This window comes from Legionella lytica, from assembly GCF_023921225.1.
Classification (GTDB): Bacteria; Pseudomonadota; Gammaproteobacteria; order Legionellales; family Legionellaceae; genus Legionella; species Legionella lytica.
In genome coordinates, this window is record NZ_CP071527.1 from 2,807,501 (window position 1) to 2,865,171 (window position 57,671).

A 57,671-nucleotide genomic window follows, 5' to 3' on the forward strand; every position below is an offset into this window, starting at 1 on the left:
GAACAGGCAACACAACAAAAACAGCAAAACGCTGAGCTTGCATTGCAAAACGACCCGATGTTCCAACAGCTGCAGCAAGATTTTTCAGCAGAATTGGTCAAAAATTCTATTGTGCCACTAAAAGATGACTTATAATATAATAGGTTTAAACTTCTCATGCTAAGGTTGTAGTTAACTAGCTTGAGACTCTTACCAACCCTAAACAAAGAGGCTTTAAATAATGGATATGAATCAAAATCTTAGTAACCTGATGAAAGAAGCGCAAAAAATGCAACAACGTATGCAAGAAGCGCAACAACAATTAAGCCAATTGGTCGTTACTGGCGAAGCTGGTGGTGGTATGGTTACAATTCAGATGAATGGTCGTCATGATGCCGTTGCAGTTAAAATCAAGCCAACGATGTTGGAAGAAGATCCAGAAATGCTAGAAGACTTAGTTGCTGCAGCGATTAACGATGCGGTACGTAAAATTGAAAAAGCATCTAAAGAAAAAATCAGCCCATTAACTGCTGGGTTAAATATTCCAACTGATTTAATGGGTGACGACAAGGAATAATCCTAATAATGGATATGTTAAACCGCCTGGTCGAAGCACTACGTTGTCTTCCCGGGGTAGGACCAAAATCAGCACAGCGCATGGTGTTTCACTTGCTTCAACATCAAAGACAGCGAGGTTTACACCTCGCCTCTTGTTTAGAGCAGGCAATGTCTCAAATCAAGCATTGCCAGCGCTGTATGAATTACACAGAACAAAGTCTTTGCACATTGTGTCAAAATCCCAATAGGGATTCCTCTTTACTTTGTGTTGTAGAAAGCCCAGCTGATGTATCAGCAATTGAACAGAGCAATTCATTCCAAGGTAAGTATTTTGTCCTTATGGGTAAAATATCTCCTCTCGATGGATTAGGTCCAGATGATATTGGATTACCGAAACTTAAGAATCTGATTCTTGAGGAAGGAATTAAAGAAGTAATCCTGGCTTTAAGCCCTAGTGTAGAAGGACAAACTACTATTCATTTTATTCATCAACTCCTACGAGAACAGCCAGTCCATATTACTCAATTAGCCCATGGCATACCGTCAGGGGGGGAATTAGAGTTTTTAGATGGCAATACCATTGGAAATGCTCTTCGCAATAGAGCACTAATTAATGTTTAAAACCATAGTACGTAATCAATTTTTTGTCCTGCTATTATTACTCTTTACAGGACTAACTCATGCTTCTTTTTATAAAAGCTTATGGCCACAATGGGAGGTAAATAATCCCTTATCTAAAGAAATTATTTCTCATCAACTGTGGCAAGATTTTTTAAATCGTCGAATAATTACTAGCCCGGAAAATATTAATTTGGTTGATTATGCGCATTTTTCGCAGACAGACCTGAATTTGCTAAAAGATTATCTACGGGATATGGCCCAAATTAATATCGATAACTACAATCGAGCAGAACAATTAGCCTATTGGATTAATGTCTATAATGCACTTACAGTGCAAACTATTGCTAATTATTATCCAATTTCGACGATTCAAGAGGTTAATATTTCTCCTGGCCTATTTAGCGTTGGCCCTTGGGGAGCCAATTTAATTACGATAAAAAAGACAACACTTTCTCTGGATGATATTAATAACCGTATTATACGTCCTATTTGGAATGATGCCCGAACTCATTATGCATTGAATAATGCCAGTATTGGCGCGCCTAATCTAAGTAAAACCGCTTATCATGGATACAATTTGGAAGAACAATTAAATAAAGCTGCTCTTACTTATGTAAACTCATTAAGAGGGGTTAGCGTTATTGAAGGACGGCTGATTATTTCAAAGCTCTACGATTGGTATGAAGAAGATTTCGGCGGAACCAAACAAGACGTGATTACCCATTTATTACAATTTGCCAAAGAGCCGTTGCAAAGCCAATTAAAACATACTAATACTATAGACAGTTATGTTTATAATTGGCATCTCAATAGCCCTTCATCAGATCCTGCATTACATGAGAATGATGTTAAATAGTTTTATCTAGGATAACCCCTCTCAATAAAAACACGGTAAAACAAGCCAGAACGATACTTAATTAGAATTCTGTTCTGGGTTGTTTCACTGTACTCACAATGACAAATTGATATGCACCGGAAACGGATATTTATAATTAAAATAATAGGAGTAATAAGTTTATGAATCGTGGTGGATTTTCATGGAAACGATTTTTTGGTATTTCCGCGCTTAAAGCAAAAATTTCTCGCAAGATTGGCATCCCGTTAACGCAATCAGGAAGACAACGAAAACTAGGGGCATTCGTCATGAAAATTGTTTATACGTTTGCCATGAAGCTCATAAAAGGAAAGCCGTAAGTGGGGGAAACCTTGCCTAAACGCATAGCTTACCTAAGGAGTTCGCTGCGCTAAGACCCTCTGGTTGTTAGCCCAGCGCTACTTTTAAATGTGGGCAGAATGCAACCCACAACGCGATGAGTGCTGTGAATTATTCTAGGTCCAGACAACCATCTTTAATCCTCTTCTACAAAGCGAAATAAATGTTCTAGCGAATCATGGTTTATTGGTGTTTTACAGGAATAGATGGCGATGACTCGCAATATCGCCTCACGATTACGATGACCAATTTGGGGATAAGGCTTCGCTAATTTATAGTGATATGCCTCGGTGAGCACATGCCGGTTTTTTAGTTCGTCGCGTAATGCTTGCATCACAGCCAGCAACGTATCAAACACGTCTTGAAGCACTCTACTCTCTTCTTCACGAAGCTGGGGTAACCAATCAAAAAACGCTCCTTGAACTAAGATAAAAAAGGTATGTAGTAAATGGCGTGTATCATTGTTCGCAAAATAACCATAGAGATCCAAGCATTCGGTCGTAGAAAGTTGGGCGAATAAAAGCACCATCTCCGTTTGGAAAACGTCTACTTCATGTGTTTCAGAAAAAAGAGTTTGTCGTAAAACCATTACCGTATCAATTAAGCGATTTGGGTTAAACCAAAACTTATACGCTCTGCCTAAATCACGTAATAGCTCTACCGTGAGCTGCTGTTGATATTGTGGGGAAATAGTTATGCGCAATTGTTTCACTGCAGCCCATATCATTGATTTAAAGCTATCGTTTACCTCAATCATGATTCCCTGAGGTAATTCATTGCCATGTAATAAATAATCAACCTCTGGGATTAAACCATTTTGTAACGCAGCACTATGGAGTTGCTGCTGAATTAACTCAATTGCATAATGTAATACCGACAAACGAGCACGAACAGAGATTAGTTTTTCAGGATGCACCGTATAGGGAAACAATTTGTCTGGGAATAACTTATAGAAAAAAATAGCATTTACTAAATCAACAAAATGTTCTTGTGCAAAAAAGTCTAAGGCCTCCTTTTGTTCTGCCCTACTCCACTCATGAAACCACATTGCCAATTCAAGAGTTGTTGCCTCATGATGACTCCAAAAATTAGCAATGCCCCCTAACCATCGATCCAGTTGTCGTTTAGCAAATAATCGCTTGAGTCGCGTTGCGTATTCAGCCATCTGTTGTAAATAGTGCAAGGATTGAACGGATACTACCTGTTGGTAAAGAGCAACTATTTGCAGTATTAATTCCCTCCTTACTTCCAAAGAATTGCTTTGAGCTAATCTTTGCTCCAAATTAAAAATAGACTCAAAATGCTCCAAACGGCAAGGCAACGTAGATAACTGTTCAGAATTAAAAACCAAATCATCCTGAAACAAACGTAAATAATCTAAATAGTTTTTTGCAATAGAACGACACAAATCAATAATGTTATCCGCATAGCAAGTTAAATGCTTTGGATGATTAAGATAAGAACGTAAACGACATTTTAAATGACTTAACTCGTATTTAACCTGTGCTTTGCACCGATCTGCGTCCGTAATTTCCCAGTTCAATTTTTGAGTCATCCAGCCTCCTCAAACAGCCTCCTTGCTGAATCTCGCTTTCTTATACTTACAATAGCATCGAAAATAATTGCAAGTCGACAGTAATCTTGCCAAAATCTGTTTGATTGTCGTATAAAATCCGGGAAGAAATAAATGCCTAAATCCAGCTATTTGCTGTTTATTGATCAGAGCCCTGTAAGTGAAGAGATTAAAAGGTACTTTGCTCAATTCAATATCGCAATAGTAGAACAACAAAATTTGCACTCAATTCCTATTGAGCAAGGAATACCGGTTGCTATTTTAATTCACTGGTCTATTTTAAAAAATGAATTATCAATGGTACATCAATTTTACACAAACTACCCTGTGCCATTATTAGTTATTCATGATCACGCTGATGAAGATGCCTGTATCAAAGTGCTAGAAGCCGGAGCTGATGATTTTATCATTAAACCCATTTATCCTAGAGAACTACATGCCCGTGTTAGTGCAATTAGTAGGCGCGTATCTCGAATTCAGCAACAATCAGAGTCGGATAAAGAACTACTCACCTTTGGTAATTGGCGCTTAGATCCAGCGGCGCGCCGCATTTTTAATATAGAAAACAATCAGGAGCTTACCCTAAGTGCAGGAGAATACGATTTGCTGCTTACGTTTGTACAGCAGCCACTGCAAGTGTTAGATCGAGAACAGTTATTACTAACGACTAAAAATAGTGATTTGAATCCCTTTGATCGACGGATTGATGTACAGATAAGCCGTTTAAGACAAAAAATCGAAATTGATGCTAAAAAACCCATCTTAATTAAAACAATTCGTAATGGTGGTTATATGTTTACTGCGGAGGTTCGCATTATTAAAGAACATAGTGATAAATAGTCTCCACAATCTCATTTACTTGCCATTTAAGGAAAACCTGGTTGTAAGTAACCAGGTTACATAATGATACGAATTCCAAAGGCAAAAACTTTGATTTATTTTCGCTTCTTACTAAGTTTAAACATTTTGACACTTTTAATGGTGTTATCACTAACCTTTAAGATTTCAATACGATAGTTATCGATGGTTAAACATGAATCTGCCGGGGGAATATAACCTAGATGCTCAACAATTAGACCACTTAACGTTTTAGGGCCAATCATTGGCAGTTGCCACCCCATTAACCGATTTAAATGGCGCAGGGTTAAGCTGGCATCAATAATTACAGAGTTGTCACTTTGCGGCATAATATCGCGACTTAATGCAGCAATGTCCGTGGTAAATTCACCCACGATTTCTTCAAGAATATCTTCCATGGTTACTAGACCTAAAATATTTCCATATTCATCGACCACAAATGAACTTCGTCTTTTCACTTTTCTAAAATTGAGAATCTGGACATTAAGTGGCGTGGCTTCAGGAATAAAATAAGGTGTATCCGCAGTACTCAATAAACTATTTAAATTTAATTTGTCTTCCAAAGCCAAATTTAAAACATCGCGCACATGGATCATACCTTCTAAATTATCAATAGTATCGCGATATAAAGGGAGGCGTGTATGTTGTGCTGTTTCTAATTGTTCTAATAATTGTGTCCAGGATTGAGACAAATCAATTCCTACAATTTCAGCTTTGGGAATCATGATATCTTCAACGGTCGCCGTTTCCAAATCTAACAAACTGATCAGCATACTTTTATGCTCAACAGGTAATAAACCACCAGCCTCATGTACCACCGAGCGCAATTCTTCTCCGGTTAACGCTTCCTTTTGCGCACGATCAATGGAAACATGAAATAAGCGTAAAATGCTGTTCGACATAAAGCTACAGGTCCATACCAATGGAGAAAAAAGCTTTTGCAGTATCTTTAGTGGTAAGGAGGTCGCAAACGCAACTTGCTGAGGATAAATAGCGGCAAAAGTCTTGGGAATCATTTCCGCAAAGACCATAATGATTAAGGTTAAAAGTACGGTGGCAATTGCAACCCCTAAATCACCGTATAAACGCTGACCAATTAATGTCGCGATCATTGAAGCAACAATATTGGCTACCGTATTTCCAATTAAAACCACGCTCAGTAGCAAATCAGGGCGTGCTAGAATTTTATTAACCCGTATTGCCTGGACGTCATTCTTTTTGACCAGATGTTTCAATTTGTAACGATTCAAAGACATCATGCCAATTTCTGTGGCAGAAAAAAAAGCAGCTAGAACAATTAAAAATACTACTATGGCAAACAGTGTAGAAAGATGGAGGGCCACCAAATATCCTTTAAGCTTTGCATGCGAGAAAATAAGGTATCATATGGAGCCAAAGAAAGCGAGATGAGTGCTGTATGATTTATTCGTAGCTCGGAGCAGCTGTAGCCCGTATTAGCATAGCGTAATATGGGCTACGAATGAGAGTTAACCTTCAAAACGGTCAATGCTAGCAACAATTTCAGCCAAAGCAGCCTCTGGGCCTTCCCAACCATCAACTTTCACCCATTTACCTGCTTCTAAATCTTTGTAATGTTCGAAAAAGTGCTTTATTGAATTTAATAAATATTCAGGCAAGTCTTTATATGATTCTACTGATTCATAGATTTTCGTTAGCTTGTTAATTGGAACCGCTAACAACTTCGCATCAACACCAGATTCATCAGTCATTTTTAGTACCCCAACAACCCGGCAAGGAATAACAGAACCGTTAATTAAAGGAACTGGGGTAATAACTAATACATCTACTGGATCACCATCTTCAGACAGGGTGTTAGGAATATAGCCATAGTTAGCAGGATAAAACATTGGCGTTGATAAAAAGCGGTCAACAAATAATACGCCAGAGTCTTTATTAACCTCATATTTTACTGGTCCACTGTTCATGGGAATTTCAATAATCACGTTAATTTCATTTGGGATATCACGCCCACTGCTAACTTTCTTTAAACCCATTTATGTCCCCTATTGGAATTAATATAGTTACTCGCCATCGATTTCTATGAGTATGGCTTAGAAATACAAAATTGCTATCGAAATAAAGACGGCTATTATGCGAAAAATCGCATCAAAAGGCAAAGAGAAGCTGTCAGAATATACGTGAGAAATGTATAATAGCGCTTTCAATTAATTATTAGGATTGCTTATGGATTGCCTGTTTTGCAAAATTGCCGGAGGTGCAATTCCTGCTACAGTAGTTTTTGAAGATGATGAGCTGATGGCTTTTCGCGATCTGCACCCACAAGCACCAACCCATGTGTTAATTATACCGAAGCAGCATATTGCGACAATTAATGATGCTACTGATGAAAACCAAGCCCTATTGGGAAAAATGATTTTAAGAGCAAAGCAACTTGCTCAAGCTGAAGGATTCAGTGATTCAGGTTATCGATTAGTTTTTAATGTTAATCCCCATGGCGGTCAGACGGTTTACCATATTCATTTACATTTACTAGGTGGCCGTTGCATGACTTGGCCTCCAGGTTAGGAATTTTTATTATGAAAGAACTTTATGAACAGCTACTAACGGAACTAGGAGAGGATATAACTCGCGAGGGATTGGTAGATACGCCAGAACGTGCTGCAAATGCAATGCGTTATTTAACTAAAGGTTACCATGAAGATCTTGATGAGATCATTAATGGCGCGCTCTTTGACTCAGAAATGAGCGAAATGGTTATTGTTAAAGATGTTGAGATGTATTCGATGTGTGAACATCACCTGTTGCCATTTTTAGGAAAGTGCCATGTCGGTTATATTCCCAATGGAAAAGTAATTGGTCTATCGAAAATTGCACGAGTCGTTGATTTTTTTGCTCGCCGTCTGCAAATTCAAGAACGTCTAACGTCAGAAATTGCCCATTGCATTGAATCAATTACTGGAGCACGAGGAGTTGCTGTTGTTGTTGAGGCAAAACATTTGTGCATGATGATGCGTGGAGTAGAAAAGCAAAATTCCGTAATGAGCACTTCAGTGATGCTCGGGGAGATGCGCACTAGTGCGACCAGTCGTGCGGAGTTTTTAAGACTGATTCATAAATCGAACTAAAATCTTAATTCTTACTCACTAATTAGCTGAACCCTTAATAGCATCAATTTAACCTGGTTTTAGAATACTCCATCTTGAATTCCCGCGGCTTGCCCGCGGGCTCCATAGAATCTTGTCAAAAGCCACGAAATTCGATTTCTGTGTTTTCAAGTACTGTCATATCTTAAGTTTCGTATCTCGCCAATCTTTATTATATTTTAGCTATAAAAAAACCCGGATTGAGCATTCGTCAATACGGGTTTCGAATTGTTCGATGTAAAAAAGAATATTATTCTTCTTCAGACACATCAGCACCAAGATTAGCAACTTCAGTATTTTCTTCTGCGGCAGCAGGAGCAGCAGCTGCTTCAGGAGCTTGAGGCTTGTCTTTCCACTCCAACTTGACTCGACCTTGCTTATCAATACCAGCAACGAACACAGAGATTTCTTGACCTTCTTGCAGAACGTCTTCAACTTTTTGGGCTCTATCAGCGCAAATTTGTGAAATGTGTAATAAACCATCTTTACCAGGTAACAGATTAATGAAGGCACCAAAATCAACAATCTTGCTTACTTTACCGTGATAAGTTTCACCAACTTCAATCTCAGCAATTAATGCTTTAATTTGCTTTTCAGCTTCTTCTAAAGCCAGCATGTCAGGAGAGAATAATTGCACTAAGCCAGTGTCATCGATGTCAATAGAAACACCAGTGCTATCAATTAAGCCTTTGATTGTCGCGCCACCTTTACCAATAATGGTGCGAATTTTATCTTCCGCAACTTTCATGGTAGTGATTCGTGGAGCATGTTGAGATAACTCTTCACGATGTTCTGCTAAAGCATTATTCATCACGCCTAAAATATGGATACGACCAGCTAAAGCTTGCTCAAGCGCTTGTTCCATAATTTCATTGGTGATACCTGTAATTTTGATATCCATTTGTAATGCAGTAATACCTTGTTCTGTACCAGCAACCTTGAAATCCATGTCTCCTAAATGATCTTCATCACCTAAAATGTCGGTTAATACGGCAAAACGATCGCCTTCCTTAATTAAGCCCATCGCAACACCAGCAACTGGAGCTTTTAAAGGAACACCCGCATCCATCAACGCTAGACTGGTTCCGCAGACAGTAGCCATTGAACTTGAACCGTTAGACTCTGTAATTTCAGAAACCACACGTAAAACGTAAGGGAATTCATTTGCTGCAGGTAACACGGCGATTAAAGCACGTTTTGCTAAACGACCATGTCCAATTTCGCGACGCTTTGGACTACCAACCATACCTGTTTCACCAACAGAGTATGGAGGGAAGTTATAGTGCAACATAAAGCGATCTTTAGACTCGATATTAATACCATCAAGCATTTGTGCATCACGCTCATTACCTAAAGTAGCAACCACAATCGCCTGGGTTTCTCCGCGCGTAAATAACGCTGAACCATGAGTTCTATCCAAGAATTTGGTGCGAATGGCAATAGGACGTACCGTCTTTTGGTCGCGACCATCAATACGTGGTTCACCATCGAGAATACGATTACGTACTGTAGCACGTTCTAAATCACCAAACATGTTTCCAATCACATCAGCACTTAACTCTTCGTTTTCAGCTAATAATGCCTTGATGGTTTGTTGCTTTAGCTCATCTAAACGTGCATAACGAGCTTGTTTGTCTTTAATCAGGTAAGCAGCCTCAACCTCGTTTTTCGCGATATCAGAAACACGAGCGAGTAAGTTAGCATCTACTTCTGGAGCAGTCCAATCCCAACGTGCTTTGCCAGCTTCTTGAGCTAGCTCTTCAATCATTTTAATTACGCCTTTCATCATTTCATGGCCAAACATAATCGCACCACGCATGACGTCTTCACTCAATTCTTTGGCTTCAGACTCGACCATCAAAATAGCATCTTTAGTTCCAGCAACGACTAAATCTAATTGAGATTCTTCTAAAGCTTTGCGGCTTGGATTTAATAGGTAAACCCCTTCTTTATAACCAACACGTGCAGCACCAATTGGACCATTAAAAGGAACACCTGAAATAGCCAACGCAGCTGAAGCACCAATCATCGCAAGAATATCAGAGGAAACTTCAGGGTTTAAAGAGAGAACTGTCGCAATTATTTGTACTTCATTGGTAAATGCATCTGGGAATAATGGACGAATTGGCCTATCAATTAAGCGAGAAATTAAAGTTTCATTGTCACTTGGTCTGCCTTCACGCTTATTAAAGCCACCAGGAATCTTTCCTACAGCATAGAATTTTTCTTGATAATTTACTGTAAGAGGAAAAAATCCATTTCCTTCGCCGCCATCTTTTTTACCAACTGCAGTAACTAAAACTTGAGTCCCATTCATACTAACTAATACAGCACCATCAGCTTGTCGTGCAATTTCACCGGTTTCAAGAACTAGGGTATGGTCACCAAATGCCATCTCTTTTCTAATTTTAGCCACGGTATATTCCTCTTTAATTATTATAACGAAAAAAAGGCGCAGAAGTGTGCGCCTTTAATTACTAACTGTTCTGGTTAAACACACCTCTACTAAGGTGTTTCGATTCAATAATCAATAAGAATCTCTTAACTCTAATTTTTGAATCAATGTTAGATAACGACCTTGATCGTTACTCTTCAGATACTTCAATAGCTTACGACGTTTGTTTACTAATGCTTGTAACCCACGACGAGAATGAAAATCTTTTTTATGTTCTTTAAAGTGCTCAGTCAAATACTTAATACGACTTGTAATTAAAGAAACTTGAACTTCTGGCGAACCTGTATCTTTATCGGCACGCTTGAATTCATTAACGATTGCTGCTTTATCCGCGCTGTTTAGCGACATTATACACTCCTGGAACTACTAAATATTCATTCAAAGGCGAACATTCTACCAAGGCATACCAAACGAAACAAGTGTTGTAAATTATTTTGTGCAAAAAAAATCATACTTAGGTACGAATTTTTACAATCAAACTAAAAAGCCAACAGTCTTTTCGCTCTCAACTCACCTTCAGCATTTAACTCACCTAAACCAATAAATTGTGATTGCTCATCATAAAGACGAACACAATTTACACCATCTACATCTAATTGCTTACTAACTATCCGACCTTGTCGGATGGCTAAAATTTCATTTTCTGAAAGCATTACCTGCTTTAAATAGTCTACTGCTTTATCTAGAGGAATAAGACAAGCTTTTCGCTCGTCCAAGGACATCTGCTCCAACTCCTCTAAAGTATACATCGGCATCTCATTGAGACCAGATGTATAAAGGCGATGCAAACGTGTTACATGAGCACCAACCCCTAATGCATCACCTATATCTTCAACTAAATTACGAATATAGGTTCCCTTGCTGCAGTTAACAGTCAAGGAAAACTGGGCTCCGTCAAATGCATCCAATTGCAAATGACTGATAAAAATTTCACGCTGTTTGCGCTCAACTTCTATTCCTTCTCGAGCTAAACGGTATAAAGGCTTACCCTGATGTTTTAAGGCTGAATACATAGAGGGAGTCTGTTTTATATGTCCTCTATATTGCGCTAATACATTCGTAAGCTGTGCTTGCGACACACTACACATTTCTGCATATGCGATAACTCGTCCTGTTGAATCAGACGTATCGGTTTTAATTCCGAGCATTGCCGTTGTTTCATAGCACTTATCTGCATCAAGCAGAAATTGACAAACCTTGGTTGCCTCACCGAAGCATAATGGCAACATGCCAGTAGCTAAAGGATCTAAGCTTCCGGTATGCCCCGCTTTTTTAGCCCCCAATAAATGCTTAGCCTTTTGCAAGGCTTTATTGGAAGACATACCTCCTGATTTATTAAGTAATAAAATTCCATTGATTACTGGAGTCAACTCAGTTTTCTTCATTATCATCAGTGGAAGGAGGGTTTGCTTCGTCAATTAGACGGCTTAGGCGCTGTCCATATTCAATTGATTCATCATAAACAAAATGTAACTGAGGTACCGTGCGTAATGTAATACTACGTGCCAAAGCGCTGCGCAGGTAACTTGCGGCTGCGTTGAGAATAGTTTCAACTTGCTTTTTGTCATTATTCAGCACAGTAAAATAAACTTTAGCATGCGCTAAATCTGCAGCAACCTTTACTGCAGAAATAGTCACGATACCATTTAAGCGCGGATCTTTTACCTCTAAAGGAATGATCTGAGCTAATTTTCGCTGAATCATCTCAGCAACTCGATCTGTACGTTTAAAATTTTGAGCCATAATTATAAATCACGCTTAATTTCAACAGTTTCATATACTTCAATAAGGTCGCCAGGTTTCACGTCATTGTAGTTCTTAACGCCAATACCACACTCAAAACCTTGACGAACTTCTAATACGTCATCTTTAAAGCGTCTTAAGGACTCTAAAGTTCCTTCGTAAATCACGACGTTAGCACGTAGTACACGAATTGGGTTATTACGTTTAATTACACCTTCAATAACCATACAACCCGCAATAGCACCGATTTTTGGTGACTTGAACACATCACGTACTTCGGCAGTACCAATAATCTCTTCTTTGAATTGTGGAGCTAACATTCCTGTTAACGCACCTTTAATTTGGTCCACAATATCATAAATAACACTGTAATAGTGGAGAGATATAGACTCTTGTTCCGCTAAACGCTTCGCAGTTGCATCAGCACGGACGTTAAAACCAATCAATAAGGCACTTGATGCAATTGCTAAATGCACATCTGATTCAGTAATACCACCTACGCCATTAGAAATGACAACCACTTTAACTTCATCATTCGACAATTTAACCAAGGCATCAGAAATAGCTTCCACAGAACCTTGTACATCCGCCTTGAGCACGATATTTAATACTTTAGACTCGGCAGCTGTCATGTTTTCCATGATGCCTTCTAAAGTAGACTTTTGACGCCGTGCCAATTTCACATCACGGAACTTACCTTGGCGGAATAAAGCCACTTCACGAGCTTTCTTCTCATCTGGAACCACTACAGCCTCATCCCCTGCGTGAGGAATCGCTGATAAACCTAGTACCTCTACTGGAATTGAAGGACCAGCACTATTAACCATATCGCCATTATCACCTACTAATGCACGTACACGGCCATATTGGAAACCAGCAAGAATAATATCACCCTTGTGTAAAGTTCCACTTTGAACTAATACGGTAGCTACTGGACCACGTCCCTTATCTAAGCGTGATTCAATGACCACACCTTTAGCGGCACCATCAGTCAATGCAGTTAATTCTAATACTTCTGATTGCAACAGAATCGCATCAAGTAGCTCATCTATACCTGTACCTGCTTTAGCAGAGATATTAATAAACATGGTATCGCCACCCCAGGCTTCCGGGATTACTTCATGAACGGATAATTCATTCATAACGCGATCTGGATCAGCACCTTGTTTATCAATTTTGTTAACTGCAACAATAATCGGCACTTTCGCAGCCTTAGCATGCTGAATTGCCTCAATCGTTTGTGGCTTAACGCCATCATCTGCAGCAACAATCAAAATAACGATGTCAGTAACTTGGGCACCACGTGCACGCATTGCAGTAAATGCCGCGTGACCTGGGGTATCTAAGAAAGTAATGTCCCCTTTGGGAGTACTTACGTGATATGCACCAATATGCTGAGTAATACCACCGGCTTCGCCAGAAGCAACTTTAGTACGACGAATGTAGTCAAGTAGTGACGTTTTACCATGGTCAACGTGACCCATAATAGTTACGACAGGCGCACGACTTTCCGTATTGCTACCCTTAGAGATGGCTTCACCAAGACCGACTTCAATCGCGTCCTCATTAATTACGCGTGGCTTATGACCCATTTCTTCAACCACGATTACCGCCGTTTCTTGGTCAATAACTTGGTTGATGGTTGCCATAGCTCCTAAAGACATCATGATCTTAATCACTTCCGCAGCTTTAACTGACATACGTTTTGCCAACTCGGCAACAGTAATTGTCTCAGGAAGTAATACTTCACGGATAACTGGTGCTGTTGGTAATGCAAAACCATGTGTTAAGGTTTCTTCTGCTTCACGGTATTTATCTGATTTTTCAGAACCTTTACGCTTTTTAAATTTACTACGTCCACTAGCACGTCGATGCGAATCGTCTTCGTCATCACTAGCACGCTCATAAGATGTTTGATATTTTTGCTTTTTCTTACCTTTCTTGTAATCAGATGATTCAGAATCAGTGCTTGTAGGTTCAGAATGTTTCTTTTTAACAGGCTTGTCAGCCTTGGTTTCTTCTTTTATTGCAACTTCTGCAATTTCTTCCAGCGCAGAAGGAGCATTTAATTCATCACTAAATACAGGCGCAGGCTCTTCAGCAACTTGTGGTGCTTCTTCAACCACAGCAGCTTCGGCTTGGCTTTCCTCTTGAGCTTCTGGTTCCGCCTGCACAACTTCAGGAGTTGATTCAACAATAGATGTCTCTACAATTGCTTCGCTAGGGACTGATTCGTCAGTGACCGCTATTTCAATTGGCTCTTCAGTTTCCGGTTGCTCAACGAGCGTACTTCGTTTAACAAAAACCTTTTTCTTACGAACTTCGACATGAACTGTTTTACCACTATGAGTATCGTGGCCAACAGTAACTTGAGACGTACTTTTACGCCTTAAAGTAATACGCTCTGGCGCAACATGCGTATCACGCACAGAGCTATTCTTTAAATGATTAAGTAAGATACGCTTTTGTTCCTCATTCACAGTCTGTTGATCATCAGTAAAAGATAATCCTGCTTCCTGTAACTGGTTCAATAAGCGTTCAACCGGAATACCAACGACTTGAGCTAATTGTTTAACCGTCACATCCGCCATATTTTAATCCCCTTTCAGCAGCCTATGATGTATTCATTAAGAATGAGCATAACTGCGTTCTGAAACACGTTAGTTTATTAATGCTTTGCCAAATGGTCCAAAGCATAGGTATATACCCAAGATACTTGGGTATAAATGGTTTTATAAAAACCATGGCTCTCTGGCTTTCATAATTAAAGCGCCAGCTTTTTCTTCAGTCATCCCTTCAATTTCTAATAATTCATCTACAGATTGTTCTGCCAAATCTTCCATAGATGTAATTCCTCGCTCTGCTAATCTGTTAGCAAGCTCTTCAGACATACCTTCCATATTTAATAAAGATTCATCTGGAGTGCCAGCCAATCCCTTACCAGAAGAAAGCGCCATAGTCAGCAAATTATCATTTGCTCTATTTCTTAGCTCTTCAACGATTTCCTCGTCGAACTCTTCAATTGCTAAAAGCTCTTCTTTAGGTACATAAGCAACTTCTTCAAGAGATGAGAAACCATGTGCTACTAGTAATGTAGCAATTTCCTCATCTATTTCCAGCGCAGAAGTAAATAATTTTACGATCTTGCTCGACTCTTCCAAATTCTTATTTTCGAATTCGTCTGTAGTCATCACGTTCAAAGTCCAACCAGTTAATTGACTAGCTAAACGAACGTTTTGGCCATTTCGACCAATTGCTTGAGATAACTGATCTTTTTCTACCGCTAAGTCCATAGTGTGGGTATCTTCATCAACAACAATTGAAGAAATATCCGCAGGGGCCATAGCATTAATCACTAATTGAGCTGGATTATCATCCCACAGAATGATATCAACACGCTCACCACCTAACTCACTAGAAACGGCTTGTACTCTCGCACCACGCATACCAACGCATGCGCCAACAGGATCAATACGGCCATCATTCGTCTTAACTGCAATTTTTGCTCTATTCCCTACATCACGAGCCGCAGCTTTAACTTCAATTACATTTTCGCCAATTTCTGGAACTTCAATGCGGAATAATTCGATTAACATTTCATTACGCGCACGGCTAACATACAGCTGTGGGCCACGTGCTTGTGGCGTAATTTCATATAAATATGCACGTACTCTATCATTAGCACGAAACATTTCATGAGGTAACATTTCTGCGCGTGGTAAAAACGCTTCTGCTTTACCACCTAAATCGATAATTATATTGTCACGAGTTACTTTTTTCACCGTACCATAAATCAATTGACCTAATTTGCTTCTAAACTGGTCTATTACCAATTCACGCTCAGCCTCTCTGACTTTTTGCATAATAACCTGGCGAGCTGCCTGCGCTTCAATCCGTCCAAATTCAATAGATGGAATCGACTCTTCGATGCGTCCACCCACCGTGACTTCTGGATTACGTGTTCGTGCATCTTCTAATGTTAACTGATGCTCGGGAAACTCAAAGTCTTCAGGTTCAACTACATCCCAATATCTAAAAGTTTCATATTCACCAGTACGTGGATCCAGCTTAATTCTAACACCTATGTCTAATCCAAAGATTTTTCGAGTAGCAGACTCCAATGCGGCCTGAATGGCAAGGATGATAACGTCTTTACTTACGCCTCTTTCGTTTGATAACGCCTCAGCAACTAATAACAATTCTTTGCTCATTGTTCGCCTCTCTATACTGTCAAATATGCTTTTACTATATTTGAAAAAAGTAATTCATGCTCTTCGCCATCGATATTCAGTAGAACTGAATTGTCAGACACTGAAATGATTGTACCTAGCAATTTGCGCTTCTTACAAACTGGTTTAAATGTTTTCACCTGGACAGGCTGACCTATGTATCGTTGATATTGCCAACCTTTAAACAAAGGTCTCGGTATACCCGGCGATGATACTTCTAAACTATAGTTACCAGGAATAGGATCTTCTACATCGAGCAAGGCACTCACTTGGTGGCTTACATCTTGGCAGTCTTCAATTCCAATCCCTTCTGCTTTATCTATGTATATGCGTAATAAGGAATGCTTACCCTGGGAAAGATATTCACATCCCCAAAGTTCATAACCCATATCATTTACAGTAGGAGCTAAAAGTTGTTCGAGTTCGTCTTGAATCATAATATTCACAAACAAAAAAAAAGGGCGCATACGCCCAAGTTTGTAAATTATTAACCTGGATTCGCAAAGTTAGCCCGAATTAAACATACCCCTAAGAAAAGCAGTTGCACCGGCTGCAAACACTGCTACAGAGGACTTTAAAGCTTTTTCTAGGGTAATAAAAAACCCCATAAATGGGGTTCCAAAAAGTGGTAGCGGGGGCAGGATTTGAACCTACGACCTTCGGGTTATGAGCCCGACGAGCTACCATGCTGCTCCACCCCGCGTCAACTGAAGAGAAGTATACTGATACTTTGTCCTTTTAGCAAGTACTTTTAATAAAGTTTGTGAATTAATTAACAAATGCGTTAATACAGCTAACAACTAATGCCCCAGGAAAAATACCTAAATACACTAATGACAAACAATTCAATGATAATACAGTTGCATTTCCCTTATTGATAATTAATGGCTCAGTATGTAAAGGCTTATCAAAGTACATTAGTTTTATGATACGAATATAATAATAAGCACCTACTACAGCAAAGATTAGACCAAGAATTGCAACCCACGTCATATGCACATCAACCAGCGCTTTTAATACCAATAGTTTAGTAACAAAACCTACTGTTGGTGGCACACCAGCCATTGAGAACATAGTGATTAGCATCATAAAAGCCAACCAAGGGTTTCTTTTATTTAGGCCTTTAAGATCGTCAACATTATCAATTTCCATTCCATGACTAGACATTAATACAATTAAGCCAAATGCAGCAGCTGAAGTTAACGCATAAACCAAAATGTAATAGAGTGCTGCTGAATAGCCCGCTGAGCTGGCGGCTAAAATACCAAACAAAGAATAACCAATATGTGATATCGCGGAATAAGAAAGCAGACGTTTGAAACTTGTTTGTACCACTGCAAACAGATTACCTAAACCAGTAGACAGTAAAGCAACCACCAGTAAGATTTGCTGCCATTGGGCCGCAATATCAACAAAGCTAATTGTTAAGAAGCGAAACGCCATTCCCAACGCAGCAACCTTAGGTGCCGCACTAATAAATAAGGTAACTGAAGTTGGTGCACCTTGATACACATCTGGAGCCCACATGTGAAAAGGGACGGCAGCGAGTTTGAAGCAAACACCAGCTAAAATAAAGACTAGTGCAAATGCTAATAACGCTTCCTGCTGTTGCCAGTTGGCAGAAATTGCGTTTGCTACTTCTAATAGATCCAATTTACCGGTTGCACCGTAAATTAACGAAATACCATAGAGCAACATTGCGGATGCAATTGCGCCCATAACAAAATACTTCATTGCAGCTTCAGATGCATCGCTATCGGTACGACGAATCGCAGTCATTGCATAAAGAGGCAGCGACATTAACTCTAAACCAAGATAAATAGACAAAAGCGAATGAGCAGAAACTAAGATCATCATTCCTAAAGTTGAAAATAACCCTAGAACGTAATAATCACCGGAAGGCATTTGTCGCTCATCGATATAGTTACGCGAATAAATAAAGCTCAATAATACGGTGAGGTAAATAAAGAACTTCATTAAATGAGCAACGTCATCACTAATAAACATTGAATTTAAGGTAAGTACTTTATTGGCACCTATATATAGGAAACTAACTCCTGCGGCAGCAATTAAGCCGATGCAGGAAATGATAAACGCTACAGAACGAACTTTATCTCGAAAGAATAAGTCAGCAAGCAATGCAAGGCCCGCTGTGGCTAATATAACCATCTCTGGTAGCGCGACATGAATATTTTCAAATAATGCGATCATATTAATTAACCTTGCGTATTACAATTTTGTTTGGCTGGCTAGCGCCAGAGTATGACTTACTGTCTGGTGTACGTATTCAAGCATCGGCTTAGGATACACCCCCATAGCAATAACCATCAGAGCTAATAACAGGTATGCACTCAACTCATAAACTGATAAGTCTTTTAATTCCGCAACCTTTTCATTAGCAACCTTGCCAAAAATAACGCGCTTATACATCCAAAGATTGTATGCAGCGGCGGTCATTAACGTAGTTGCTGCCCAGAAAGTAATCCAGAATCCTGCTTTCATCGAACCAACAATTACCATAAATTCGCCAACAAAGCCTGAAGTTCCTGGTAAACCTGCATTAGCCATACAAAACAGCATAAATAATGAAGCAAATATTGGCATGGTATTCACAATACCACCAAAGTCAACTAAGCGACGAGTATGCATGCGGTCATAAATAAAACCTACCCCAGCAAACATTCCGCTGGAAACGAAAGCATGCGAAATCATTACTACAATCGCACCTTCTAAAATAAGTCCGGCATTACTTAAACCAGTTTGTTTGGCAATACTAAAAATTGCAAAACAGCCTAAGGTTACAAAACCCATATGTGAAATTGATGAGTAAGCAATTAAACGCTTCATATCCTTTTGCACAATTGCAACTAAGGCAATGTACACCACAGCAATTAGGGATAAGGCAACCATCACACCTGCATATTGATTACATGCGTCAGGTACGATCGGTAAAGAGAAACGAATAAATCCGTACGCTCCGAGCTTCAACAAGATTGCAGCTAAAACGATAGACCCACCCGCTGGCGCTTCGGTATGCGCATCTGGCAACCAAGTATGGACCGGGAACATCGGAATTTTAATCGCAAAACCAAGGAAGAAGGCAATGAAAATCAAAGTTTGTGCAGTCATGCTCAGTTTAATTGCGTAAAATGCTTCTATACTAAAGGTTCCAGCAATATATCCCATGTATAAGAAACTACCGAGCATCAATACTGAACCAAAGAAGGTATAGAGGAAGAATTTAATCGCAGCATACACACGATTATCTGAACCCCAAATACCTATAATGAGGTACATAGGAATCAATGTCGCTTCCCAGAATATATAAAACAGAATTGAATCTAATGCAGAGAATACTCCAACTAACAAGCCCTGCATGATCAAAAATGCAGCTAAATACTGCGATACTCTGCTCGTAATACTTTCCCAAGTAGCAAGAATCACCACCAAATTAGTGAAGATACTTAATATAATTAGTAATAATGACAAACCATCAATACCAAGGCTGTAGCTAATACCTAGAGAAGGTATCCAAGGATACTCTTCTAAATATTGCATCCCTAAGGCTTTAGTATCAAAGCCACCAACTAAAGGCACACAAAGTAGTAGGCAAAGCACTACTGTGAATAAAGCCAAATAGCGTGCATTGTTAGGGTTACGATCATCTCCTGCGAGAAGAACAAAAACACCGCCTAATATTGGCAACCAAACTAGCAAATTGAGCAAATAATGCATACCCTCACCTTATATTCAGCCTAGTATCAACCAGCACAAGAATCCGAGCAATCCAAGAACCATAACTGTTGCATAGTGATTTAAATAGCCACTTTGTATGGTTCGACCTTTACTGGAAAACCATCTAATCAGTCGACTACTACCATTAACTACCATTCCATCAATTAACCCTTGGTCTCCAACGCTATAAAAAGTATTGCCAAGACCTTTGGTACCTTTTACAAAGACCAGGTTATTAAAGGCATCAAATCCATACTTATTCATAAGGAGCTTATAAACAAGTTTCAAATGACGAGCCAGGTAACCAGGAATAGATGGAACAGCAATATAACAAACCCAGGCAATAATAATACCTGCTAATGTAATCCAGAAAGTAAGTGATGAAACTGAATGAATCATACTTGCAAAAGGAGATGTTACTTCATGAGCCAGTTCAGCCATAACATTATGATCAGGAAGCACAAATAATGATGATCCTAATAAAGTTGGCTTATCAAATAACATAGGCATGTACAACACATAGCCTAAAACTACTGAGGGAATCGCCAAGATTACTAAAGGTAACCATACAACCCATGGAGACTCATGTACGTGATCTAAGGTATGTTGATCCATACGTGGTTTACCATGGAAGGTCATAAAGAGTGATCTAAAGCTATAAATTGCAGTGACCATTGCACCGACAACCACACAGAAATAAGCATAACTACTGCCCGGAATTTGTGAAAGTTGTGCTGCCTCAATAATGGTATCTTTGGAATAGAAACCAGCAAAAGGAGGAATAGCACATAATGCTAAAGTTCCAATTATGTAAGTAACATAGGTAATAGGCATTTTGCTCCACAATCCACCCATTTTTCGCATATCTTGCTCATGATGCATTCCGATAATTACAGAACCCGCACCCAAGAATAACAGGGCCTTAAAGCAAGCATGTGTTATCAAGTGGAACATTCCTGCACTGTATGCAGAGGCACCAATACCTACCATCATATATCCCAACTGGGATAAAGTAGAGTATGCCACTACACGCTTAATGTCATTCATTACTAAAGCAAGAATACCAGTGAAGAGCGCACCTGTCGCACCAATTACTAATACAACAGACAAGGCAGTTGTTGATAATTCAAGTAATGGTGAAATACGTGCCAACATAAATACCCCTGCGGTGACCATTGTCGCCGCATGGATTAACGCAGAAATTGGTGTAGGACCTTCCATTGACTCTGGGAGCCACACATGTAAAGGCACCTGAGCTGATTTACCCATAGCACCAACATATAAAGCTAAACAAGTAACGGTCATTACTGACCAAGAATGGCCACTGAATAACTCAATATTTTGACTCGCTAAGTAATTTGCGCTTTGGAATACTTTTGCATAATCAAGACTTCCAGTGTAAGCAAAAACTAAAGCAATCCCGATAAGAAAACCAAAATCCCCTACACGGTTGACTAGGAATGCTTTCAGGCTTCCTTCAATTGCCGATTCCTTTTGATACCAGAAACCGATAAGTAGATAAGAAACTAAGCCAACCCCTTCCCAACCGAAGAATAACTGTAAAAAGTTATTTGAAGTAACCAGCATCAACATCATGAAGGTAAAGAGTGAAATATAGCTAAAGAAACGTTGATAACCATCATCATCCGACATGTAGCCAATACTATAAATATGTACTAATAAAGATACAAAATTTACCGTTACCAGCATGACTGCAGTTAATGGATCAACTAAGAACCCTAGATTAAACTCATAAGGAATTAATGCACCACCAGTCGCCCAATTATATAGGATGGTGTTTTCTGAAGGCATCGCGCCCGAGAAAATCTGACACGCAACGTACAGTGACGCAATCAAAGAAACGCTAACACCCAGAATTGTAACTGAGTGTGCCCCAACGCGTCCTATTTGGTTCCGAAAGAACCCAGCGATAACCGAGCCTGCAAGAGGAGCTAAAACAATTATCAAACAAAGTTGTTGTATACTCACAATGTTAACCTTTTAAATGATTCATCTTATCTACGTCGATGTTGCCTCGATTTCTATAAAGCAACATTACTATGGCCAAACCAATCGCAGCTTCAGCAGCAGCAACGGTCAAAATAAAAAAGACAAAAACCTGTCCTCCAATCTCATTAAAATAATGAGAAAACGCAATAAAATTCGTGTTTACTGCAAGTAACATCAGTTCAACACAGATAAGGAGTAAAATGATATTTTTGCGATTTATCATCATTCCAACAAGGCCTAAGCCAAACAAAATCGCACCTAATATCAGGTAATTATTGACCGGTATCATATGGTATTCCCCAATACTTATTTTTCTGTCTTCATAGTAACTAATTCAACTCGATCACTTCTACGAGTCATAATCTGCTGCTTAACATCTTGTCTCTTCGAATATCTTGCACCACGATGTACTAAAGTAATTGCAGAAACAATCGCAACTAATAAGAGTACTGCTGCAAGCTCAAAAGCCAGGAAATAATCAGTATAAAGAACCATACCTAATGCTTCAGTGTTTGAAGCCTCAACTAAAATTGGCTCAGGTTTTTGCTGAGATGCCTCACCTGACTGAAGCGTCGAAGATGCAACTACGGGCTTAGTCTCAACATTGCTCTTAAGTGAACCTTCTGGAATAGCTTTCATTAACAATGCAATGAATAATGCAACGATAATTAAGCCAAACGGAAGATAACGTTTTAATTGACCTTTTACCGATTCAACATCAATGTTAAGCATCATGACCACGAACAAGAATAAGGTCATTACCGCGCCGACATAAACCAGTACTAGAATTAAGGCTAAAAACTCAGCCTCTGCCAATATCCACAAAACTGAACTCGTAAAGAAAGTGAATACGAGAAACAGAACGCAACGAACAGGGTTACTTTGAGTAACCGCCAGTAATGCAGAACCAACCGTTAAGGCTGCAAAAACATAAAAAATAGCTTGAATTAATAAGTCATGCATACATTACCCCATTATCGGTACTTTTCGTCAGCAGCTCGATCTGCTGCAAGTTTTGGTTCCATTAAATCACCCAGAGCCAAAAGTTTTTCTTTGGTCATGATATTCTGGCCGCGCTCACTCACATGATAATGCTGTATCGGAGTAACAACGATGGAATCAACTGGACAGGACTCTTCACATAAACCACAGTTAATGCACTTAAATACATCAATGTCATAGCGAGTCGTGCGACGTGAACCGTCATCACGTGGCTCGGACTCAATGGTGATTGCCAATGCAGGACATACCGCTTCACATAATTTACATGCGATGCAACGCTCTTCCCCGTTAGGATAGCGGCGAAGCGCTAATAAACCCCTAAAGCGAGGAGAAATTGGCGTTTGTTCCTCAGGGAACTGCACGGTTATTTTTTTCTTAAAGAAATACCTTACAGTCAGCTTTAAACCCGCCAATAGCTCTATTAATAGAAAACTTCGGAGGTAATACTTAATATTTTGATATACTTTTTTCATCGGCTTCTCTTTTAACCATCAAAACCAAGGTTTAACCTGAGCAACTACCATTACGGCCGTTACTATAATCCAAACAATGGTAACCGGGATGAGTACTTTCCAACCTAAACGCATAAGTTGGTCATAACGATACCGTGGAAACGTCGCTCTTACCCATAAATAAACAAAGAGGAAAAAGCTGATTTTCGCGAGTAACCACACAAAGCCAGGAACAACGAAGAATATATCTTCTAAAACAGGGATCCCTTCAAATGGAGACATCCAACCGCCTAAGAACAAAATACTCAACATCACCGAAATCAGAATCATGCTCGCGTATTCTGATAAGAAGAACAACGCAAACCCTATTCCTGAATACTCTACATGGAATCCCGCAACAATTTCTGACTCACCTTCGGCAAGGTCAAAAGGTGCTCTATTCGTTTCAGCAATACCAGCAATCCAAAACACTAAAAATAATGGAAGCAACGGCACAAACCACCAATGAAGCATCCCACCTTTCTGTGAATTAACAATCTCGGTAAGGTTCATGCTGTTAGCCGCCAATAAAACACCGACAAGGGCAAATCCCATGGCAATTTCATACGACACGGTTTGCGCGGTGCTTCTTAATGCACCAAACATCGCATATTTAGAGTTAGATGCCCAACCCGCAATGAGAACCCCATAAACACCAAGCGAGCTCATTGCAAAAACGAACAATACCCCCGCATTAATGTTTGCTAGAACGACTCCTTCCTGAAAAGGAACCACAGCCCAACCAGCAAGAGCAGGTACCAAGGCAAAAAGTGGTGCGATAATGAAAAGATATTTATTTGATCGCGTTGGAATAATAATTTCTTTCGTGATCAATTTAATCAAGTCAGCTATAGGCTGCAGTAAGCCTTTCACCCCAACTCGGTTAGGACCAATACGCAATTGAATGTAGCCAATAACTTTACGCTCAGCATAAATTAAATATGCAACACATAAGAGTAATGGGACTACAATTACGAGTATCTTCAGAACAACCCAAATTAATATGCTAATATCATGCAGCATTTTCTTACCTGCCTAGCGCTTAATAGTTATTGCAGCAAATGAATGACCCAAATCAACTGTTTCAGGCATCGCGTTTGCTACCCATACAACATCTGCCGCAATTCGCTCATCACGTTTAAGCGGCAATGTTATCTCAATATCTCCCTGAGATACAGTAGCAATTTCATCTAATTGCAATCGATCTGCCGTTGTTGGATTCATCCGTATGCATGCAACATCAGCGGCAGCACATAACTGCAGCTCTTTAGCATTTCTTACAATTGAATCAACACGATACAGAGGCCATTCACCTACACGAATCAAAGATTCATTAATCAGTGGTAAGCTCTCAGGATAATAAGGGGTATAGTCTTGCTCGACAGTGATTGCAGCAACCGCTTTAATCTCAGACAAAACATCTTCTGTTGAAGTATATTCAAAATCTTTACACTGGAATAAGTTACCTAATACGCGTAACACTTTCCAAGCTGGGCGAGCTTGGTCGTGAGGAGGCAATGCTCCTTTTACACTTTGCCAAGTATTATCAACATTGATATAGGTACCAGAAGTTTCAGCATAAGGTGCTATCGGTAAAATTACATCAGCATAATCGTGCATTGATTCATGGTTATAGGCCGTCATTAAGACGACAAACTCAGCGGCAAGCATGGATTGGCGTGCACCGTATGGATTTGCAAAATCGAAACCAGGCTCAACCCCCATTAATACATATGCTTTTAACTTAGCATTCAGCGCTGCTTGTACATCTAAACCAGCTTTTGAATCAGCCTTACCAGCAACGGTTCGATGAGGAACCATACCAGCCATCCATGCACCCGCAGTATTCGCTCCGTGAGTTAAGCGAACCACTTTGGCACCACTTAATTTTTCAATCAAATGAACCATGGTACGAATTAAAGCTGCCTCAGGATGGTTCTCGCAAAGAGCACCGGTGATTAAGCACGCTTTTTCTTCTTTAAGTACCTTCGCAAGACCGTCTACTGCTGCATCTGCATGCAAACCAATTAATAGTTTTTGTACTTCTTCAGGTAATGCTTTTGCATCATCCGCAAGTGCTTTAACCAGTTTAGCTAATTGCATTGGCATTTCTAATGGAGAAACGATAAAGCGCTCTTCAACGTCAAAATGATAATCATAATCAACTGAGTTAATAGCATAAACTTTGGCACCATTACGGAATGCCTTACGAACTCGTACTCCTGCTAATGGAACTTCGCGCTCAATGTTAGAACCAACGATTACGATTGTGTGTTGATTTTCAATGTCAGCATAAGCTAATGAGCTTACCGGAGTTGTTGCTTGATTTTCCTGATCTTTAAAATCAACTTGCTGTAGACGGTGGTCCAAATTATGCACATCAAGTTCGCGCATTAATTTTTGTAATAAATAAAGCTCTTCTAATGAAGAAGAACTGGATGCAAATGCAGCGACTTGCTCTCCGCCATTTTGTTTAATTACGCGACTTAAACCATCAGCAGTAAACTTTAAAGCAGTTTCCCAATCAACCTCTTCCCATTGACCATTACGCTTAATTTGAGGTTTGCTTGCTCTGTGCTCGCTTTTTAATCCTAAATAGCTAAATCGATCACGGTCAGACAACCAAGTTTCATTAATTGATTCATTTTCTTTAGGAACAACACGCATCAATTCGTTTCTACGAGTATGGATAAATACGTTGGAACCCAAGCAATCGTGAGGGGCCAAACTATCGTATTGGGACATTTCCCAAGCTCGTGCAGTAAACCGGTAAGGTTTTGACGTCAACGCACCAACGGGGCATAAATCGATAATGTTACCGGAAACCTCTGACTTCATGCTATGTTGCACGTAGGTTCCAATTTGCATCTTTTCCCCACGACCAGTAGCACCTAATTCCCGTACTCCAGCAATTTCATCACCAAAACGAACACAGCGAGTACAGTGGATGCAACGAGTCATTTCTGTTGCAATCAGTGCCCCTAAATCATCATCATTAACTGAACGTTTTGTTTCAGTGTAAGTTGATTCATCAGCACCAAAGCCCATAGAAACATCTTGCAATTCACACTCACCACCTTGGTCGCATATTGGGCAGTCCAAAGGATGGTTAATTAGTAAGAATTCCATTACCGCTTTTTGCGAGTAAAGAGCTTGTTCTGATTTGGTAAAGACTTTCATGCCATTGGTAATTGGCGTAGCGCAAGCAGGAACTGGCTTTCTGCCATTTTCCACTTCAACTAAGCACATACGGCAGTTTGCTGCTACAGAAAGTTTTTTATGATAGCAAAAACGTGGAATATGAATACCGGCCTCATCAGCAACTTCGATGATCATTTTACCGTTTTCTGCTTCAAATGTTTTACCGTCGATTTCAATAGTAGTTGTCATGGTTAAAACCTTCTAATTATGCTGCGACGATCGAGCGTTTATGCTTAATGAAGTAATCAAATTCATGATAAAAGTGTTTAACGAAACTTTGCACAGGCCAAGCAGCTGCTTCCCCTAACGCACAAATGGTTCGTCCTTCGATGTTGTCCGCAACATTGACTAACTTCTCTATATCACCCGGCTCTCCATGGCCATCTTTGATTCGATGTAATAAGCGTACTAACCAACCTGTACCTTCTCGGCAAGGTGTACACTGACCACAAGACTCATCCATATAAAATTCTGAAATTCGATATAAAGCGTCTACCATACAGGTTGTTTCATCCATAATGATCACAGCACCAGAACCCAATCCAGAGCCTGCTTTTTGGATGCTGTCGTAATCCATATCAAGCCCCATCATCACATCACCAGGTAAAACAGGCATAGACGAACCACCAGGAATTACTGCTTTGATTTTACGGTTATGCAGCACGCCACCGGCAAGTTCCAACAGAGTTTTGAATGGAGTACCTAATGGGATTTCAAAGTTGCCAGGTTTATTTACATGACCACTGACGCTAAAGCACTTAGCACCACCATTATTAGGCTTGCCAAGTTTTAAGAACCATTCACCACCTTTTTCCAGAATTACAGGAACAGATGCAAAGGTTTCGGTGTTGTTAATGGTTGTAGGTTTGCCATATAAACCATAGTTCGCAGGGAACGGTGGTTTAAAGCGAGGTTGTCCTTTCTTACCTTCTAAAGAATTAAGTAAGGCAGTTTCTTCACCACAAATATAGGCACCAGCACCTAAATGATTGAATAAATCAAAATCGACACCAGAACCTAAAATATTTTTACCTAATAAACCGGCTGCATAAGCTTCTTTTAAAGCAGCTTCGGTGCGCTCGTAAGGTAACCAGAATTCACCTCGAATGTAGTTATAACCAACTGTCGCCCCCATCACATAACCGGCAATCGCCATACCTTCAATCAGCTGATGAGGATTTAAGGCTAGAATTTCACGGTCTTTACAGGTCCCAGGTTCACCTTCATCCGAATTACATACAACATATTTTTGTACGGGAGAATTACGATTCATAAAACTCCACTTTAATCCGGTAGGGAATCCAGCACCGCCACGGCCTCGTAATGCGGAGGTTTTTAATTCATCAATAATTAATTGGGGAGAAGTTTGCTCTTTTAAGATCTTTCTCCAGGCACTGTATCCACCAACACTTTCATAAGCAGATAGAGTCCAAGGCTCTGGTAAATGAACTGTTCGGTAACAAACTTGATTTAATTCGACCACGGCAACCACCTCTATCTTTTATTCGTATTGGCCCAACACTTTATCTATCGACTCAGGAGTTAGATTCTCGTGATAATCTTTATCTACCTGCATCATCGGCGCATTAACACACGCACCTAAGCATTCAACAGAGCGTAAAGTAAAACGTCCATCATCTGTAGTTTCACCTAACTTAACTCCTAATTTCTTTTCTAGGTGCTCAACCACACCAGCAGAACCACGTAACATACAAGAGATGTTGGTGCAAACATTCAGTAAGTGCTTACCAACAGGTTTATGTTCATACATGGTATAGAAACTTGCTACTTCATATACAGCAATGGCGGGCATTTCAAGATAATTAGCTACTGCATCCATCAACTCTGGAGTTAAATGATTATGCTCTTCTTGAACAATTCTCAAGGCACTCATTACTGCAGATTGTCTTTGATCTTGAGGATATTTTGCTATCCAATGATCAATATCTTGCATGCGTTCTTTCGATATCAATTGATTTAATATTTTTGCTGAATTATCAGACATATCTAAACCTTTATCTCATATGTACAAACAATAAATCCTGGTTGCCGTTCTCTTGCTCCCAGGTTATGTTTAATACATCACACTAGTGTAAATTCGATATAATGTTTTTATATCGAACTGAATTTAAGTTGATCTAACGATCAATTTCACCAAACACGATATCCTGACTTGCCAGAATAGCCACACCATCTGCAAGCATATGTCCTCTTGCCATTTCATCAAAACTTGATAAATGCGCGAATCCGGGAGCACGAATTTTCAGTCGGTACGGTTTATTAGCGCCATCTGATACCATATAAATACCAAACTCACCTTTTGGCGCCTCAACAGCGCTATATACTTCGCCACGAGGCAAGCAAAAGCCTTCCGTGAATAATTTGAAATGATGAATTAAGGCTTCCATATCGTGCTTCATTTCCACACGTCGTGGTGGTGTAATTTTATGATCATCAAGACGAACAGGTCCTGGATTTTTTCTTAACCATTCCACACATTGTCTAATAATTCGATTTGACTGTCTTAATTCTTCAACACGAACTAAATAACGGTCGTAACAATCCCCAGTTTTGCCAACTGGTACATCAAAATCGACTTTGTCATAAGCTGCATAGCTTTGCTTCTTACGTAGATCCCAAGCAATACCTGAACCGCGTAGCATTGGACCGGTAAAACCCCATTGTAAGGCTTGTTCTGGTGAAACAACACCGATATCTACTGTACGCTGCTTCCAAATTCTATTGTCAGTTAACAAAGTTTCATATTCATCAACACAACGTGGAAAGCGCTCGGTAAACGCCCAAATAAAATCAAGCAAGGTACCACTACGGTCTTGATTCATTTTTTCTACTTCACGATCATTATGCCATCTTGAAGCCTTATACTGAGGCATAGTATCAGGCAAATCACGAGCAACTCCCCCTGGTCTGTAGTAGGTGGCATGCATACGTGCGCCAGACACAGCTTCATAGCAGTCAAATAAATCCTCGCGCTCTCTGAAGCAATACAGAAATACGGTCATTGCACCAATATCCAGTGCAATCGCACCTAACCATAAAAGATGGTTTAAAACACGAGTAATCTCATCAAACATAGTACGGATGTACTGTGCTCTTAAGGGGGCTTCAATACCTAAAAGTTTTTCTATGGAACGCACATAAGCATGTTCATTACACATCATCGATACATAATCTAAACGGTCCATGTAACCAATGCTTTGGATATATGGTTTTGTTTCCGCTAATTTTTCAGTTGCTCTGTGCAATAAACCAATGTGTGGATCGGCGCGAACAATAGTCTCACCTTCCAGCTCAAGAACCAAACGCAAAACCCCATGGGCTGCGGGATGTTGTGGACCAAAATTTAACGTGTAATTCTTTAATTCAATCATTATTCGCCGCCCTTCTCATTAACTATATAACGGTTATCATTACGAATAACCTTGGGCACCAATACTCTGGGCACTATATCAACAGGTGCGTAAATAACTTTTTGTAATTTTGCATCGTAGCGCATTTCAACCTCACCACTGAGAGGGAAATCTTTACGGAATGGATGTCCAATAAACCCATAATCGGTCAAAATACGTCTTAAATCCGGATGCCCATCAAATAAAACACCATACAAATCGTAGGCTTCACGCTCAAACCAATTAGCACCTTTCCAAAGATGATGCACTGAAGGAATAACCAGGTGTTTTTCATTAAGGAACACTTTAACGCGTAAACGATGATTTTTTTGTGTCGAAAGCAGGTGATAAACTACAGCAAAACGTGGCTTATTCAGTGCATAGGCTTTAGCATCTTGGCGCTCTACGCCGCGAGAAAACCCTTTTTCTGTTGCAGAATCAGTTTCCCAGTCGTACTCGCCATAAAGCAGATAATCCACTGCGCAAAGATCGATAAGTTGATCAAATGCAAAAGCGGGAACCTCACGCAATTCCATCATTAATGTTTTTACGTTAGCCACATCACATTCAACGGTTACTTCGTCAAATGCAACACTCAGGTCGCTGATATGACTCGCTAACTCAGTCTTTAGTCTTTCAACCAAATAATCATTTTTTGTCATCTAATTTGCACCTTTGATGATCTTACGCTTCTAATATGTTTTTACGTCTGATTTTATTCTGTAATTGAATAATACCGTAAAGCAATGCTTCAGCGGTTGGCGGACATCCTGGAACATAAACATCGACAGGAACAATCCGATCACAGCCACGAACGACTGAATAAGAATAGTGATAATAACCACCACCATTGGCACATGAACCCATGGAAATAACCCAACGTGGTTCAGGCATTTGATCATAAACTTTGCGTAAAGCAGGAGCCATCTTATTACATAAGGTCCCTGCAACAATCATGACGTCTGATTGGCGTGGACTTGGACGGAAAATGATACCAAACCGATCCAAATCGTAACGCGCAGCACCAACGTGCATCATCTCGACTGCACAGCATGCCAAACCAAAAGTCATAGGCCACATAGAGCCACTACGTGCCCATCCAACAAGTTTGTCGACCGAAGTCGTTACAAAGCCACTTTTTTGCAATTCTGCAACCGCCATAGCTAGCCTCTAAGCAGTTAAATATTAATAAAAAACATTCGTAACGTCTCAATAGTCTTTTGGATTTAGTAAGTAATCTCAAAAATTTAAATAACTATTTATGAGACTCTTACTATAATCAAACGACAAAAGAGAAGTTACGATTCGTAAAACTATTTGTCACGCTTCTAAAATTATTCCCACTCTAACGCGCCACGCTTCCATTCATAAATAAAGCCAATGACTAATAAACCGAGGAATAACATCATTCCGGAAAAACCAAACCATCCAATTTTGCGTAAGACTAAAGCCCAGGGAAAGAAAAATGCGGTTTCCAAATCAAAGATGATAAATAGTATTGCTACTAGATAGAAACGCACATCAAAAGGCAAATGGGAGTTTTCAAATGCGCCAAAGCCACACTCGTAAGGTGCGTTTTTAGCAGCATCAGGACTATGTTTTGAAAGCAGGGCACCAGCTCCCAACATCACCAGGCCAAGAACCAATCCGATGATTATGAATACAAGAACGGGTAAGTATTGAGATAGCATTATGTCACCTTGCTCATTAAATGGTGCCGAAGGCCGGACTCGAACCGGCACGGCTTACGCCACCGCCCCCTCAAGACGGCGTGTCTACCAATTCCACCACTTCGGCAATTCTTATTATTAGGCTTTGTCTACCATTCAAAGTTAATGAATGGCAAACACCCCAAGTGTTTTATTCTTTTTTACCACCTTGGCTGTTATCAACAGGTACTGGAATTGAATTCACAGGTACGTTGGTTTGTTGAGGAGCAGCTAGCTGATCTACTTTGTGATATTGTACAGATACCATGTAAGACAGCAATAGACTAGTGACAAAAAATGTTAGCGCTAAACCACCAGTTAATTTAAATAAAAAGCTACCAGTTCCCTGACTACCAAATAATGTATTTGATGCACCAGAACCAAAAGCTGCGCCAATATCAGCACCTTTACCATGTTGAATAAGAACCAAGCCAATTAAGACTATAGCTACTAACACATGTATAACTAATATCAATTGATACATTTCACAATTTCCACAAACTGTTTCGCATTTAACGATGCTCCACCTACTAAGCCACCATCAACATCAGGCATAGCAAATAAAGCCGCGGCATTATTTTCATTTACGCTACCTCCATAGAGGATAGATAAATGCTCAGCATCATCACGATTAATTTCACTAACCAGTTTCCTGATAAACTGGTGCACGGTCTGTGCTTCATCTGGTGATGCAGTTTTTCCTGTGCCTATAGCCCAAACAGGCTCATAAGCTATAACACAGTTTTGAAAGCAATTATTATTTTCACTTACAGCCAGAATTTGTCTGGCAATTACTTGTTCTGTGTGTCCTTTTTCACGCTCTTCTAGCGTTTCACCAACGCAAAGAACAGGTATCATATCATGTTCTTTAACATGGTGGAATTTTTGTGCCACAAATTTTTCATCTTCTTGAAAAATATGTCTTCTTTCAGAATGTCCAACTAAAACATAATGGCAATTAAATTCTTTTAACATAGGGCCAGACAATTCGCCTGTGAATGCACCTGCGTCCTTTGGATAGACATTCTGAGCGCCGAGTTTAATGCTACTCATTGCCAGTAATTCATTGACTTGCGGTATATAAATGGCAGGCGGCATAATTGCTACATGAAGCTTGTCGTTAATGCTTAGCATTTCCTTGAGCTGATTCGTTAATTGAATCACTTGCTGCAATTGGCCATTCATTTTCCAATTACCAGCAACTATTTTATGCCTCATATGCTGCCCTCTCGCGTTCAACCCCGCGACTATACCCAAACTAAGTTAAGATGTGTAGTCTTATTATTATTTTTTTACGAAAAAAGCAGTTTATTGCCAATAAACGTTTTGATGTCATGCAGGTTTAATCCTCACATGCGCAATTTCCAACCATAAAGAAATTCATTAGACACATTTTTCGAGGGAGATTTGAATCTGTTAAAGAAAACCTGGTTGCAAGCAACCAGGCTACATTTATTTTAATGAGGTAGGCTTTTTTCGATTTGGCTGATATCGTCACATAGCTTTTGTGCCTGTTGCACAACTAAAGACTGATCTTGCCCCTCAACCATAACGCGCAATAAAGGCTCGGTGCCTGAGGGACGTAATAGGACTCGGCCTTCACCTTGCAAACTGGTTTCCAAGCTTTTTACCACACGAATTACTTCTGAGTTCTTAGCAAGTAAGGAAGCATGTGTGGTTTTTAAATTAACCAAGCTTTGTGGTAGCAACGAAATACCGCCTGTTAGTTCCTGTAAGCTCTTTCCTTGTTTCACCATAATGGATAAGACTTGTAGAGCAGCCACAATACCATCACCGGTTGTGGTCTTATCAAGACAAACGATATGGCCTGATGTTTCGCCACCAATCTTCCAATTATTTTCGCGTAGCGCCTCTAGAACATAGCGATCCCCTACATTGGAGCGAATGAAAGGAATACCTAATTCGGCAATAGCCATTTCGAGGCCATAATTACTCATGATGGTACCCACAACACCGCCATGTAAAACACCTCGTTCATGTCGATCTTTAGCAATGATATAGAGAATTTGATCCCCATCAACGACATTACCTTTTGCATCGACTAACAGTACACGGTCACCATCCCCATCTAAACCAATACCAATATCAGCACCAGTGCTGAGAACCTTTTGAATCAGATGTGCAGGAGAGGTTGACCCACAATCCTGATTGATATTAAAACCATCCGGCTTATTGCCAATTGCAGTAACATTGGCGCCTAATTCGGCAAAAACATTGGGAGCAATGTGATAAGTAGCACCATTAGCACAATCAACCACAATTTTTAGACCTGATAAACGAGTCATCGATGGAATAGTTGATTTACAAAACTCAATGTAACGACCCGTTGCGTCATTAATGCGTGTAGCCTTACCTAATTGCTCTGAAGGAACCGTTTCCATCTTTTTATCTAATTCAGCTTCAATTTCAAGCTCTACACTGTCAGGGATCTTACCTCCTTCAGCGGAGAAGAATTTGATGCCATTATCTTCAAATAGGTTATGTGAAGCACTAATCACAATCCCGGCATTAGCTCGTAGTGTTTGTGTTAAATATGCAATTGCTGGCGTCGGCATTGGACCCAATAAGGCTACGTCAACACCTGCTGCAGATAAACCTGCCTCTAATGCAGATTCCAGCATATAACCTGACACGCGCGTGTCTTTACCGATAACAACCTTTTTACGATGGCCGTTTGCCAGCACACGTCCTACGGCCCAACCTAATTTTAAAACAAATTCAGGATTAATATTTGATAATCCTACGTGTCCACGTATACCATCAGTACCAAAATATTTACGTTGACTCATCCTTTCCTACCTTATTGTTAGACTATTGCGCTCGTTCCACTAAATCGATCATTTTTAACGCCTGATTAGTTTCATCAACATCATGCGTTCTTATAATTCCTATGCCCTTTAAGGCCGCATATACAGCCAGGGTAATACTTCCTATTAAACGATCATCCACCTCTTTGTTGAGCACGGCTCCTATTGAACTCTTGCGTGACACACCTAAAAGAAATGGCATTTCAAATTCAGCAAAATGCTCAAGCATCTTTATTAAATATAAGTTATCTTGCGTTTGTTTGCCAAAACCAAAGCCAAAATCTAAAATTAAATGTTGTTTTTCAATGCCTGCATTCAAACAGGCACTAATGCGTTCAATAAAAAACCGTCTCACTGTTTCATAAACCCCATCAGGATAATGAGGGTTTTGCTGCATTGTACGAGGCACACCCTGCATGTGCATCAGACACACTGGAACCGCTAACTCAGCGGCCATTTCCAGTGCGCCTTCTGTACGTAATGCATTAATATCATTAATTATATTAGCCCCAGCCTTAACAGCTGCAGCCATCACTGCCGGCTTAGTTGTATCAATTGAAATACAAACGTTGGAATAAGCACGAATTTGTTCGATAACGGGTATCACTCTGTTCAGCTCGTCATCAACGGATACTGACTCCGCTCCAGGCTTAGTCGATTCACCGCCTATATCAATTAAATCAGCTCCTTGGGCAATTAAACGCAAGGCATGCTTACACGCATTATCCTGAGATAAAAACTTACCACCATCAGAAAAAGAATTAGGGGTTACATTTAAGATTCCCATAATCAATGGTTTTTCAGAATAACACTCGGTAGGAAGCTGGCTGCGCCGTGCAAGCCAGCTTAAAAATTGCTCTGCATTCACCTACTGTTCTCACTTAAAACGACTAGTGTTCTTCAGCAGGATTAACACTTACCTCTGTATCACCTGACTTTGCAGGCGCGTCATTGACTACATCAGTCTTATCCAAGGGCTTGGCCGTCGTTCCCCAATCTTGTGGAGGAGAAGGCTCTTTACCAGACATAATTTCTTGAATTTGCCGTGTATCAATGGTTTCATATTTAATCAAGCTCTGTGCCATAAGATGTAATTTATCCATATTGGCAACCAAGATTTCTTTGGCCCTTTGATAATTTCTATCGATAATGGCTCGAACTTCATCATCAATTTGCTGAGCAGTTCTATCAGACATTTCTTTATGTTTATTCATAGAACGTCCAAGGAATACCTCTTCCTCTTCTTCCCCAAAAGTAAGCGGCCCAAGAGATGATAATCCCCAAGAAGTAACCATCTTACGTGCAATTTCAGTTGAACGCATAATGTCATTCGATGCGCCTGTAGTAACACTTTCTAGTCCAAAAATCAGTTCTTCGGCTATTCGCCCACCAAACAAACTAGAGAGTTGGCTTTCCAAACGACGCTTGCTATGGCTGTAGCGATCTTGCTCAGGCAAGAACATAGTAACACCTAATGCACGTCCACGTGGAATAATAGACACTTTATATACTGGATCATGTTCTGGTACAGATAAACCAACAATAGCATGTCCTGCTTCATGATATGCCGTTAATTTCTTCTCGTTATCGTCCATCACCATGGAGCGACGTTCAGCCCCCATCATAATCTTATCTTTGGCTTTCTCTAATTCAATCATGCTTACTTTGCGCTTATTTGCACGTGCGGCAAACAGTGCAGCTTCATTCACTAGATTTGATAAATCAGCTCCAGAAAACCCTGGGGTACCACGTGCAATATCCATTACTTCAATACCACTATCTACTGGAACTTTCTGTAGATGTACTCTTAAGATTTGCTCACGACCGCGAATATCAGGTAACGGAACAACAACCTGACGGTCAAAGCGACCAGGGCGCAATAATGCAGGATCTAAAACGTCCGGACGGTTAGTTGCCGCCACAACTATAACGCCTTCGCTTCCTTCAAAGCCATCCATTTCAACGAGTAATTGGTTCAATGTTTGTTCACGCTCATCATGACCACCGCCAAGACCGGCCCCGCGATGTCTACCCACAGCATCGATTTCGTCAATAAAAATAATGCATGGGGCATGCTTCTTCGCTTGCTCGAACATATCACGCACACGAGATGCACCGACACCAACAAACATTTCAACGAAGTCAGAACCTGAAATCGTGAAAAAAGGTACTTTCGCTTCACCTGCAACCGCTCTTGCCAATAAGGTCTTACCAGTTCCTGGAGAACCAACAAGTAAAACTCCACGGGGAATACGTCCACCGAGGTTTTGGAATTTGGTTGGATCGCGTAAGAAGTCAACCAACTCCTTCACTTCGTCTTTGGCTTCATCAACTCCTGCTACATCAGCAAAAGTAACCTTAACTTGATCTTCACCTAATAGGCGAGCACGTGAACGACCGAAAGACATAGCTCCACGACCACCCCCACCTTGCATCTGCCGCATAAAGAAGACCCAAACACCTATCAATAAGAGCATTGGGAACCAGTTTACAAACAGGTGTAATAAAAAGCTTTCTTGCTGCTTTTCTTGCCCGCTAACGTCAACCTTGCTTTTTAATAGCTCGCCAAGCAGTGCATTGTCTTGCATTGGCATATAGGTAATAAAGCGCTTATTATTTTTAGTTATCCCTTTGATGATTTTATCATCTTCAATAGTCACCGTATTGACCATACCCTGATCGACTTCTTTCAGAAATTGGCTGTAGGAAATTTTCTCGGCAGCAGAGTTGCGAGGCCCGAAATTACTGAAAACAGAGACCAGCACGATCGCTATGATCAGCCATAAAAACAAATTCTTAACCATGTCGTTCAAAGTATTAACCTCGTTAGTGCGTAAAGCTTTATATTTAAGAGGACAAAATTCTTAATCTATAAAGTTACTATAAATTGTATCCCTTTGCCAGCAAATAGGTTTCTTTTGAACGTGCTCGTGAAGCAGCCGGTTTACGAATGACCACTTTATCAAAAGAAGCTTTTGCCTGTTTTACCAAATCATCAAAACCTGAACCATGAAATATCTTAACTAACATAGAGCCGCCAGGCTTTAACATTTTATCTGCGAAATCAAAAGCTAACTCCACTAAATACATCGCTCGAGGAATATCAATCGCAGTGGTACCACTCATATTTGGGGCCATATCCGATAAAACCAAGTCCACGCTGCGCTCAGGAATTAAATCCATCAGTTGTTGCAAAACTTCATCTTCACGGAAATCGCCCAGAATAACATCCACATCAGGAAGAGAATCCATGGGCAAAATATCTAAAGCCACAATCCGCCCCCGTCCTTGCAGACGCTCAGAAACATATTGCGTCCAGCCTCCTGGAGCGGCACCCAAATCAACCACCGTCATGCCAGGTTTAAGCAAAGACTCTTTGTCATCGACTTCTTTAAGTTTATATACGGCACGGCTGCGGTATCCTTCAGCCTGAGCTTTTTTCACATAAATATCATCAAAATGCTCTTGCAACCAGCGTTTACTGCTTTTGGTACGACTCATAATTAGTACTATAATGTTTATAATTTTATATCAATTTAGCTTATGATACTGAATTTCACTACCTATTCCCAGCAAAACGTGCAATAATTTGCCATTTTATTAGTCTTAAGGAATCCTTTGCTGTGGACACATCATTTAAACGCTCACTTAAAGCCCAAGCCCATCATTTAAAGCCTGTAGTTCTTATTGGCGCAAAAGGTTTAACTGAAGCGGTAGCCGCAGAAACTGATGTTGCATTGCTTGCCCATGAGTTAATTAAAGTTAAAATTAATGGAGCAGAGCGAGAAGACCGCATACTTATGGCGAATGAGCTATGCCAACAGTTAAGTGCAGAGCTGGTACAGTTAATCGGAAATACCGCCATTATTTATCGTAAGAATGAAGATAAGTAGTTAAATTATTAATAATCCTCTCGTGTTATTTTTTCAGCATCATTAAACCGGTATAGTCTGGTTGCTTGTAACCAGGAACGGAATTCTTCCCTTAGCTATTCCTGTTGTTGCATTGAAAAACCTGGTTGCAAGCAACCAGGCTATGCCAATCAATAAGGCAATATAATGCACGAGAAGTCCATTTTTTTATCAAGGAAATACACAAAGTTTGCTTCTAAGACATTAGTCAACTTGCAGCAGCGGATTGTTCAGGTGTATCATTTGAGGCAATGTATTTTCCTTGGCAACCAATTTTAGGGTCTGTAAACAGCCCTAAAATAAAGGGTACTAATTTATTGTCTGGCCTATGATACTAAAACACTTACCTAATATATTAACTTTATTTCGATTAGGACTGATCGTTCCTTTTCTAATGTTTTTGTATCGTCATGAATACGTTAATTCTTTTTACACGTTTATTCTTGCGGGAGTTACTGATGGACTGGATGGGCTTCTAGCCAGGCGTTTTAATTGGCAAAGTTTTTTTGGCTCTTTTGTTGACCCCCTAGCCGATAAATTACTAATTGCGTCAAGCTTTATTGCCTTGGCAGTAATGAATGCACTCCCCTGGTGGCTAGTAGCTCTAGTGTTCCTACGTGACTTGACGATTTCTATGGGTGTTCTTGCCTGGTATCACTTTATTCGTCGTAAACTGGATTTTAAACCCACGTTATTAAGTAAAATTAATACTGCACTCCAATTAACCTTAGTCACCTTGTGTTTATTTGAATTAGCCTATTTTCAATTCCCTAATTACATCTTAAATACGCTTATCGGCTTAACCACGTTCACAACAGCCACAACTTATGTTGACTACATTTGGACCTGGAGTAGAAAAGCCTGGCCTAAAAAAGAATTGTCTCAATGAACAAGCAGTTAGCCTTAGCTATCAAATTAAATGATGAAGCAACCCTGTCTGACTTTAACTGGGGTGAAAATAAGCTATTGCAACAACAATTACAGCGCATGTTGACACTAAAAGAAGAGCGTTTGCTGTATCTCTGGGGCTGTAATGGCAGCGGAAAATCCCATTTATTACAAGCATCTTGTCAGGCAGTTAATTCCACTGAGTCTGCAATTTATCTACCTTTGAATTTACTTAAAGAATGGGGACCGCAAGCGATTGAAGGCTTAGAAGAGCAAGCCTTAATTTGTATTGATGATATTGATGCGATTGCTGGGGACTCTGCCTGGGAAGAAGCAATTTTCCACTTGTATAATAAAATCAAGGATATGGAAAAAAGCCTTTTAATTATTTCGGGTAATCAGTCACCAACTACTCTGCCGATTAAATTGCTTGACTTACGCTCCCGGCTAAGTTGGGGCTTGGTGATTCAACTGATGGAGCTAAGTGATGAAGATAAAATTAATACCTTAAAACTGCACGCGGCACGGCGTGGTTTTGACTTACCTGAAAGTGTGGGACAGTTCCTGATTAGTCGCTGCTCACGTAATATGCATGACTTGCATCAACTGCTTAATCGTCTAGATGATGCTTCTTTAGCAGCCCAACGCAAAATTACCATTCCTTTTGTTAAGAATATTTTGGGTATTTAATTTAAACCCCTATGTCTAACTGATAAGCCATGCCCTTACAAAATTACCTTACGGTATGCCCTAAAACGAAAATGCCTCAGATTCGCCTAGTGTTGTCCCCATTAAAGAACAAGTCATCTCTCGTTCAATAGGTTGGCTTCTCATGAATGAGTAACGATTGGTGCTGGCTTTTACTGTTACCGAAACTAGCTCATCTTCTGTTTGTGCATTTTGCTTTAACGTGGCTAGCTGCTGTTTGGTATCAACGGCCTCACTGATATGTTCTTTTAAGTTTCCTAATTTTTCTTGTTCACGTGTCAAGGAATCACGATTACATAAGGTAGCAATTTTTGCATCATCAAGACCCAGCCAACTACTCACCAATGACTCTAACCCAGGAAATTCAACAAACCAGAATAAACTCATAGCCGCAAAGCCAACCAATGTGCTACACAATAATACGGGTAAAGATACAGGTGAGACCGAGGTCATAATAAGGCCGAAAAGACTTAAAGAAACGGTTTGCGCGGCACAGAAACTACCACCAAATCTTAATACCGCAAAAATTGTTGATAGCGCTAATTTAACAGAATGCATCTGACTATCATGCAGAGCCTGCTCAAATTGGTCGCTAACCGTACTCAACTTAATAAAACACTGCTCCAGCAAAGTGCTAATCTGCCCCAATTGCTGCAATTCATTTTCAGGAAGTCTTAATAAAGAATATTTCGCGATTTTCTTTCTGATGTTCTTTATTTCATTATATTGTTGGAAATAAACGTCTAACAGCTTGTAAGCATCCGTAAGTTTAATATCTAAGCTATCAGATAACTTAGCCAGCTCAAATCCACAAAAGGCAATAATTGATAAGGTGGAGAAAATAAAACCACTCGCGAGAACAACCGCTGCAGGCAGAGCAAAAATGGTCATAATCGTAACCACACAATCAAAACCATCACAGGCAACAACTAACATACCTGCCGTCGTAAGTAAGCCCAATTTTACAGTATTGTATAAGGACGAATCACTTTTCGGCTTATTCGCAAGGTTTACCTCACCATTCATCGCCAGACATAAGTCATGTAAAAGTTCGGTTCGTAATGACAACAGAAGAAATTCGATTTCTTGCTGCGAATGTGTTGGCGAACCAATCACCGTGCCTTGCTCTTGAAACCAGGAGAAAAACGAAGTCAGTGGAAGGGTTGTTGGTATTGGTTCCTGTGGTCTCAAGGCGCAAGCAAGCTGGAATTTACGGAGTAATTCCTGTGAATGCGAACTGAGATCTACATAAATATCAACCAATGTCTAATCCCCACTAATTTGGCAACGAGTCGATTATACACTAATAAACGCTAAACTGTACATACTTTGAACACAAGTTATTCGAATATTTAGCTCCGTGATCAAAAATATTCCATTTGACTCTAGGAGAACCATAGTCACTCAAAAGCTTACCTCTGTTTTATTAAGGTAATTACTTTATGCTAGCCCTTAGCTCAATATCATAGAATAGCTTAACTTTAATCCAGAGGCAGCTCTACGATGAATTAATTACTGGGTTTGAGTTTCACCAACATATTGTCGGTTTAAACAATATAAAGTGAATTAGAAAACTGATCAATTATCATACCGTTCAATAAGATATGTTTTTATATCAAATTGTGACTTAATAAGGATAATCTATTTTCTCATCTTTTTGCTCAAATAAAAATCATGTCATATAATTATAAGACGAACATTGAGCAAGGATGGCGAACATGAAGAAAACAATTATCGCATTATTAGTGTTTGTGCCCACTATATTATTAAGTGGCTGCTATGTCACCACAACCACCACTCCTAATAATTACTATTATTCAGGTTATACAGGTTATTACCCAGGCTGGAATACTACCTATTATGGCGGCTGGGGCGGCTATCGAAATGCCTGGTATAGAAATACTGCCTGGAGAGGATGGGGACATCATGGAGGCTGGGGTTACCATGGTGGATTACATCGTGGTGGTGCTTGGCACAGCGGTGGCTGGCATCGCGGCGGTGGCTTCCGACATCGCTAAGCGCTTTCCTAAGACTAGATTGCAAAATGGTACTGGAATGCAAGGCTCCAGTACCATTTTTATTAGATTACTGAATACTCTGCATCATTCATTTCCGCATTAACGGCTTCCGCCTTGATGATAATAAAACGGCTTAAATAAGGTGATACTAGCCACATTAAAAAGGCTATTGCCAAGGAAACCAAACCAATACACGCAAAAACGTCTGTATAAAGCATGAGCGATTGTACGCCTGGTTTAATATGTTCCGGTAAGGCCGTATACGATGCAACACTGGCGCCAATGAAACCCGAAATAGAAGAGGCTAAAAACCAGATCCCCATGACAAATCCGGTCATGCTTACAGGTACCAACTCCGCCACCATAGCCACCCCCAAAGCAGAAACTAAAAGTTCGCCAATACTTTGAAATAAATAGCTAATAATGAGCCACCATGAAGAAACCATACCATTCTCAGTATAAAAATAGCGTGCAAAATACAAGACTAAAAAACTAAAAGCACACATGGTCATGCCTAGAGCGAATTTATAGGGGGTAAAAAATGGAATTCCTTTTTGATTCAATCGAGAATAACAAGAAGCTAAAACAGGGCTCATCAAGATAATCCAAATCGGATTTAAAGCTTGAAAACTTTGAGCATCGAAAGTAATTCCCAAAAAGTTCGGAGTCACATTGTTCACCGCAAATAAATTAAGTGACGTAGGCATTTGTTGGTATAAAACAAAGAAAATAAGCGCTTCAATCATCAGTACCAATGCCACAATCATCCGCAACATGGCAGCTTTGTTCTCTTTACAGGCTAAATACCCATAATAGGCCATAACTAGACAGGTAATCGCCCAAAATAAATTTTTTGCTAAGGAAACGTGTTGTAATAAATACGCAGAAAGTTCCGTAAGTAGATAAATACCAATGAAGATCATAAGCCAATGTACTAAGGCAATTCGACGCTGATCAGCAAGGGTATTAATGTGGGCAACATGCTGGCGCTGTAACCAATAATTACCTAAGCCCAATAAGAGCCCGATTGCACTCATTAGGTAAGCATAAGAATAACCATAGTGGCTGGCAACCACCGGCCCGACAATTAAAGCAATCATACTGCCTAAGTTAATGGCCATGTAATACAAGGTAAATCCACCATGCAATCGTGAATCTTGAGGCCTATAACACTTAGCTAATAAGCTGGAAGGATTTGCTTTGAATAAACCATTACCGACACACACCAGTCCCAAAGCGAGAAATACATGCTCTTTATCAGTAATTGCCAAGGAAAAATATCCAGCCGATAAAACGACTAAGCCCAATACAATAGTGCGTTTGGTTCCTAAGATGGAATCACCTAAATAGCCGCCAATCACAACCATGCCATAGACTAAGGCAGAAAAAGCCCCAAAGGTATAATAAGAATCTATGTCGCTATAACCTAAATAACGAATGAAGTATAAAGTTAAAATCCCTTGAACTGTATAAAACCCAAACCGTTCCCATAATTCTAACAAAAAAATCATGTGAAATGCCCGTGGCTGTTCACGAAGTAGGTTCAGCATGAGTCTTCCTTCCCTAGAGGATAATATTTAAACTTAAAATAATTTTTTGCTTTTTGCAATGCGTCTTATTGCAAGACCCAAACTAGAATTTGTAAACACCCCTTAAAAGGAGGCAAATCGGTTTTCTTCTTCATCACTATTTGATTCATCTCGTCCTTCAGAATCTGCATCACGATGAGAGTCTTCCTCTCGCTCAATATCCTCTGTCTCTTTCTGAGATTCCTCAACATGAGCATCGTGTTCTATAAGCGACTCATCAATAGCAATATCCTCTTCAGTATCAAAGAGCTCCTCAGTTACCGCCGTGGTTTGCTCATGGCTAAGGCTAGCTATCACAGCCTCTCTGGTGCCTAAAAGATGCTCCAGCATCGCGCCAGTTGAATTTAATTCTGCATGCTTGGTTTGACCATGATCTAAATTCTCGTGTTCTTGCTGGCTTTGTGTTGTTTGCGCGGTATTGGCATTTGTATGTTCCAAGGTGTTATCTAAGCCATTCGCTTCTGTTTTTTCTGCATCACTCTTCCCAAAGACATTACGCAGCTTATCAAGTAACCAATTTCCTGCATCACGCAACATTGGACCAAAGATACGTGCGGCAAGATATGTAGCACTCGCTACCCCGACCGCCGCGAGCATTGGAAAACCAACTGTTGGAAAAAATAAAGACAGAACTAAACCCACCATAGCCAGGGATGCAAAACCAACGCCAAGCCCTTTATCCAAAATATGGATGAACTCTAATTTTTTAACTTTTTCATTAACTACGGCTTCTCGTTCTTTTAACCCAGTTATTTTATCTTTTTGTTCCCCGTATTGCTTTTTCAATAAATCAACCTGAGCACAAAGCGCATGTTGTTCTGCCTTGGTAGTAGCCCGTGCCAGAGATTCCTGCACTATTTTCGCCTGCTCTTGTATCAGGGCCATTTCCCCTTCCGCATGAGCAATTTCGCTAACCAGTGCTTTTCTTTCTTTTCCTAAGTGGTAGCGTTCGTAAATAGCTTTACCCAATAAAAAAGTACTTAAGGCTATACTTACCCCACCAAGAAGCAGACCAATTGGCATTGCTGCTGCAGGTACTAAAATGGAAGTAAGGGTAAGACCGAGCAATACACCGGAATACATCCAACGTGCATTATTATTTAATGTAAAGGGAACTTTTTCGCCGTAAATATAGGAGGACAAATAAATCATGGGGATAAGAAGAAAATCCAGAGCGGCTAAAGCGGCCCCCCCCCAATGAAGCCCATGGCTAAGCCCACCAGGTGTTTGCAAACCAGGGATTTTGGTGAAGGACCCTCCCACATGAACTGCCTTATCGCCTAACTCACTGGCATTTTTAACAAATTGGGAGAGAAAGGGTATCCTTTTCAACAGAGGCGTTGATTCTGTTGGCTTTTTGATATTGTACAGTACTGGCGCTTGCATTTGCATTAACAAGTCGTTTGCTTGTTCGACTGAAATAACAGCATTGCTCTCTTGCTCAGCTCCCATAACCCACCTAAAATAGCTTTATTCATTTTTAATATAGCAATAAAAACTTAAGAAAGTCTGATGATGCTTGCTAATCAACAGCGATCTCAACTATATTTTCTCTTAGAAATCATTAACAGTAGTAAAAATAATATGACGGCTAAAAAAGCCCTTTATCTAGCAGGTGGTGGTGCCCGTGGTGCGTATCAAGCGGGTGTTCTTAAAGCTATTGGCCATATTTTACAAGTTAAAAAACTGCCTTTTAGTCTAGTCAGTGGTGTGAGCGTGGGCAGCATTAATGCGGTTGTTCTTGCAGAGAATGCAGATGACTTTCCTGCAGCTCTAGACAAGCTAGAAATGCTTTGGAGTGAAATCCATTGCCAGCAAATTTATAAAGCCAGCAATTACGAGCTGGGTAAATCGGTGATGCGGAATGTCAGTACGTTAATTATAAAGCAGCGTGAAACAGGACATTTACTCGATACCACCCCATTAAAAGCGCTCATTGAAGAAACAATGGATTTTCCCCGCATTGCGAAAAACATCAGTGAGGGACATCTTAATACCTTGGAAATCATTAGCAATTGCTATCAAACCAACCAGACCATTTCTTTTTATGCCCACAATAGCCCAGATTTTACAGATTGGCATTATCCACGACACAGCAGTCAACGGACAGAAATTAAAGCAGAACATATTTTAGCCTCCAGCGCGTTACCTTTATTCTTTCCAACAGTACCGTTGGATGGATTTCATTATGGCGATGGTAGTGTTGGCTTAGTATCACCACTACGAGGAGCAATTCGTTTTGAAGTAGATAAAATTATGATTCTAGGAACTCGTGCATTACCAACCTTTGCAGATGCCGATGAGACGCCTAATCATAGCGACATTCCCTTTGCACATATTCTTGGTAGTATGTTAAATGGTTTGTTTTTAGATAACCTGGATCGTGATATTGAAATGGTTAATCGCATGAATGAAATCGCCATGCTCATATCCATGTGGAGAAAACGCCACTCTCCCTGGAGACCAATCAATACTCTGCATTTACGTCCGAGCCAAGATATGGCTTCGATTGCGCAGGCACATTTTACTTCATTACCTGTATTATTGCGTTATTTGCTTAATGTTTTAGGCGCTAAAAATCATTCGGGTGATCTATTAAGCTTCCTGTTATTTGAGCGTGAATTTACACGGGAACTGCTTGAATTAGGTTTTCAAGATACAATTAATAATGCAAAGGCTGTTCTTGATTTTTTTGAATAAAAGAAGAATGATGACCTTAACGGTGTAGCCCGTATTACACTGCGCTAATACGGACTACATTCGTAGATATTCGAGAACTGTTTGGGTTTCTGGTTTAAATCCATGCCATATAAGGAATGCTTCTGCAGCTTGTTCAACGAGCATTCCTAAGCCATCTACAGCCTCACACCCACACTCTTTTGCATAATAAACAAAGGCGGTATCTTCTTGTTTCTGATAGGATAAGTCATAGCATAGTGGTTTTGTAGTAAGGCATTCTAGAGGCAAGGATGGTAGCTGCCCTGCTAAACTTGCAGAAGTTGCATTGATGATTAAATCAAAGACTCCGTTTAACTGATTGATACTCTGCACTTGGATTTGAGGGAATAATTGTTGCAGTTCTATGCCTTTGGCTTGGGTGCGATTGACAATAACTAACTCAGCGAGCTTATTTTGCAATAAGGGGTGAATAATCCCTCGAGCTGCGCCCCCCGCACCTAAAATGGCTACGCGCTTACCAGGCAAATTAATATAATGATGTAAATCACGAATTAAGCCCACCCCATCCGTGTTATCCGCGTGCAATTGATTGTCATTCATCCATAGAGTATTAGCCGCTCCTGCTAATTTACAACGTTCTGTAGTCTGCTGAGCCATCATAAAAGCCCGCTGTTTAAATGGTAAAGTAACATTAACGCCGCGACCTTGCTGATGAAAAAAATTCGTTAGCTGCTGTTCAAAGGACTGTTCATCTGCTTTAATTTTTGCATAAGTAAGTTGAATACCCGCTTGCTTTGCGAAATACTGATGAATTACTGGAGATAAACTATGGTCTATAGGATTACCCATCACTGCAAAACGCTGAAACACTACATCCTCCTCTTAATCTGTTCTTTTATTGCCAGTACATCCATCGCAGGCAGTCAATCCATTAATGTTTATCTTAAGTTAAAGCCGGACAATAATGTAGCCGCACTGATTAAAGACTTTAACCAATTTTTAGCCCAGGAGCAGGTTTTTGATACATATCAAATCACGCCCCATATTGAAAAAAGCCCTTTGCATGTCACATTATACATGGCGAATTATAATGACGCCCAAATTCCTAATATTATTAAACGGACGGCAAATTTGGCAAAGCAAGAAAAGCAAATTCCTCTTCTTACCTCACGCCTGGTTCCGTCCTCTAATGGCTATGTTATGCTTTCAGTAACCAATGTTCCACAAATACAAGGGCTAAGCAACAAAGCTTTAGAGGCATTATCGCACTTGCGCGATAAGGAAGCCCCTATTCCTACTTGGGCCACTCGAGACGTGGAGCGGCAAATCTTATTTAATCAATACGGTAGTCCTACGGTTTTAAATTATTATAAACCTCATTTTTCTGTGTTTACTGCGGATCATTTGAATAAATATGAAAGTGTACAATTGTATAATCAATTGCAAAAATTAATCCCTCAATTTGCTAAAAATCATCAGCTTCAGGTACGTGCTACGGCATTTGCTATTGGGGTGGGGATTGCGGACTCCCAGGGGCAGATCGTAAAAGAGTTGAAGTCGTTTAATTTAGAGTAGTCACTTAATTAAGCAAAAACAGAAGAATTCGCTACGCGCAGCGAAATCCGGGGGGCCATGAGCACAGCGAATTTCATAAGTAAGCACCATTAGCGATAAACTAGACGTCTAAATGTAGCCCAGATGCAACGTAGCATAATCTGGGCTATGGACCTTGCAATCCACAATTATTTTATTTCTGCCATTAAGCTTTTCGATACGACTTCAGCCAAATCGCGTGATAAAGACTGCTTGGCTAATTGCTCTAGCTGTTGGCGCATTAGCATTTGGCGTGGCTTATCGTAGCGTTGCCAGCGGGTGAATGGACTGGCCATCCGAGCGGCGACTTGTGGATTTAGCTTATCCAAAACGAGCAGTATTTCAGCCAAGAATTGATAACCACTACCATCAGGAGCATGGAAATTACGTGGATTAGCCATACAAAATGCACCAATTACTGAACGGGCTTTATTGGGATTCTTAATGCTAAAGTCTGGGTGCTTTAATAATTTCCGTACCTGTTCTAAAACATCAGGAAGCTCACTGGAAGCCTGGATAGCAAACCATTTATCCAAAACAAGCTCGTCTTTAGACCATTGCTTATAAAAATCATTAACCGCTTGCTCACGCATTTTTTGGTTAGAACAATTAACTAATAGCCCAAAGCTTGCAATTTGATCGGTCATAGTTTTGGCATGAATAAATTGTTGCTGGCAGGCATCAATAGCAGCCGCTTCGTTCGCTTTCATCATTAACCACAAGCACACATTGCGTAACTTCCTACGGCCATAAGCAGGGCCATTCATAAGATGGTCTTCAGCTTGCCACAATTGTTGATAAAGAGATTGAATTTCAGCATATAAACGCGCACCCAATTGAGCGCGAAAATAATCACGCACAGCCTCTACCCTACTCACATCCACGGCCTCTAGTAGTGCGGCAACCTCTTCAAAACAAGGCGGAGTGAGTAATTCAGCTCGTAAATCGGCATCTAAAGAATCATCTACTAACACATGTCTCAATGCGGAAATTAAAGCCTCTGATATCTGCCACTTATCTTCAGTTGAGTTTAAGCACTCGTTCATACAATTCAAAACTAAACGTTGTGCAGCATCCCATTTTGCATAACCATCGGTTTCATAGCGGACTAAGAAAATCAGTTCATCGCTACTAAGTTCATGTTTCAACTTAATGGGTGCAGAAAACTCACGTAATAAAGAAATGACGGGCTTTTCAGGTAATCCGCTAAAGCTAAAGCTTTGCTCTGCTTCTTTTAACTCGAGTATTTCATGCTCAATCGGCATTAACTGTCCGGCAGCATCAAATAAAGCCATGCGAATGGGAATATGGAATGGTTTTTTATCTTTGCATTCTGGAGTTGCTGGACAGGTTTGGGTCATTTTAAGCGTCAACTGTCCTTGCTCGTAATGACTATTTACCTTAACTTCTGGCGTTCCTGCTTGACTATACCAGCGTTTGAATTGAGTTAAATTAACGCCATTGGCATCCTCCATTGCGGCAACAAAATCATCAATCGTTACAGCCTGACCATCATGACGTTCAAAATATAAATCCATACCTTTGCGATAACGCTCCTTACCTAACAAGGTATGCTGCATGCGAATGACTTCCGCACCCTTATTATAAACCGTCGCGGTATAAAAATTATTGATTTCCTGATAAGACTCGGGTCTCACCGGATGAGCCATGGAGCTGGCATCCTCTGGAAATTGGCTACTCCGCAAGACTTTCACATCAGTAATTCGGTTCACATCACGTGAATTCATATCACGAGAAAACTCTTGATCGCGAAAAACAGTCAATCCCTCTTTCAAGCTTAATTGGAACCAATCACGGCAGGTAACACGATTACCTGTCCAGTTATGAAAATATTCATGCGCAACAACCCCTTCAACACCGGCAAAATCTTGATCGGTTGCGGTATCAGGGCGAGCTAAAATATATTTAGAATTAAATATATTTAAGCCTTTATTCTCCATCGCCCCCATATTAAAGTCACTTACCGCTACGATCATGAAAATATCCAGATCGTATTCACGACCATAAACTTCTTCATCCCAACGCATGGATTTCTTTAAAGACTCCATTGCGTGCCCGCATTTATCTTCATTGCCCGGCTCAACATAAATATATAAATCAATGGGTCTTCCTGAACAGGTAACAAATTGATCGCGAATATGGGCTAAATTGCCAGCAACCAACGCAAATAGATAAGAAGGCTTCTTAAAAGGATCCTGCCATACTACCCAATGCCGTCCATTATCCTCATCTCCAGAATCAATTAAATTTCCATTAGATAATAACGTTGGATACTGCTTTTTATCAGCAGAAATACGCGTGGTGTAAGTCGCTAAAACATCTGGGCGATCGGGGAAATAGGTAATGCGGCGAAAACCTTCCGCCTCACATTGGGTACAAAATAGATGATTGGAACGATAAAGCCCAGATAATTGCGTATTATTTTGTGGGTAAATACGGGTAACAATCATTAGCGTCACCTCATCAGGGCAATGTTCCAGGATTAACGCATCCTCAGCCAACTGATACGCAGATGCTTCCAATTGTTGGCCATTCAAGTGTAAGCTCACTAATTCAAGTTCTTCGCCATATAAATGCAAAGCGCCTGCATGTTGGCGGGTTAACTTAAGTTCACTGCTTACTAAAGCATGATCATCATATAAATCAAAATTTAAATTTACCGTATCAACTGCAAACACAGGCGCCTGATAATTTTTTAAATAAATAGTACTGTCTGAAGTGGTCATTATTTTCCCTTATAACGCGAATTGTGGATAAGAATCACCTAAAGTTTTCTATAAATCAATGAGTACACTGTAAAAAAGCTTTGAGTAACAACAGAAATATTTGTCAATTATAGGTCAGAGAATGCAAAAATCGATTGCTGAGTTCGTATAGTTAGCATTCCAAAAACAAAAAAACATTTAAGTTTATTGAGTTATCTGGAAAACTACTTAAATTAGTGCCTATACTTGATGTAAGAAGTTTCTTTGCAAAATAAATAAAAAGAAGCAGAGACACAGGAAATCACGTTATATCCTGCTGAGGGATAAGTTAAAGGGGATGGCTCATGAACACTCAAGATTTTTTAGCCGGCTATACCAAGCGCTTTGTCGATAATAAAGAAGAAGAAATGGGCTTGGATGAGTATCTGGAATTGTGTAAAAACGATCCGTCAGCTTATGCTAATCCAGCGGAACGCTTATTAATGGCTATAGGCGAACCTGAAATGGTTGATACGCGACACGATCCCGTGTTATCACGTATTTTTTCCAATAAAATTATCCCACGATATACCGTATTTAAAGATTTTTATGGCATGGAAGAACCCATCGAACAAATCGTTGGCTTCTTAAAGCATGCAGCCCAAGGCCTGGAAGAAACCAAACAAGTACTTTATTTACTTGGCCCTGTAGGTGGTGGTAAATCATCAATTGCAGAAAAGCTAAAAGATTTAATGGAAAACATTCCTTTTTACGCGATTAAAGGCTCCCCTGTATTTGAATCTCCCTTATCCTTATTTAATCCCGTAGAAGATGCCGAATTACTGCAAGAGCGCTTTGGTATTCCTGCCCGCCATTTACGTTACTTAATGTCCCCTTGGGCTGTAAAACGCTTGCATGAATTCAATGGTGACATTAGTAAATTCAGAGTCGTTAAAGTAAAGCCCTCTCGTTTGAAACAAATTGCAGTAGCAAAAACCGAACCTGGAGATGAGAACAACCAAGATATTTCATCACTCGTAGGAAAAGTAGACATTCGTAAGTTAGAAGAGTTTTCGCAAGATGACCCCGATGCATACAGTTTCTCTGGAGGCTTATGCCGAGCCAACCGCGGCCTTTTAGAGTTTGTGGAAATGTTTAAAGCACCAATTAAAGTGCTACATCCTTTGCTTACAGCAACTCAAGAAGGAAACTACAATGCCACTGAGGGCTTATCCTCAATACCCTTTGAAGGCATTATTTTAGCGCATTCGAATGAGTCTGAATGGCAAACTTTTAGAAACAATAAAAACAATGAGGCATTTATTGACCGTATTAATATTGTGAAAGTACCTTATTGTTTACGGGTAACCGAAGAAACACGTATTTATCAAAAACTTATTGATAACAGCTCGTTAACGCAAGCCCATTGCGCTCCCGGCACCCTAGATATGTTAGCTCAATTTTCAGTATTAACCCGTTTAAAAGAACCTCAAAACTCCAGTATTTACTCAAAAATGCGAGTCTATAATGGTGAAAGCTTGAAAGATACTGATCCAAAAGCAAAATCCTATCAAGAATATCGTGATTTTGCCGGAGTTGATGAAGGGATGAGTGGTGTTTCCACACGGTTTGCCTTCAAAATACTATCAAAAGTGTTCAACTTTGATCACAGCGAAGTTGCAGCTAACCCCGTACATTTAATGTACGTCTTAGAGCGTCAAATTGAACAAGAGCAATTCCCTCAAGAAGTTCAGGAAAGCTATTTGGGCTTCATTAAAGAATATTTAGCGGCGAAGTATGTTGAATTTATCGGTAAAGAAATTCAAACCGCCTACTTAGAATCTTATTCAGAGTACGGACAAAACATTTTCGATCGCTACATTACCTATGCTGATTTCTGGATACAGGACCAAGATTATCGCGATCCGGACACGGGCGAAATTTTTGACCGCAGCTTGCTCAATTTAGAACTGGAAAAAATAGAAAAACCTGCCGGTATATCGAATCCTAAAGACTTCCGAAATGAAGTGGTAAACTTTGTTTTGCGCGCACGAGCCAATAACCGCGGTAAAAACCCCGTGTGGAACAGTTATGAAAAATTAAGATCCGTCATTGAAAAGAAAATGTTTACCAACACAGAGGATTTACTGCCAGTCATCTCCTTCAATGCCAAAGCATCTGAAGATGACAAGAAAAAACATGAGGAGTTTATTTCTCGGATGATAGAGAAAGGCTATACACGCAAACAGGTTCGCCTGCTTTGTGAATGGTATTTACGAGTACGTAAATCACAATAATAAAACGACTCAATAATCCTCTTCTCTCGCCCCTGCAGCAACATGCGGGGGCTCAGTAACAATGACCAATGCCTGCGCATCTCGAGCAGAACATTGAAACGGAGGAGAGAACAATTTGGCACCTTGGTCGCGGAGTTTAAATCATGTCGCAATTGATTGATAGACGACAAAATGCGGGGAAGAAAAGCACGGTAAATCGCCAACGCTTCCTTCGTCGTTATAAAAACCAAATAAAAAGAGCCGTCTCCGATGCCGTAGGTAAACGCAGTATTACCGAAATAGATCAAGGCGAACAGATTTCTATTCCTGCTAAAGACATTTCCGAACCCAGGTTTCATCAAGGCCGTGGAGGGCATGTCGAACGTGTTTTACCAGGAAACGATAATTTTATTAGCGGCGACCGCATTAAAAGACCGAGTGGTAGTGGCGGCGGGGATGGCGGTGGCGATGGCGATGCGAGTAACAGCGGTGAAGGCGAGGATGATTTTGTTTTTGAATTATCCCGCGAAGAATTCCTCGATTTGTATTTTGAAGACTTGGAGCTACCCGATTTAGTAAAAAAGGAATTGGCTCGTATCAGCACATTCAAAACCATTCGAGCCGGAGTGACCACTAGCGGAATTCCAAATAATATCAATGTATTGCGCTCCATGAAGCAGGCTACCAGCCGGCGTATCGCCCTGGCGTCTCCTTATAAACGCCAATTAAAAGCTGCAGAAACGCGCTTAGAGCTATTACTCGAGGAACCCGTTCCCGATACGATGGCTATTAAAGAATTAAAGCTTGAAATTGAACATTTAAAAAAGAAAATACAGGCCGTGCCATTTATTGACACGATTGATCTACGCTACAACTACCGCCTTCGGGTTCCCTCTCCTTCCACGCAGGCCGTCATGTTCTGCGTTATGGACGTATCAGGCTCTATGGATGAGGCAAAGAAAGATATAGCCAAACGGTTTTTCATTTTGTTGTATATGTTTCTCACCAAAAATTATGAAAAAATCGAATTGGTCTTTATCCGCCATCATACCTCCGCAAAAGAAGTCAACGAGGAAGAGTTTTTCTATTCACGGGAAACAGGGGGCACGGTGGTTTCAAGCGCGCTGGAATTACTGAATAACATCATTGAAGTACGCTATCCCCCAGAGGCCTGGAACATTTATGTGGCTCAAGCCTCTGATGGTGATAACTGGAATGCTGATTCACCTTATTGCCAAGAATTGCTCCAAGAAAAAATCATGCCTTTATTGCAGTATTTTGCGTACATTGAAATTATGCCACGCCATCATCAAAGTTTATGGGAAGTCTATCAGTTGGTTAAAGAGCAGTACCCTAATTTTGCGATGGAAAACATAGATACTGTTGCAGATATTTATCCAGTATTTCATGAATTATTTAAAAGGAAAACGGCATGAGCAAGAAAAAGCCTATATCCACCGGTGCTGAGTGGACCTTTGAATTAATCCAGGATTATGATCGTGAAATTGCACGTATCGCTAAAGATTTTGGCCTGGATACTTATCCGAATCAAATTGAAGTTATTACTGCAGAACAAATGATGGATGCCTACTCCTCTGTAGGCATGCCTATAGGATACAACCATTGGTCTTTTGGCAAACACTTCGTTGGTGTAGAAAAAAGTTATAAGCGTGGACAAATGGGCTTGGCCTATGAAATGGTCATTAATTCAAATCCCTGTATTTCTTATTTAATGGAAGAAAATACTATTGCCATGCAAGCCTTAGTGATTGCACATGCCTGTTATGGTCACAACTCCTTTTTTAAAAATAATTATCTTTTTAAAATGTGGACTTCTGCTGACGCCATTATTGACTATTTAGTCTTTGCGAAAAAGTACATCGCCGATTGTGAAGAGCGCTATGGCATTGATGAGGTTGAATCGGTTCTGGATGCTTGCCACGCCGTAATGAATTATGGTGTTGACCGCTACAAACACCCAGCACCATTATCCATCCAAGAAGAAAAAATTCGCCAACAGAACCGCGAAATATACATGCAATCGCAAATCAATGAATTATGGAGAACCATTCCGCAAAGTAAACAAACCGTGGAAAAGAGTAAGAAAAGACGATTCCCCAGTGAGCCGCAGGAAAATATTTTATATTTCTTCGAAAAAAATGCCCCTTTACTTGAACCCTGGCAACGTGAAATTGTACGCATTGTTCGCAAAATGGCGCAATATTTTTATCCTCAAGGACAAACTAAAGTTATGAATGAAGGCTGGGCCTGCTTTTGGCATTACACCCTGCTGCATGGCCTGTATGATGAGGGCTTAGTCACTGATGAATTCATGTTGGAAGTGCTACAAAGCCATACAAACGTCATCATGCAACCATCCTATAACAGCCCTTATTACAGCGGGATAAACCCCTATACTTTGGGATACCATATGATGCAAGACATCAAGCGTATTTGTGAAAATCCTACTGATGAAGATAAAGCGTGGTTCCCCTATCTAGCAAATACTGACTGGCTAAAAAGCCTGGATACCGCTATGCGTAACTACAAAGATGAAAGTTTTATTGCGCAATATTTATCGCCTAAATTAATTCGCGATTTAAAACTATTTCATATTGTTGATGATGACCGCAGCCCTGAACTCTACGTCAATGCCATCCATGATGATGCTGGCTATAAAAAAATTAGAGAAGCCTTGTCCAGACAATATAATCTAGGAACCTTTGAGCCTGATATTCAAGTGTATTCCGTTGATTTACAAGGGGATCGTTCGCTGACCCTAAGGTACACACAACAAAATCGCGTTCCCTTAGGAGATACAACGCCTGCGGTTTTAAAACATCTTCACACCTTGTGGCAATTTCCCGTAATCCTGCAAGCGGTTGATAATGATGATAAAATTTCCGCAGAATATCATTGCCCGCCAATAAATCAGTCTAAACCAGAAGGGTATGAAAAATAATTGACTCGTGTAGGTTGGTGATACACTGCATCAACCGAAGCCCTCAATACAACTACATTATTAGTGCCCATTTAATAATCAGTTAAGCTTTTTATGTTATATTTACAGTAACCAAATTAAATGAAAGTAGTACGATTATGACTAAAGTGAGAAGATTAACGGGCAACTACATAGATATGCTTAAAGTAGCCTATCCAATATTGAGCGCAATGTATCCCACGGAAGAAGAGTTTGTTAAAGAATATACAAGCCCCAGTTCAGAGCTTTCAGTCCAATTGCTCAAAGATTTGAGTCGTGACCAATTTTTCTCTACAAATGACAGAACCATTGAGGACTATGTAGCCCACTGGATGAGCCCTTCTACTTCCATTGCATATAACCAAGGAAATGGAACCGGTGCATTCTGGATGCTGATGCTACAATTCTATATCCTACAAGATCCTCGTTTTACAGAACACAAGGCAGCGAAGGGCCTTCCTGAGCGCGACGATCGTAATGCATACTATCTTAAGGATAATAGAAAAAATGTTAGCCTTTGCTATTTTGATGATGAAGGAATTTCATGTGGAATATCCATTGATTATTCTGCATTAGACCCTAATTTATGGTCTATCTCCATTATACGTAATACTACAGCAGAACCGGAAGACAGAGAGGTTTTATTGCTTTCGTCCGCAGAACTGCTTGATCAGCAGGAAAACGGATTAATCGATGCCAATAGAGCTCAAAAAGATATCATCACTTTCATGAACTCTAAGGCTCTCAGCCAACAACTCATGTCTCGTGCTCTATTTACAAGAGATGGGAAACTCAATCTTACTAACGCCAATAAGCTCGATGCGCAATTTAATGCAGGCTCATATCCTTATAGTACAGACATAGTTAAGAAACTAGTTGCACAAGAGCAAGAGATAAAAGCATGGCAACTCACAGAGGAAAAACTCCGAATAGTTAAAACCGCGCTAAGCGAAAAACGACAAGAAAATATCGAGAAACTTGATTCATGGAAAGCTAGCTGGTTATACAAACCCGAATTAGACACCGCTGGAAAACAATCCTTCCTTCGCAGAAATAGCGGCAGTGTTTTTGCAACAGTAGCAGCAGTGATTACCTTAGTCGGTTTTGCTTTAGTACTCTCAGGAGTCTTAGCTCCATTTGGTATTGCCTTGATTGGTGCAGAATTCATCTTAGGTGCAGTTGGCGCAGGTTTGGCCTTCACCGCAGCCTTGGGAAGCATTGTAAAAATGGGGGTTAATGAGCAACGTCTGGCAACTTATCAATCTGAATTAACCAACATGAATCCAACACGGGACAAAATTTATAACGAGCGGTTAAATAGCATAACAACCCCATTGGCAATGGAGCAGCTCCCCGAGGAAGAAGCGCTTCAAGCTGATAATTTGCAAACTCAAATCCTGCAAGCGGTTCTTCATGCCAATTTCAGTGAAGAAGAGTTCAATGAACTTAATAAGCAAATGAAGAAAGAAACTCAACCACCGGTCACAGAACAACTTAATGATGTTGATGAAACCCTTGTTGAGGATCAATCACTTATTGTGGATGTGTCATTCAACACGCAAGCGCAGGTAATCGTAGAAATTG

General features: G+C 40.2%; 52 protein-coding genes, 2 tRNA genes and 2 pseudogenes (2 of these 56 running past the window's edge). 18 read left to right on the forward strand and 38 right to left on the reverse strand.

Annotated elements, in window-relative coordinates; translation table 11 throughout:
• The 5 genes from dnaX to J2N86_RS12375 form a co-directional block, all read left to right on the forward strand.
• Positions 1–135, forward strand: partial view of a DNA polymerase III subunit gamma/tau gene (gene dnaX, locus J2N86_RS12355; RefSeq protein WP_252579760.1) — the final stretch only. The gene continues 1,668 nt to the left of window position 1, outside the view; only the last 135 of its 1,803 coding nucleotides appear in the window; its start codon lies beyond the left edge, outside the window; it ends in the stop codon at positions 133–135.
• An 85-nt stretch (positions 136–220) separates the two neighbouring features.
• Positions 221–556, forward strand: coding sequence for a YbaB/EbfC family nucleoid-associated protein (locus J2N86_RS12360; RefSeq protein ID WP_252579761.1), 336 nt, complete (start codon positions 221–223; stop codon positions 554–556).
• A gap of 8 nt (positions 557–564) precedes the next feature.
• Positions 565–1,158, forward strand: a complete 594-nt coding sequence (gene recR, locus J2N86_RS12365) for a recombination mediator RecR (RefSeq protein WP_252579762.1) — start codon at positions 565–567, stop codon at positions 1,156–1,158.
• Complete coding sequence (locus J2N86_RS12370; protein ID WP_252579763.1) at positions 1,151–2,014, forward strand: DUF547 domain-containing protein; 864 nt, start codon at positions 1,151–1,153, stop codon at positions 2,012–2,014. The genes recR and J2N86_RS12370 overlap by 8 nt, the downstream gene beginning before the upstream one ends.
• Before the next feature lie 161 nt (positions 2,015–2,175).
• On the forward strand, positions 2,176–2,352 hold the full coding sequence (locus J2N86_RS12375) for a hypothetical protein (RefSeq protein ID WP_252579764.1): 177 nt from the start codon (positions 2,176–2,178) through the stop codon (positions 2,350–2,352).
• 155 nt (positions 2,353–2,507) lie between these two features.
• On the opposite strand, the gene J2N86_RS12380 is transcribed toward J2N86_RS12375, so the two are convergent.
• Complete coding sequence (locus J2N86_RS12380) at positions 2,508–3,926, reverse strand: hypothetical protein (RefSeq protein WP_252579765.1); 1,419 nt, start codon at positions 3,924–3,926, stop codon at positions 2,508–2,510.
• Between the two features lie 132 nt (positions 3,927–4,058).
• Here J2N86_RS12380 and J2N86_RS12385 point away from each other — a divergent pair, with 132 nt between their 5' ends.
• Positions 4,059–4,784, forward strand: coding sequence for a winged helix-turn-helix domain-containing protein (locus J2N86_RS12385; protein WP_252579766.1), 726 nt, complete (start codon positions 4,059–4,061; stop codon positions 4,782–4,784).
• A gap of 95 nt (positions 4,785–4,879) precedes the next feature.
• Here the strand turns inward: J2N86_RS12385 and J2N86_RS12390 are convergent, their stop codons facing one another.
• Complete coding sequence (locus J2N86_RS12390) at positions 4,880–6,145, reverse strand: HlyC/CorC family transporter (protein ID WP_252579767.1); 1,266 nt, start codon at positions 6,143–6,145, stop codon at positions 4,880–4,882.
• Between the two features lie 144 nt (positions 6,146–6,289).
• Complete coding sequence (gene ppa, locus J2N86_RS12395) at positions 6,290–6,817, reverse strand: inorganic diphosphatase (RefSeq protein ID WP_252579768.1); 528 nt, start codon at positions 6,815–6,817, stop codon at positions 6,290–6,292.
• A 190-nt stretch (positions 6,818–7,007) separates the two neighbouring features.
• Between ppa and J2N86_RS12400 the strand changes: the two genes are divergently transcribed.
• Together J2N86_RS12400 and folE are read left to right on the forward strand one after the other, a co-directional pair.
• On the forward strand, positions 7,008–7,349 hold the full coding sequence (locus tag J2N86_RS12400; RefSeq protein WP_252579769.1) for a histidine triad nucleotide-binding protein: 342 nt from the start codon (positions 7,008–7,010) through the stop codon (positions 7,347–7,349).
• An 11-nt stretch (positions 7,350–7,360) separates the two neighbouring features.
• Complete coding sequence (gene folE / locus J2N86_RS12405; RefSeq protein WP_252579770.1) at positions 7,361–7,909, forward strand: GTP cyclohydrolase I FolE; 549 nt, start codon at positions 7,361–7,363, stop codon at positions 7,907–7,909.
• Between the two features lie 268 nt (positions 7,910–8,177).
• On the opposite strand, the gene pnp is transcribed toward folE, so the two are convergent.
• The 30 genes and pseudogenes from pnp to rlmE form a co-directional block, all read right to left on the reverse strand.
• On the reverse strand, positions 8,178–10,343 hold the full coding sequence (gene pnp, locus J2N86_RS12410) for a polyribonucleotide nucleotidyltransferase (RefSeq protein WP_252579771.1): 2,166 nt from the start codon (positions 10,341–10,343) through the stop codon (positions 8,178–8,180).
• 111 nt (positions 10,344–10,454) lie between these two features.
• Entirely contained in the window at positions 10,455–10,730 is a 276-nt protein-coding gene (rpsO, locus tag J2N86_RS12415; RefSeq protein WP_252579772.1) for a 30S ribosomal protein S15, read from the reverse strand.
• Positions 10,731–10,861: 131 nt separating this feature from the next.
• A complete protein-coding gene (truB, locus tag J2N86_RS12420; protein WP_252579773.1) occupies positions 10,862–11,767 on the reverse strand; it encodes a tRNA pseudouridine(55) synthase TruB in 906 nt (301 codons plus the stop codon).
• Entirely contained in the window at positions 11,754–12,125 is a 372-nt protein-coding gene (rbfA, locus tag J2N86_RS12425; protein WP_252579774.1) for a 30S ribosome-binding factor RbfA, read from the reverse strand. Before rbfA ends, truB begins: the two co-directional genes overlap by 14 nt.
• A gap of 2 nt (positions 12,126–12,127) precedes the next feature.
• Positions 12,128–14,158 (reverse strand): annotated as a pseudogene (gene infB / locus J2N86_RS12430) (translation initiation factor IF-2); the annotation flags it as partial.
• A gap of 215 nt (positions 14,159–14,373) precedes the next feature.
• A pseudogene (locus J2N86_RS16245) lies at positions 14,374–14,716 on the reverse strand (translation initiation factor IF-2 associated domain-containing protein); the annotation flags it as partial.
• A 141-nt stretch (positions 14,717–14,857) separates the two neighbouring features.
• On the reverse strand, positions 14,858–16,336 hold the full coding sequence (nusA, locus tag J2N86_RS12435; protein ID WP_252579776.1) for a transcription termination factor NusA: 1,479 nt from the start codon (positions 16,334–16,336) through the stop codon (positions 14,858–14,860).
• An 11-nt stretch (positions 16,337–16,347) separates the two neighbouring features.
• The gene (gene rimP / locus J2N86_RS12440; RefSeq protein ID WP_252579777.1) at positions 16,348–16,791 is read right to left on the reverse strand and encodes a ribosome maturation factor RimP; all 444 of its coding nucleotides are present in this window, start codon (positions 16,789–16,791) and stop codon (positions 16,348–16,350) included.
• Positions 16,792–16,980: 189 nt separating this feature from the next.
• A tRNA-Met gene (locus J2N86_RS12445) sits at positions 16,981–17,057 on the reverse strand.
• A 65-nt stretch (positions 17,058–17,122) separates the two neighbouring features.
• Positions 17,123–18,565 (reverse strand): NADH-quinone oxidoreductase subunit NuoN, encoded by a 1,443-nt coding sequence (gene nuoN, locus J2N86_RS12450; RefSeq protein ID WP_252579778.1) that lies wholly within the window; start codon positions 18,563–18,565, stop codon positions 17,123–17,125.
• 18 nt (positions 18,566–18,583) lie between these two features.
• Positions 18,584–20,089, reverse strand: coding sequence for a complex I subunit 4 family protein (locus J2N86_RS12455; protein ID WP_252579779.1), 1,506 nt, complete (start codon positions 20,087–20,089; stop codon positions 18,584–18,586).
• A gap of 15 nt (positions 20,090–20,104) precedes the next feature.
• Positions 20,105–22,078: an NADH-quinone oxidoreductase subunit L gene (gene nuoL, locus J2N86_RS12460; protein ID WP_252579780.1), complete on the reverse strand. Its 1,974-nt coding sequence runs from the start codon at positions 22,076–22,078 to the stop codon at positions 20,105–20,107.
• A 4-nt stretch (positions 22,079–22,082) separates the two neighbouring features.
• Positions 22,083–22,388 carry an NADH-quinone oxidoreductase subunit NuoK gene (gene nuoK, locus J2N86_RS12465; protein ID WP_133136502.1) on the reverse strand — a complete coding sequence of 102 codons (306 nt, stop codon included), beginning with the start codon at positions 22,386–22,388 and terminating at the stop codon, positions 22,083–22,085.
• A gap of 17 nt (positions 22,389–22,405) precedes the next feature.
• Complete coding sequence (locus J2N86_RS12470; protein WP_252579781.1) at positions 22,406–23,062, reverse strand: NADH-quinone oxidoreductase subunit J; 657 nt, start codon at positions 23,060–23,062, stop codon at positions 22,406–22,408.
• Positions 23,063–23,073: 11 nt separating this feature from the next.
• Positions 23,074–23,574 carry an NADH-quinone oxidoreductase subunit NuoI gene (nuoI, locus tag J2N86_RS12475; RefSeq protein WP_252579782.1) on the reverse strand — a complete coding sequence of 167 codons (501 nt, stop codon included), beginning with the start codon at positions 23,572–23,574 and terminating at the stop codon, positions 23,074–23,076.
• Between the two features lie 18 nt (positions 23,575–23,592).
• Complete coding sequence (nuoH, locus tag J2N86_RS12480; protein WP_252579783.1) at positions 23,593–24,615, reverse strand: NADH-quinone oxidoreductase subunit NuoH; 1,023 nt, start codon at positions 24,613–24,615, stop codon at positions 23,593–23,595.
• A 12-nt stretch (positions 24,616–24,627) separates the two neighbouring features.
• On the reverse strand, positions 24,628–26,982 hold the full coding sequence (nuoG, locus tag J2N86_RS12485) for an NADH-quinone oxidoreductase subunit NuoG (protein WP_252579784.1): 2,355 nt from the start codon (positions 26,980–26,982) through the stop codon (positions 24,628–24,630).
• 16 nt (positions 26,983–26,998) lie between these two features.
• Positions 26,999–28,276: an NADH-quinone oxidoreductase subunit NuoF gene (gene nuoF, locus J2N86_RS12490; protein WP_252579785.1), complete on the reverse strand. Its 1,278-nt coding sequence runs from the start codon at positions 28,274–28,276 to the stop codon at positions 26,999–27,001.
• An 18-nt stretch (positions 28,277–28,294) separates the two neighbouring features.
• Positions 28,295–28,798 carry an NADH-quinone oxidoreductase subunit NuoE gene (nuoE, locus tag J2N86_RS12495; RefSeq protein WP_252579786.1) on the reverse strand — a complete coding sequence of 168 codons (504 nt, stop codon included), beginning with the start codon at positions 28,796–28,798 and terminating at the stop codon, positions 28,295–28,297.
• A gap of 133 nt (positions 28,799–28,931) precedes the next feature.
• Entirely contained in the window at positions 28,932–30,185 is a 1,254-nt protein-coding gene (locus tag J2N86_RS12500; protein WP_252579787.1) for an NADH-quinone oxidoreductase subunit D, read from the reverse strand.
• The gene (locus J2N86_RS12505) at positions 30,185–30,865 is read right to left on the reverse strand and encodes an NADH-quinone oxidoreductase subunit C (RefSeq protein WP_252579788.1); all 681 of its coding nucleotides are present in this window, start codon (positions 30,863–30,865) and stop codon (positions 30,185–30,187) included. The genes J2N86_RS12500 and J2N86_RS12505 overlap by 1 nt, the downstream gene beginning before the upstream one ends.
• 22 nt (positions 30,866–30,887) lie before the next feature.
• Complete coding sequence (locus tag J2N86_RS12510) at positions 30,888–31,364, reverse strand: NuoB/complex I 20 kDa subunit family protein (RefSeq protein ID WP_058534452.1); 477 nt, start codon at positions 31,362–31,364, stop codon at positions 30,888–30,890.
• Between the two features lie 173 nt (positions 31,365–31,537).
• Positions 31,538–31,894 (reverse strand): NADH-quinone oxidoreductase subunit A, encoded by a 357-nt coding sequence (locus J2N86_RS12515; protein WP_058534496.1) that lies wholly within the window; start codon positions 31,892–31,894, stop codon positions 31,538–31,540.
• A 21-nt stretch (positions 31,895–31,915) separates the two neighbouring features.
• Positions 31,916–32,000: transfer RNA gene (locus J2N86_RS12520), tRNA-Leu, on the reverse strand.
• 63 nt (positions 32,001–32,063) lie between these two features.
• Positions 32,064–32,396, reverse strand: coding sequence for a preprotein translocase subunit SecG (secG, locus tag J2N86_RS12525; protein WP_252579789.1), 333 nt, complete (start codon positions 32,394–32,396; stop codon positions 32,064–32,066).
• On the reverse strand, positions 32,384–33,130 hold the full coding sequence (tpiA, locus tag J2N86_RS12530; protein WP_252579790.1) for a triose-phosphate isomerase: 747 nt from the start codon (positions 33,128–33,130) through the stop codon (positions 32,384–32,386). Before tpiA ends, secG begins: the two co-directional genes overlap by 13 nt.
• 239 nt (positions 33,131–33,369) lie before the next feature.
• On the reverse strand, positions 33,370–34,722 hold the full coding sequence (glmM, locus tag J2N86_RS12535; protein ID WP_252579791.1) for a phosphoglucosamine mutase: 1,353 nt from the start codon (positions 34,720–34,722) through the stop codon (positions 33,370–33,372).
• A gap of 22 nt (positions 34,723–34,744) precedes the next feature.
• The gene (gene folP / locus J2N86_RS12540) at positions 34,745–35,608 is read right to left on the reverse strand and encodes a dihydropteroate synthase (protein ID WP_252579792.1); all 864 of its coding nucleotides are present in this window, start codon (positions 35,606–35,608) and stop codon (positions 34,745–34,747) included.
• Between the two features lie 22 nt (positions 35,609–35,630).
• A complete protein-coding gene (ftsH, locus tag J2N86_RS12545; protein ID WP_252582454.1) occupies positions 35,631–37,544 on the reverse strand; it encodes an ATP-dependent zinc metalloprotease FtsH in 1,914 nt (637 codons plus the stop codon).
• 76 nt (positions 37,545–37,620) lie between these two features.
• Positions 37,621–38,241, reverse strand: a complete 621-nt coding sequence (gene rlmE, locus J2N86_RS12550; protein ID WP_252579793.1) for a 23S rRNA (uridine(2552)-2'-O)-methyltransferase RlmE — start codon at positions 38,239–38,241, stop codon at positions 37,621–37,623.
• A gap of 122 nt (positions 38,242–38,363) precedes the next feature.
• Here rlmE and yhbY point away from each other — a divergent pair, with 122 nt between their 5' ends.
• From yhbY to hda, 3 genes are all read left to right on the forward strand, one after another.
• A complete protein-coding gene (gene yhbY / locus J2N86_RS12555; protein ID WP_252579794.1) occupies positions 38,364–38,633 on the forward strand; it encodes a ribosome assembly RNA-binding protein YhbY in 270 nt (89 codons plus the stop codon).
• A gap of 346 nt (positions 38,634–38,979) precedes the next feature.
• On the forward strand, positions 38,980–39,540 hold the full coding sequence (locus J2N86_RS12560; RefSeq protein WP_252579795.1) for a CDP-alcohol phosphatidyltransferase family protein: 561 nt from the start codon (positions 38,980–38,982) through the stop codon (positions 39,538–39,540).
• On the forward strand, positions 39,537–40,229 hold the full coding sequence (gene hda / locus J2N86_RS12565; protein ID WP_252579796.1) for a DnaA regulatory inactivator Hda: 693 nt from the start codon (positions 39,537–39,539) through the stop codon (positions 40,227–40,229). Before J2N86_RS12560 ends, hda begins: the two co-directional genes overlap by 4 nt.
• Positions 40,230–40,289: 60 nt before the next feature.
• Here hda and J2N86_RS12570 read toward each other — a convergent pair whose 3' ends face one another.
• Positions 40,290–41,510: a hypothetical protein gene (locus J2N86_RS12570; RefSeq protein WP_252579797.1), complete on the reverse strand. Its 1,221-nt coding sequence runs from the start codon at positions 41,508–41,510 to the stop codon at positions 40,290–40,292.
• Positions 41,511–41,965: 455 nt separating this feature from the next.
• Between J2N86_RS12570 and J2N86_RS12575 the strand changes: the two genes are divergently transcribed.
• Complete coding sequence (locus tag J2N86_RS12575) at positions 41,966–42,265, forward strand: hypothetical protein (protein WP_252579798.1); 300 nt, start codon at positions 41,966–41,968, stop codon at positions 42,263–42,265.
• A gap of 62 nt (positions 42,266–42,327) precedes the next feature.
• Here J2N86_RS12575 and J2N86_RS12580 read toward each other — a convergent pair whose 3' ends face one another.
• Both J2N86_RS12580 and J2N86_RS12585 read right to left on the reverse strand, forming a co-directional pair.
• The gene (locus J2N86_RS12580; RefSeq protein WP_252579799.1) at positions 42,328–43,815 is read right to left on the reverse strand and encodes an oligopeptide:H+ symporter; all 1,488 of its coding nucleotides are present in this window, start codon (positions 43,813–43,815) and stop codon (positions 42,328–42,330) included.
• Between the two features lie 102 nt (positions 43,816–43,917).
• A complete protein-coding gene (locus J2N86_RS12585) occupies positions 43,918–45,306 on the reverse strand; it encodes a hypothetical protein (protein ID WP_252579800.1) in 1,389 nt (462 codons plus the stop codon).
• A gap of 132 nt (positions 45,307–45,438) precedes the next feature.
• Here J2N86_RS12585 and J2N86_RS12590 point away from each other — a divergent pair, with 132 nt between their 5' ends.
• Complete coding sequence (locus tag J2N86_RS12590) at positions 45,439–46,554, forward strand: patatin-like phospholipase family protein (RefSeq protein WP_322790922.1); 1,116 nt, start codon at positions 45,439–45,441, stop codon at positions 46,552–46,554.
• Positions 46,555–46,608: 54 nt separating this feature from the next.
• Here the strand turns inward: J2N86_RS12590 and aroE are convergent, their stop codons facing one another.
• Positions 46,609–47,403: a shikimate dehydrogenase gene (aroE, locus tag J2N86_RS12595; RefSeq protein ID WP_252579802.1), complete on the reverse strand. Its 795-nt coding sequence runs from the start codon at positions 47,401–47,403 to the stop codon at positions 46,609–46,611.
• Here aroE and J2N86_RS12600 point away from each other — a divergent pair.
• Positions 47,362–48,108, forward strand: coding sequence for a hypothetical protein (locus tag J2N86_RS12600; RefSeq protein ID WP_252579803.1), 747 nt, complete (start codon positions 47,362–47,364; stop codon positions 48,106–48,108). The two genes, aroE and J2N86_RS12600, sit on opposite strands and share 42 nt — an antisense overlap.
• A 167-nt stretch (positions 48,109–48,275) precedes the next feature.
• On the opposite strand, the gene pepN is transcribed toward J2N86_RS12600, so the two are convergent.
• Positions 48,276–50,873 (reverse strand): aminopeptidase N, encoded by a 2,598-nt coding sequence (pepN, locus tag J2N86_RS12605; protein WP_252579804.1) that lies wholly within the window; start codon positions 50,871–50,873, stop codon positions 48,276–48,278.
• A 323-nt stretch (positions 50,874–51,196) separates the two neighbouring features.
• Between pepN and J2N86_RS12610 the strand changes: the two genes are divergently transcribed.
• The 4 genes from J2N86_RS12610 to J2N86_RS12625 all read left to right on the forward strand — a co-directional run.
• Entirely contained in the window at positions 51,197–53,128 is a 1,932-nt protein-coding gene (locus tag J2N86_RS12610) for a PrkA family serine protein kinase (RefSeq protein ID WP_133136477.1), read from the forward strand.
• A gap of 143 nt (positions 53,129–53,271) precedes the next feature.
• On the forward strand, positions 53,272–54,543 hold the full coding sequence (locus tag J2N86_RS12615) for a YeaH/YhbH family protein (RefSeq protein WP_252579805.1): 1,272 nt from the start codon (positions 53,272–53,274) through the stop codon (positions 54,541–54,543).
• A complete protein-coding gene (locus J2N86_RS12620) occupies positions 54,540–56,069 on the forward strand; it encodes a SpoVR family protein (protein ID WP_252579806.1) in 1,530 nt (509 codons plus the stop codon). Before J2N86_RS12615 ends, J2N86_RS12620 begins: the two co-directional genes overlap by 4 nt.
• 137 nt (positions 56,070–56,206) lie before the next feature.
• On the forward strand, positions 56,207–57,671 hold the 5' portion of the coding sequence (locus J2N86_RS12625; RefSeq protein WP_252579807.1) for a YgaP family membrane protein. Its footprint extends 179 nt past the window's final position; only the first 1,465 of its 1,644 coding nucleotides appear in the window; the start codon lies at positions 56,207–56,209; its stop codon lies beyond the right edge, outside the window.

What these genes read in the sequence shown, in the direction of transcription:
- J2N86_RS12360 (WP_252579761.1), top strand. Translation starts at nt 221, where the DNA reads ATGGATATGAATCAAAATCTTAGTAACCTGATGAAAGAAGCGCAAAAA.
- recR (WP_252579762.1), top strand. Translation starts at nt 565, where the DNA reads ATGGATATGTTAAACCGCCTGGTCGAAGCACTACGTTGTCTTCCCGGG.
- J2N86_RS12370 (WP_252579763.1), top strand. Translation starts at nt 1,151, where the DNA reads ATGTTTAAAACCATAGTACGTAATCAATTTTTTGTCCTGCTATTATTA.
- J2N86_RS12375 (WP_252579764.1), top strand. Translation starts at nt 2,176, where the DNA reads ATGAATCGTGGTGGATTTTCATGGAAACGATTTTTTGGTATTTCCGCG.
- J2N86_RS12380 (WP_252579765.1), bottom strand. Translation starts at nt 3,926, where the DNA reads ATGACTCAAAAATTGAACTGGGAAATTACGGACGCAGATCGGTGCAAA.
- J2N86_RS12385 (WP_252579766.1), top strand. Translation starts at nt 4,059, where the DNA reads ATGCCTAAATCCAGCTATTTGCTGTTTATTGATCAGAGCCCTGTAAGT.
- ppa (WP_252579768.1), bottom strand. Translation starts at nt 6,817, where the DNA reads ATGGGTTTAAAGAAAGTTAGCAGTGGGCGTGATATCCCAAATGAAATT.
- J2N86_RS12400 (WP_252579769.1), top strand. Translation starts at nt 7,008, where the DNA reads ATGGATTGCCTGTTTTGCAAAATTGCCGGAGGTGCAATTCCTGCTACA.
- folE (WP_252579770.1), top strand. Translation starts at nt 7,361, where the DNA reads ATGAAAGAACTTTATGAACAGCTACTAACGGAACTAGGAGAGGATATA.
- rpsO (WP_252579772.1), bottom strand. Translation starts at nt 10,730, where the DNA reads ATGTCGCTAAACAGCGCGGATAAAGCAGCAATCGTTAATGAATTCAAG.
- truB (WP_252579773.1), bottom strand. Translation starts at nt 11,767, where the DNA reads ATGAAGAAAACTGAGTTGACTCCAGTAATCAATGGAATTTTATTACTT.
- rbfA (WP_252579774.1), bottom strand. Translation starts at nt 12,125, where the DNA reads ATGGCTCAAAATTTTAAACGTACAGATCGAGTTGCTGAGATGATTCAG.
- nusA (WP_252579776.1), bottom strand. Translation starts at nt 16,336, where the DNA reads ATGAGCAAAGAATTGTTATTAGTTGCTGAGGCGTTATCAAACGAAAGA.
- rimP (WP_252579777.1), bottom strand. Translation starts at nt 16,791, where the DNA reads ATGATTCAAGACGAACTCGAACAACTTTTAGCTCCTACTGTAAATGAT.
- nuoN (WP_252579778.1), bottom strand. Translation starts at nt 18,565, where the DNA reads ATGATCGCATTATTTGAAAATATTCATGTCGCGCTACCAGAGATGGTT.
- J2N86_RS12455 (WP_252579779.1), bottom strand. Translation starts at nt 20,089, where the DNA reads ATGCATTATTTGCTCAATTTGCTAGTTTGGTTGCCAATATTAGGCGGT.
- nuoK (WP_133136502.1), bottom strand. Translation starts at nt 22,388, where the DNA reads ATGATACCGGTCAATAATTACCTGATATTAGGTGCGATTTTGTTTGGC.
- J2N86_RS12470 (WP_252579781.1), bottom strand. Translation starts at nt 23,062, where the DNA reads ATGCATGACTTATTAATTCAAGCTATTTTTTATGTTTTTGCAGCCTTA.
- nuoI (WP_252579782.1), bottom strand. Translation starts at nt 23,574, where the DNA reads ATGAAAAAAGTATATCAAAATATTAAGTATTACCTCCGAAGTTTTCTA.
- nuoH (WP_252579783.1), bottom strand. Translation starts at nt 24,615, where the DNA reads ATGCTGCATGATATTAGCATATTAATTTGGGTTGTTCTGAAGATACTC.
- nuoG (WP_252579784.1), bottom strand. Translation starts at nt 26,982, where the DNA reads ATGACAACTACTATTGAAATCGACGGTAAAACATTTGAAGCAGAAAAC.
- nuoE (WP_252579786.1), bottom strand. Translation starts at nt 28,798, where the DNA reads ATGTCTGATAATTCAGCAAAAATATTAAATCAATTGATATCGAAAGAA.
- J2N86_RS12500 (WP_252579787.1), bottom strand. Translation starts at nt 30,185, where the DNA reads ATGATTGAATTAAAGAATTACACGTTAAATTTTGGTCCACAACATCCC.
- J2N86_RS12505 (WP_252579788.1), bottom strand. Translation starts at nt 30,865, where the DNA reads ATGACAAAAAATGATTATTTGGTTGAAAGACTAAAGACTGAGTTAGCG.
- J2N86_RS12510 (WP_058534452.1), bottom strand. Translation starts at nt 31,364, where the DNA reads ATGGCGGTTGCAGAATTGCAAAAAAGTGGCTTTGTAACGACTTCGGTC.
- J2N86_RS12515 (WP_058534496.1), bottom strand. Translation starts at nt 31,894, where the DNA reads ATGCTATCTCAATACTTACCCGTTCTTGTATTCATAATCATCGGATTG.
- secG (WP_252579789.1), bottom strand. Translation starts at nt 32,396, where the DNA reads ATGTATCAATTGATATTAGTTATACATGTGTTAGTAGCTATAGTCTTA.
- tpiA (WP_252579790.1), bottom strand. Translation starts at nt 33,130, where the DNA reads ATGAGGCATAAAATAGTTGCTGGTAATTGGAAAATGAATGGCCAATTG.
- glmM (WP_252579791.1), bottom strand. Translation starts at nt 34,722, where the DNA reads ATGAGTCAACGTAAATATTTTGGTACTGATGGTATACGTGGACACGTA.
- ftsH (WP_252582454.1), bottom strand. Translation starts at nt 37,544, where the DNA reads ATGGTTAAGAATTTGTTTTTATGGCTGATCATAGCGATCGTGCTGGTC.
- rlmE (WP_252579793.1), bottom strand. Translation starts at nt 38,241, where the DNA reads ATGAGTCGTACCAAAAGCAGTAAACGCTGGTTGCAAGAGCATTTTGAT.
- J2N86_RS12560 (WP_252579795.1), top strand. Translation starts at nt 38,980, where the DNA reads ATGATACTAAAACACTTACCTAATATATTAACTTTATTTCGATTAGGA.
- hda (WP_252579796.1), top strand. Translation starts at nt 39,537, where the DNA reads ATGAACAAGCAGTTAGCCTTAGCTATCAAATTAAATGATGAAGCAACC.
- J2N86_RS12575 (WP_252579798.1), top strand. Translation starts at nt 41,966, where the DNA reads ATGAAGAAAACAATTATCGCATTATTAGTGTTTGTGCCCACTATATTA.
- J2N86_RS12580 (WP_252579799.1), bottom strand. Translation starts at nt 43,815, where the DNA reads ATGCTGAACCTACTTCGTGAACAGCCACGGGCATTTCACATGATTTTT.
- J2N86_RS12585 (WP_252579800.1), bottom strand. Translation starts at nt 45,306, where the DNA reads ATGGGAGCTGAGCAAGAGAGCAATGCTGTTATTTCAGTCGAACAAGCA.
- J2N86_RS12590 (WP_322790922.1), top strand. Translation starts at nt 45,439, where the DNA reads ATGACGGCTAAAAAAGCCCTTTATCTAGCAGGTGGTGGTGCCCGTGGT.
- J2N86_RS12600 (WP_252579803.1), top strand. Translation starts at nt 47,362, where the DNA reads ATGGTCTATAGGATTACCCATCACTGCAAAACGCTGAAACACTACATC.
- pepN (WP_252579804.1), bottom strand. Translation starts at nt 50,873, where the DNA reads ATGACCACTTCAGACAGTACTATTTATTTAAAAAATTATCAGGCGCCT.
- J2N86_RS12610 (WP_133136477.1), top strand. Translation starts at nt 51,197, where the DNA reads ATGAACACTCAAGATTTTTTAGCCGGCTATACCAAGCGCTTTGTCGAT.
- J2N86_RS12615 (WP_252579805.1), top strand. Translation starts at nt 53,272, where the DNA reads ATGTCGCAATTGATTGATAGACGACAAAATGCGGGGAAGAAAAGCACG.
- J2N86_RS12620 (WP_252579806.1), top strand. Translation starts at nt 54,540, where the DNA reads ATGAGCAAGAAAAAGCCTATATCCACCGGTGCTGAGTGGACCTTTGAA.